The organism is Arthrobacter sp. Sr24 (assembly GCF_054511175.1).
Window position 1 is genome coordinate 57,329 of record NZ_JBTNDB010000011.1, and the last position, 43,072, is coordinate 100,400.

The 43,072-nt window shown below is 58.7% G+C and carries 43 protein-coding genes and 1 pseudogene (1 of these 44 only partly in view); 16 read left to right on the forward strand and 28 right to left on the reverse strand.

Translation table 11 applies throughout. The features are described 5' to 3' along the window. From ACX80D_RS09390 to ACX80D_RS09410, 5 genes are all read right to left on the reverse strand, one after another. Positions 1 to 523: the 5' portion of a peptide ABC transporter substrate-binding protein gene (locus ACX80D_RS09390; protein WP_459322391.1), read on the reverse strand. The gene continues 1,112 nt to the left of window position 1, outside the view; only the first 523 of its 1,635 coding nucleotides appear in the window; it begins with the start codon at positions 521 to 523; its stop codon lies beyond the left edge, outside the window. A 245-nt stretch (positions 524 to 768) separates the two neighbouring features. Then, positions 769 to 2,685, reverse strand: coding sequence for a translational GTPase TypA (gene typA / locus ACX80D_RS09395; protein WP_459322392.1), 1,917 nt, complete (start codon positions 2,683 to 2,685; stop codon positions 769 to 771). A 179-nt stretch (positions 2,686 to 2,864) separates the two neighbouring features. Then, entirely contained in the window at positions 2,865 to 3,209 is a 345-nt protein-coding gene (locus ACX80D_RS09400) for a hypothetical protein (RefSeq protein WP_459322393.1), read from the reverse strand. Between the two features lie 25 nt (positions 3,210 to 3,234). Then, the gene (locus ACX80D_RS09405) at positions 3,235 to 5,067 is read right to left on the reverse strand and encodes an ABC transporter family substrate-binding protein (RefSeq protein WP_459322394.1); all 1,833 of its coding nucleotides are present in this window, start codon (positions 5,065 to 5,067) and stop codon (positions 3,235 to 3,237) included. Between the two features lie 229 nt (positions 5,068 to 5,296). Next, positions 5,297 to 5,842 (reverse strand): DinB family protein, encoded by a 546-nt coding sequence (locus ACX80D_RS09410; RefSeq protein WP_459322395.1) that lies wholly within the window; start codon positions 5,840 to 5,842, stop codon positions 5,297 to 5,299. Between the two features lie 119 nt (positions 5,843 to 5,961). Here ACX80D_RS09410 and ACX80D_RS09415 point away from each other — a divergent pair, with 119 nt between their 5' ends. From ACX80D_RS09415 to ACX80D_RS09430, 4 genes are all read left to right on the forward strand, one after another. Further along, entirely contained in the window at positions 5,962 to 6,360 is a 399-nt protein-coding gene (locus tag ACX80D_RS09415) for a VOC family protein (protein WP_459322396.1), read from the forward strand. 49 nt (positions 6,361 to 6,409) lie between these two features. Then, positions 6,410 to 7,021, forward strand: coding sequence for an NAD(P)-dependent oxidoreductase (locus ACX80D_RS09420; RefSeq protein WP_459322397.1), 612 nt, complete (start codon positions 6,410 to 6,412; stop codon positions 7,019 to 7,021). Positions 7,022 to 7,157: 136 nt separating this feature from the next. Beyond that, positions 7,158 to 9,218, forward strand: coding sequence for an FAD-dependent oxidoreductase (locus ACX80D_RS09425; RefSeq protein ID WP_459322398.1), 2,061 nt, complete (start codon positions 7,158 to 7,160; stop codon positions 9,216 to 9,218). 141 nt (positions 9,219 to 9,359) lie between these two features. Further along, a complete protein-coding gene (locus ACX80D_RS09430) occupies positions 9,360 to 9,944 on the forward strand; it encodes a DapH/DapD/GlmU-related protein (RefSeq protein ID WP_459322399.1) in 585 nt (194 codons plus the stop codon). 18 nt (positions 9,945 to 9,962) lie between these two features. Here ACX80D_RS09430 and ACX80D_RS09435 read toward each other — a convergent pair whose 3' ends face one another. From ACX80D_RS09435 to ACX80D_RS09445, 3 genes are read right to left on the reverse strand one after another with little or no spacing between them, the layout of a single operon-like run. Next, the gene (locus ACX80D_RS09435) at positions 9,963 to 10,544 is read right to left on the reverse strand and encodes a hypothetical protein (protein ID WP_459322400.1); all 582 of its coding nucleotides are present in this window, start codon (positions 10,542 to 10,544) and stop codon (positions 9,963 to 9,965) included. Continuing rightward, positions 10,541 to 11,443, reverse strand: coding sequence for an endonuclease/exonuclease/phosphatase family protein (locus tag ACX80D_RS09440; RefSeq protein ID WP_459322401.1), 903 nt, complete (start codon positions 11,441 to 11,443; stop codon positions 10,541 to 10,543). The genes ACX80D_RS09435 and ACX80D_RS09440 overlap by 4 nt, the downstream gene beginning before the upstream one ends. Next, positions 11,440 to 12,303: a glycosyltransferase family 2 protein gene (locus ACX80D_RS09445; RefSeq protein WP_459322402.1), complete on the reverse strand. Its 864-nt coding sequence runs from the start codon at positions 12,301 to 12,303 to the stop codon at positions 11,440 to 11,442. Before ACX80D_RS09445 ends, ACX80D_RS09440 begins: the two co-directional genes overlap by 4 nt. A 280-nt stretch (positions 12,304 to 12,583) precedes the next feature. On the opposite strand from ACX80D_RS09445, the gene ACX80D_RS09450 reads away from it, so the two are divergent. Genes ACX80D_RS09450 through ACX80D_RS09460 form a run of 3 tightly spaced genes read left to right on the forward strand, consistent with a single transcriptional unit; the run spans position 12,584 to position 14,625 of the window. Further along, positions 12,584 to 13,276 carry a histidine phosphatase family protein gene (locus ACX80D_RS09450; RefSeq protein WP_459322403.1) on the forward strand — a complete coding sequence of 231 codons (693 nt, stop codon included), beginning with the start codon at positions 12,584 to 12,586 and terminating at the stop codon, positions 13,274 to 13,276. A 24-nt stretch (positions 13,277 to 13,300) separates the two neighbouring features. Further along, positions 13,301 to 13,858 carry a DUF3090 domain-containing protein gene (locus ACX80D_RS09455; protein WP_459322404.1) on the forward strand — a complete coding sequence of 186 codons (558 nt, stop codon included), beginning with the start codon at positions 13,301 to 13,303 and terminating at the stop codon, positions 13,856 to 13,858. Beyond that, positions 13,858 to 14,625, forward strand: a complete 768-nt coding sequence (locus tag ACX80D_RS09460) for an SCO1664 family protein (RefSeq protein WP_459322405.1) — start codon at positions 13,858 to 13,860, stop codon at positions 14,623 to 14,625. Before ACX80D_RS09455 ends, ACX80D_RS09460 begins: the two co-directional genes overlap by 1 nt. A gap of 67 nt (positions 14,626 to 14,692) precedes the next feature. Here ACX80D_RS09460 and ACX80D_RS09465 read toward each other — a convergent pair whose 3' ends face one another. The 6 genes and pseudogenes from ACX80D_RS09465 to ychF all read right to left on the reverse strand — a co-directional run bounded on the left by ACX80D_RS09465 (position 14,693) and on the right by ychF (position 18,282). Continuing rightward, a complete protein-coding gene (locus ACX80D_RS09465) occupies positions 14,693 to 15,181 on the reverse strand; it encodes a peptide-methionine (S)-S-oxide reductase (protein WP_459322406.1) in 489 nt (162 codons plus the stop codon). A gap of 403 nt (positions 15,182 to 15,584) precedes the next feature. Then, positions 15,585 to 15,785 (reverse strand): GNAT family N-acetyltransferase, encoded by a 201-nt coding sequence (locus tag ACX80D_RS09470; protein WP_459322407.1) that lies wholly within the window; start codon positions 15,783 to 15,785, stop codon positions 15,585 to 15,587. Between the two features lie 179 nt (positions 15,786 to 15,964). Then, positions 15,965 to 16,264, reverse strand: a pseudogene (locus tag ACX80D_RS09475) (HigA family addiction module antitoxin). 9 nt (positions 16,265 to 16,273) lie between these two features. Continuing rightward, positions 16,274 to 16,555, reverse strand: a complete 282-nt coding sequence (locus tag ACX80D_RS09480; protein WP_459322408.1) for a type II toxin-antitoxin system RelE/ParE family toxin — start codon at positions 16,553 to 16,555, stop codon at positions 16,274 to 16,276. 85 nt (positions 16,556 to 16,640) lie between these two features. Then, on the reverse strand, positions 16,641 to 17,069 hold the full coding sequence (locus ACX80D_RS09485; protein WP_459322409.1) for a hypothetical protein: 429 nt from the start codon (positions 17,067 to 17,069) through the stop codon (positions 16,641 to 16,643). Between the two features lie 127 nt (positions 17,070 to 17,196). Beyond that, a complete protein-coding gene (ychF, locus tag ACX80D_RS09490; protein WP_218712432.1) occupies positions 17,197 to 18,282 on the reverse strand; it encodes a redox-regulated ATPase YchF in 1,086 nt (361 codons plus the stop codon). Between the two features lie 93 nt (positions 18,283 to 18,375). On the opposite strand from ychF, the gene ACX80D_RS09495 reads away from it, so the two are divergent. Continuing rightward, positions 18,376 to 19,596, forward strand: a complete 1,221-nt coding sequence (locus tag ACX80D_RS09495; RefSeq protein WP_459322410.1) for a DNA recombination protein RmuC — start codon at positions 18,376 to 18,378, stop codon at positions 19,594 to 19,596. A 137-nt stretch (positions 19,597 to 19,733) separates the two neighbouring features. On the opposite strand, the gene ACX80D_RS09500 is transcribed toward ACX80D_RS09495, so the two are convergent. Then, positions 19,734 to 20,813 carry a 4-hydroxy-3-methylbut-2-enyl diphosphate reductase gene (locus ACX80D_RS09500; RefSeq protein WP_459322411.1) on the reverse strand — a complete coding sequence of 360 codons (1,080 nt, stop codon included), beginning with the start codon at positions 20,811 to 20,813 and terminating at the stop codon, positions 19,734 to 19,736. Between the two features lie 10 nt (positions 20,814 to 20,823). Beyond that, positions 20,824 to 21,657 (reverse strand): hypothetical protein, encoded by an 834-nt coding sequence (locus tag ACX80D_RS09505; RefSeq protein ID WP_459322412.1) that lies wholly within the window; start codon positions 21,655 to 21,657, stop codon positions 20,824 to 20,826. 177 nt (positions 21,658 to 21,834) lie between these two features. Here ACX80D_RS09505 and xseA point away from each other — a divergent pair, with 177 nt between their 5' ends. Both xseA and ACX80D_RS09515 read left to right on the forward strand, forming a co-directional pair. Continuing rightward, a complete protein-coding gene (gene xseA, locus ACX80D_RS09510) occupies positions 21,835 to 23,124 on the forward strand; it encodes an exodeoxyribonuclease VII large subunit (RefSeq protein ID WP_459322413.1) in 1,290 nt (429 codons plus the stop codon). Further along, the gene (locus tag ACX80D_RS09515; protein ID WP_459322414.1) at positions 23,121 to 23,348 is read left to right on the forward strand and encodes an exodeoxyribonuclease VII small subunit; all 228 of its coding nucleotides are present in this window, start codon (positions 23,121 to 23,123) and stop codon (positions 23,346 to 23,348) included. Before xseA ends, ACX80D_RS09515 begins: the two co-directional genes overlap by 4 nt. Before the next feature lie 27 nt (positions 23,349 to 23,375). On the opposite strand, the gene ACX80D_RS09520 is transcribed toward ACX80D_RS09515, so the two are convergent. From ACX80D_RS09520 to ACX80D_RS09535, 4 genes are all read right to left on the reverse strand, one after another. Next, positions 23,376 to 24,230, reverse strand: coding sequence for a polyphosphate kinase 2 family protein (locus ACX80D_RS09520; RefSeq protein WP_459322415.1), 855 nt, complete (start codon positions 24,228 to 24,230; stop codon positions 23,376 to 23,378). A gap of 12 nt (positions 24,231 to 24,242) precedes the next feature. Then, positions 24,243 to 25,460 carry a pyridoxal phosphate-dependent aminotransferase gene (locus tag ACX80D_RS09525; protein ID WP_459322416.1) on the reverse strand — a complete coding sequence of 406 codons (1,218 nt, stop codon included), beginning with the start codon at positions 25,458 to 25,460 and terminating at the stop codon, positions 24,243 to 24,245. Positions 25,461 to 25,550: 90 nt separating this feature from the next. Next, on the reverse strand, positions 25,551 to 26,510 hold the full coding sequence (locus tag ACX80D_RS09530; RefSeq protein ID WP_459322417.1) for a glycine betaine ABC transporter substrate-binding protein: 960 nt from the start codon (positions 26,508 to 26,510) through the stop codon (positions 25,551 to 25,553). A gap of 60 nt (positions 26,511 to 26,570) precedes the next feature. Further along, positions 26,571 to 28,532 carry a glycoside hydrolase family 35 protein gene (locus tag ACX80D_RS09535; protein WP_459322418.1) on the reverse strand — a complete coding sequence of 654 codons (1,962 nt, stop codon included), beginning with the start codon at positions 28,530 to 28,532 and terminating at the stop codon, positions 26,571 to 26,573. Positions 28,533 to 28,736: 204 nt separating this feature from the next. Between ACX80D_RS09535 and ACX80D_RS09540 the strand changes: the two genes are divergently transcribed. Further along, positions 28,737 to 29,756, forward strand: a complete 1,020-nt coding sequence (locus ACX80D_RS09540) for a LacI family DNA-binding transcriptional regulator (protein WP_459322419.1) — start codon at positions 28,737 to 28,739, stop codon at positions 29,754 to 29,756. A gap of 24 nt (positions 29,757 to 29,780) precedes the next feature. Here the strand turns inward: ACX80D_RS09540 and ACX80D_RS09545 are convergent, their stop codons facing one another. Continuing rightward, the gene (locus tag ACX80D_RS09545) at positions 29,781 to 30,695 is read right to left on the reverse strand and encodes an N-acetylglucosamine kinase (RefSeq protein ID WP_459322420.1); all 915 of its coding nucleotides are present in this window, start codon (positions 30,693 to 30,695) and stop codon (positions 29,781 to 29,783) included. Positions 30,696 to 30,712: 17 nt separating this feature from the next. On the opposite strand from ACX80D_RS09545, the gene ACX80D_RS09550 reads away from it, so the two are divergent. The 3 genes from ACX80D_RS09550 to corA all read left to right on the forward strand — a co-directional run bounded on the left by ACX80D_RS09550 (position 30,713) and on the right by corA (position 33,475). Next, positions 30,713 to 31,780, forward strand: coding sequence for an NAD(P)H-dependent flavin oxidoreductase (locus ACX80D_RS09550; protein WP_459322421.1), 1,068 nt, complete (start codon positions 30,713 to 30,715; stop codon positions 31,778 to 31,780). Positions 31,781 to 31,921: 141 nt separating this feature from the next. Beyond that, positions 31,922 to 32,437, forward strand: a complete 516-nt coding sequence (locus ACX80D_RS09555; protein ID WP_459322422.1) for an Lrp/AsnC family transcriptional regulator — start codon at positions 31,922 to 31,924, stop codon at positions 32,435 to 32,437. Positions 32,438 to 32,479: 42 nt separating this feature from the next. Then, positions 32,480 to 33,475: a magnesium/cobalt transporter CorA gene (gene corA, locus ACX80D_RS09560; RefSeq protein ID WP_459322423.1), complete on the forward strand. Its 996-nt coding sequence runs from the start codon at positions 32,480 to 32,482 to the stop codon at positions 33,473 to 33,475. 83 nt (positions 33,476 to 33,558) lie between these two features. Here the strand turns inward: corA and ACX80D_RS09565 are convergent, their stop codons facing one another. Then, positions 33,559 to 34,914, reverse strand: a complete 1,356-nt coding sequence (locus ACX80D_RS09565; protein WP_459322424.1) for an ATP-binding protein — start codon at positions 34,912 to 34,914, stop codon at positions 33,559 to 33,561. 140 nt (positions 34,915 to 35,054) lie between these two features. On the opposite strand from ACX80D_RS09565, the gene ACX80D_RS09570 reads away from it, so the two are divergent. Then, on the forward strand, positions 35,055 to 35,684 hold the full coding sequence (locus ACX80D_RS09570) for a malonic semialdehyde reductase (protein ID WP_459322425.1): 630 nt from the start codon (positions 35,055 to 35,057) through the stop codon (positions 35,682 to 35,684). Between the two features lie 447 nt (positions 35,685 to 36,131). On the opposite strand, the gene ACX80D_RS09575 is transcribed toward ACX80D_RS09570, so the two are convergent. Further along, entirely contained in the window at positions 36,132 to 36,353 is a 222-nt protein-coding gene (locus ACX80D_RS09575; RefSeq protein ID WP_459322426.1) for a hypothetical protein, read from the reverse strand. 190 nt (positions 36,354 to 36,543) lie between these two features. Here ACX80D_RS09575 and ACX80D_RS09580 point away from each other — a divergent pair, with 190 nt between their 5' ends. Further along, positions 36,544 to 37,539 carry a malate dehydrogenase gene (locus ACX80D_RS09580; RefSeq protein WP_459322427.1) on the forward strand — a complete coding sequence of 332 codons (996 nt, stop codon included), beginning with the start codon at positions 36,544 to 36,546 and terminating at the stop codon, positions 37,537 to 37,539. Positions 37,540 to 37,558: 19 nt separating this feature from the next. Here the strand turns inward: ACX80D_RS09580 and ACX80D_RS09585 are convergent, their stop codons facing one another. The 5 genes from ACX80D_RS09585 to ACX80D_RS09605 all read right to left on the reverse strand — a co-directional run. After that, the gene (locus tag ACX80D_RS09585; protein WP_459322428.1) at positions 37,559 to 37,768 is read right to left on the reverse strand and encodes a PLDc N-terminal domain-containing protein; all 210 of its coding nucleotides are present in this window, start codon (positions 37,766 to 37,768) and stop codon (positions 37,559 to 37,561) included. Positions 37,769 to 37,821: 53 nt separating this feature from the next. Beyond that, positions 37,822 to 38,532: an NUDIX hydrolase gene (locus ACX80D_RS09590; protein WP_459322429.1), complete on the reverse strand. Its 711-nt coding sequence runs from the start codon at positions 38,530 to 38,532 to the stop codon at positions 37,822 to 37,824. A 146-nt stretch (positions 38,533 to 38,678) separates the two neighbouring features. Then, complete coding sequence (locus ACX80D_RS09595) at positions 38,679 to 38,960, reverse strand: DivIVA domain-containing protein (RefSeq protein WP_459322430.1); 282 nt, start codon at positions 38,958 to 38,960, stop codon at positions 38,679 to 38,681. Between the two features lie 60 nt (positions 38,961 to 39,020). Further along, complete coding sequence (locus tag ACX80D_RS09600; protein ID WP_459322431.1) at positions 39,021 to 40,958, reverse strand: penicillin-binding transpeptidase domain-containing protein; 1,938 nt, start codon at positions 40,956 to 40,958, stop codon at positions 39,021 to 39,023. A 181-nt stretch (positions 40,959 to 41,139) separates the two neighbouring features. Beyond that, on the reverse strand, positions 41,140 to 43,072 hold a 1,933-nt coding region (locus tag ACX80D_RS09605), incomplete at its 5' end, for an HNH endonuclease signature motif containing protein (RefSeq protein WP_459322432.1).

Consider the following 43,072-nt stretch of genomic DNA (forward strand, 5'->3'; position numbering starts at 1 on the left):
GAGCGAGCTCAACGGTGAAGGTGCTGTCATCAACAACCTTCAGGCCTTCCATGGTCTCTTCGGTAGCACCTTCAGCTGAAACCTTGTCGTAGCCCTTGATGGATTCGAAGAAGTAGCTGTTCAGCTGTGCGTTCTTAGCAGCTGCACCAAAGTTCCATGCATCAACGAAGGACTGTGCGGTGACGGCCGTGCCGTCGCTGAACACATGGCCGCTCTTGATCTTGATGGTGTACGTCTGAGAATCTGTGGTCTCAATGGAATCTGCGATCTCGTTAACCGTGGCACCCTTGGCGTCATAGCTCACCAGACCGGTGAACAGCAGGTCCATGACCTTACCGCCACCAACTTCATTGGTGTTTGCGGGCAGCAAGCCGTTCTGCGGCTCGGTGTTATTGGCTGTGATGACCTTAGTGGTATCGCCGGCTGCGTTGGTTTCGTCACCAGCGCCACCGCCACATGCGGCCAGGGACATGGCAACAACTACTGCCAGGCCAAGTGCTTGGGAAGTACGCGACAAACGCATTTCCGCCTCCTATTGTGTGTTTTGGATTCGAGCAACGAGCCCCACAGACCCGGATCCTTGTTTGGCCGGGGGCAGTGGCTCAACTCATACTCATTGAGCCTAGCCGCAATATATTACCGGCAAGTAAACAAGCCCACATTTTGGAAGCATCTTAATAAAACTGAGACCTAGAACACAACACTGGTCCATTTTGGGCACAAAAAACCCGCCCCAGCAGAGCTGAGACGGGTTTTTTGTAGGAACTACTAGTTCTTGGCGCGTGAGCGGTACTGCTTGGCGCGGTCTCCGGCGTTGAGGATCAACTTACGGATACGAACTGCCTCAGGGGTAACCTCAACACACTCGTCTTCGCGAGCGAATTCGAGGGACTCTTCCAAGGTGAGGTTGCGCGGCGGCGTCATGTTCTCGAAGGTGTCCGAGGAAGCTGCACGCATGTTGGTGAGCTGCTTTTCCTTCGTGATGTTCACGTCCATGTCATCGGAGCGTGAGTTCTCGCCGACGATCATGCCCTCGTAGACCTCTGAGGTGGGCTGCACGAAGAAGTTCATGCGCTCCTGGAGCTTGATCATCGCAAACGGAGTAACCACGCCGGAACGGTCAGCCACGATGGAACCGTTGGTGCGGTATTCGATCGGGCCGGCCCACGGCTCGTAGCCTTCGGAGATGGAAGCTGCGATACCGGCACCGCGGGTGTCAGTCATGAAGCGCGTACGGAAACCGATCAGACCACGGGCGGGAACGACGAATTCCATGCGGCACCAGCCGGTACCGTGGTTGGCCATGTTGGTCATACGGCCCTTGCGAGCTGCCAAGAGCTGAGTTACGCCACCCAAGTATTCTTCGGGTACGTCGATGGTCATGTGTTCCATCGGCTCGTGAACCTTGCCGTCAATCATCTTGGTAACAACCTGCGGCTTACCAACGGTCAGCTCGAAGCCTTCGCGACGCATCTGCTCAACGAGGATGGACAGTGCCAATTCGCCACGGCCCTGTACTTCCCAGGCGTCGGGACGCTCGGTGGGAAGAACGTTCAGGGAAACGTTACCAACGAGTTCCTTGTCGAGGCGATCCTTGACCTGGCGTGCGGTGACCTTGTGGCCCTTGACGCGGCCGGCGATCGGGGAGGTGTTGATACCGATGGTCATGGAGATGGCCGGCGGGTCAACCGTGATCAGCGGCAACGGCTGCGGGTTGTCAATGTCGGTCAGGGTTTCACCAATGGTGATGTCTTCGATACCGGCAACAGCAACGATTTCACCCGGGCCAGCAGACTCAGCCGGAACACGGGTCAGTGCCTTGGTGGCGAGCAGTTCGGTGATCTTGACAGACTTAACCGTGCCATCCTGGCGGCACCAAGCAACGGTCTGACCCTTGTGCAGGGTGCCGTTGAAGATACGCAGCAGAGCCAAACGGCCCAGGAACGGGGAAGCGTCCAGGTTAGTGACGTGCGCCTGCAGGACACCTTCCGGGTTGTAGGTGGGGGCCGGAATGTGGTCCATGATGACCTTGAACAACGGCTCAAGGTCTTCGCTGTCCGGGGCGGCACCGTTCTCAGGCTGCACGGTGGAGGCGCGTCCCAGCCTGCCGGATGCGTAAACAACCGGAACGTTCAAAACGGCGTCGAGGTCCAGGTCAGGAACTTCGTCAGCCATGTCAGAGGCCAAGCCCAAGAGCAGGTCCATGGACTCGGCAACAACTTCATCGATGCGAGCATCGGGGCGGTCGGTCTTGTTGACCAACAGGATAACGGGGAGCTTTGCAGCCAGTGCCTTACGCAGCACAAAGCGGGTCTGAGGCAGCGGGCCTTCAGAAGCGTCAACAAGCAGAACAACGCCGTCAACCATGGACAGGCCGCGCTCAACCTCGCCACCGAAGTCAGCGTGGCCGGGGGTGTCAATGACGTTGATGGTCATGGCCAGGCCGTTAGCCGAAGGTCCGCTGTAAGCAACGGTGGTGTTCTTGGCCAAAATGGTAATGCCCTTTTCGCGCTCCAGGTCACCGGAGTCCATGACGCGCTCAGCAACGTCACCGTGAGAGGCAAAGGCGTGGGTTTGCTGCAACATGGCATCGACCAGAGTGGTCTTTCCATGGTCAACGTGCGCCACAATGGCGACGTTGCGCAGGTCATTGCGCGAGGCAGTATTGAGGGAAAGATCGCTCATGCGTGAAGACTCGTTTCAGTTGGGCCCGGCTGCAGGCCCGGAAGGGCTAAAGCAGAAAGTCACATTGATGGTTGGCCGCGATTATCGGCAGATAACACCATTCTAGACGAAGTGCCAAATGCGGCCTACCCACTTTATCCCATTGTGGGCATGTTTTCTAACACGCCAAACTGGCCTCCCTAGGCAATCCCGCCCGTTTTCCCGGATAAAGTACGACGGCGGCAGGCACCTCCCGTGACTAAGGTCACCTTTCGCCGTCGTGCTTTGTTCGGGACCGCCACAATCATGGGGAGGATGGCGATCACATCGAATTCCCGGCCTCGGGGAGCAAAGAGCAGGATCGCAAGGGCACCGACCAGCACCAGGCCCAAGCCGACCCAGCCGCCAAGGACACTGTTGCGCGTACGGGAGAGGTTCTTGTCGCCGTTGGCCGGTGGTGGAGGCAGTCTACGGGTGAAGCTCCCACCGATGATCGCCAACAGGAGTACCCTTGCGTTGCCCAAAGCCGAGAGCGAGCTGTTCAAAGGAGGCCGATAATTAGCGATTAAACTATTTGACGTAGGCCCATGCGGCGAGGCTGTGCCACGGCCCACTTGCCAGCGGTGAATGTGCCACCCCTGTGACGTGCTTTCCGGACGCGCTCAAGGTGGTGCGCTGGAACAACGGCAACCCGTAACCGGCTTCAACGACGAGCTTGTCAATCTGCATCTTCAGGGCATTCTGCTTGGCATCGTCGGGATTCAGCGCCAGTTGTTCGGTGAGCTGATCCACCACCGTGTTGGAGAAATTGTTGAAGTTGGAGGCAGCCGCCGTCCTGAAAATCTGTGGCACCTGAACCGAGCCAGTGGGGTTGCTGGTCCAGCCGTAGAGTGCCACGTCAAAGGCGCCTGACTTCAAGGCCGCAACCCAGTCTTTGGCATTTTTTCCAGCATCCGTCACAGTAAAACCAGCAGTGGCCGCAGAATAGGCGATCAATTGGTACTGGGCTACTCGTTCGGGATCGTCTTGGTTATAGAGGATGCGAACAGTGGGCTTGGCGCCGTCGAGCAATTCCTTCGCTTGCTCAATCCCTTCCGTTCGCACCAGGTTCGGATCAAATTCCTTGGTGCCGTTGCTGCCCGCAGACTCCCCATAGGGCGCCTGCTCAGGCCGAAAGACAAATGAATTGAGCACTTCAGCCTTGGTTTCGGCATCAGCTACAGCTACCAATGGTTGGGCTACCTGATCGATGATTTCTTGGCGGGGCACCGTGTGCAGGAATGCTTGGCGCAGTTCCTGCGAGGCTAGGACACCCTTGAAGTTCAGCACCACTTGGTCGAAACCCAGGCCCAGACCTTGCTGAGTCTGCGTACCGTCTTTCTCCAGTGCTTTCAGGGCGCTAACCCGTGCTTCTGAAACCTGTGTAGCGCCCAACGAGATGACATCGGCAGTGCCAGCTTGGAGGGCCGCAATCTGCTTGTCCGGATCGGACTGGTACTTGACGGTGAGGGTATCGAGCTTAGGTATCTCTCCCCAGGCATAGTCGGCATTGCGGGTCAGCACCAGTTCCTGATCTGCTGTGATGCCCTTGACAAGGTAGGGACCGTTAGAGAGGGCCAGTGACGGGTTGGGCATGCTGCGGCTGTCAAAGCCCGTGTTCCAAAAATCAGCCACTTTCCGCAGGGTCGGATCCGGCGGCACCTGCTTGGACGGGTCCCCCTGTTGCACGCTCTGCAGAACACTGGACAGGGCCGGCGCGTCGGCCAAGCCTGCCCGAACGGCCACAATATGTGCCGGAATGGACACCGTAGAGCCCAACGCGGTCTCCCAATCGGAGAAGGGTGTGGTGTACGTCAGGGTGAGCGACTTTCCATCGTCACTGATGACGGGCCGTTGCGTTTTTGCCAGTCCGGAGTGGTCACCAGCCGAAGAAAAATAGGCCGTGCCAGAGATGATGGAAAAGCTCTCATCCAAGATGGCATCGTTATACCAGCCAGATAAAGCAGCCCACTGGAGCATCAGGTCATCGGCGGTGACCGGTGCGCCGTCGGACCATTGCACACCGTCATTGATGGTGTATTTGACGGTCAAAGGGTTGTCCTTGACCTTTTCATAGCTGCCGAACTGCTCATTCGGCACGATCTTCAGATCGCTGCCCACGGTGTTGAACCCGGAGTGGGTGGCCACATCAATCCGGGTGTTGGTAGCAGTTTGTCCGGTGACGCTGGCGGCGTTGAAAGAGGTGAACGGCGCTGCTTCGAGCACCGTGACATTGCCACCCTCAGTTGCCGTGGGAGGGGCGCTAGATTCCTCGGGTGCAGGGGGTGTTCCGGTACAAGCACTTAGTGCAATGGCCAAGGCTGCAGCGGCAGCCAATACTTTGGAAATGCGTCCGGGCCGCATTCCACCTCCAGGTTCTTCGCTTCAACATGACCTCCGGGACGCCAAGGCTTTGAGCAAGGCGTTGAGCAAGGCTTGGAGCCGGTCCCGGGAATAATTCTGTTTGCTAGGGTACCGCAGCGGTCTGGACGGGAGCCGAACCACAGCAGTATCTCAGCGCGGGGTATCTCAGCGCTGACCGCGGCTGAATCACCCAAGGTGATCTCCGGCGTCGACCATTAATAGGGAGAAGCTAGTATCCGGTGACCCCGTCAACGCACTCGCGCAGCAGATCCACATGGCCCAAGTGGCGGGCATATTCCTCAATCATGTGCGTGTACACCCAGCGCAAATTCAGTTGCTGACCGTGCCGGATCCCCGGCAGCGCGGCATCGAGATCGGTAACACTCGCCGCAGCTTCACGTGAGTGATCCAGCTCCTGGCTGTAGGCAGCAACGTCGGCTAGGGCCGTGGCTTCAGTGGCACCGCTGAAGTCCGCATCGGGATCCTCCGCCTTGTAACGAGCGGGCTGATCGGTCCCGGCCACCGTGTTTGAGAACCAGTAGCGCTCCACATCGCTCAGGTGACGAACCACCCCCGCGATGCTCATGTTCGACGGCGGAACGGCGGCCTGGCACAGTTGCTCGGCAGTGAGCCCGCCAATCTTGATCGGCAAAGTGATGCGGTAGAACTCCAGCCAGGCCTCCAGCGATTCCCGCTCCCCCGCCATGAACGGCGGGCCAGTCCGGACATCCGGCATGACAGGGGTGCGCGGGTTCATCTCGTGTATGTGGTTCATGTGATTACTGTTGCACACCACTCAGCCCGCCACGCGTCAACCCTTGGGCCCGGTCAGCGCTCGGGGCTGGTCAGCGCCCGGGGCTGGTCAACGCCCACGCCGGAGGGCAGAATGGCGCCATGGCCTCACGCATAGAAAACTTTTCCATTGATTCCGATTCACCGTCCGCAATAGCCCACTTCTGGGCCGCGGCGCTGGGCTGGAGCATTACCTTCGACGACGGCGTGGAAGTGGCGCTGCAACCTCCCGCCGGCAGCCCGGAAGCTGGAATCCTGCCGGATCTTCTGTTCTTGAAAGTTCCCGAAGGAAAGTCGGTCAAGAACAGGTTGCACCTTGATTTGCGCCCCGATGATCAGCTCGCCGAGGTCGCCCGGCTGGAAGCGCTGGGCGCTACCCGAGTGGATATCGGTCAGGGAAGCTCGCACACGTGGGTGGTCATGGGCGATCCTGAGGGGAACGAGTTTTGTGTGTTGCGCACTTTGAGCGCAGCAGAAGGTTCGGCACAGGAGCCCGGGTAAACTTCACCCAGTGCCAAGTGGCACGTGTGAATTCCAAAGAAGGATATCCGTGAAGATCACGATCATAGGCGGCTCGCAAGGCACCGGAGCTCAACTGGCAACGCTGGCGCATCGAGCAGGCCACGAGGTGACCACGGTTTCACGCAGTGGCCTCACGCCACCCGGCACCCGTGCGGTGGCGGGTAACGCGAACGATCCTTCCGTGGTTGCAGAGGCTATCGCCGGAGCCGACGCCGTGGTGATCACCGTTGGCGCAGCTAAAGGCGTCCGCAATCATCGCGCTGCGGTCACCCAGACAATAGTTACTGCCATGCAGAAAACCGGATCCCGGCGAATCGTGGTGCAATCCTCGCTGGGTGCCGGAGATTCAGCTAAGCAATTGCCCGTTCTACTCCGCCCGATCATGACTGTTTTACTCGCGAAACCTTTGGCGGACCACAATGCGCAGGAATCGGCAGTCACCAGTGCGGGGCTGGACTGGACACTGGTTCGCCCCACCGGTTTGACCAATAAGCCGGCGGCCGGAACGTGGAAAGCCTTCGAGGTGACGAACCCGGCGCGTCTAGGCGGATCAATTCCGCGCGCTGACCTCGCCGCCTGTCTATTAGAAATCCTCGAGGACGACTCCACTATTGGCCAGGCTCTTGGCGTCAGCGCTTGAGTGGGGCTGATTCCCGGACACGCACGCAGGATCAGCACATCGTCGCCGTCAAATTTTAATGTCCACAGGACACTATGATGATTTTATGAACACCAAGACTTTTCCTCACCTAATGGCCTCCGGGCACATTGGCCCCATGAGTACAGCGAACCGCATTGTTCTGCCTGCAATGGACATGAATGTGTCCGAACATGGCGAAATCGAGCAGAGCGAGATCGATCATTACGTGGCGCGGGCTGCGGGCGGCGCGGGCCTCATCATCACCGGAGCCTGTGCCATCGCTTTCCCTTTCGGTGCAGCGTCAATGAAAGAGCCGGGACTCTCCGATGACAAATTCATCCCCGGGTTGAAGGCGCTGGCTGACGCCGTCCATAAGACAGGCAGCAAACTGTGTGTGCAGTCCACTCACCACGGCAAGGTGGCCCGCGTTGACACAGCAAATGGCCGTGCTCTGCTGGCACCTAGCAAACCGGACTACAGCTACAACATGTCAGCGTTGGCCGACAGCACCCCCACCGAACTTGGCAAGATGGGTGCGGCAACCGGCGGGAAGCAGGCCACATACCAAGAGATGAGCGCCGAAGACATATCTTGGCTCGTCACCACGTGGGCCGATGCTGCTGAACGCATTGCTAAGGCGGGCGCCGATGCCATTGAAATCCATGCGGCACACGGCTATATCCTGGGTGTTTTCCTCAACGAACGTGACAACAAGCGCACCGATGCATACGGTGGATCGTTGACCAACCGGGCCCGGTTAGCCTGCGATGTCATTAAGGCTGTGAAGGCTCGAGTTGGCGATAGCCTCGCTATTTTAGTCCGTGTTGCGGGCGAAGAATACGGACAAGTTGGTGGCCTGACCCTGGCTGAAGCCATCGAAGCTTCCGCATTGTTCGAGCAGGCCGGCGCCGATGCAATACATGTCACCGGCTGGGGCCGGAACCCCTTCGATAACTTCACCGACGGTCCGCTACCAAGCAAGGTTGGCGCCTACCTCGAGAATGCAGCCGAAATCAAGAAGCATGTTTCTGTTCCAGTGATCGCTGTTGGGCGCATGCTCCAGGACATCTCGGAGAAGGCAATTGCCGAGGGCAGGATTGATTTTGCTGCGATGGGCCGGCAGCTGCTCGCGGATCCAGAGTTGCCGAATAAGCTCCGCGCGGGCAAGCCGGAGCAAGTGCGCCCGTGCATCAACTGCTACTTGTGCGTTGCCGAGAACTTCTTCGATGACACACCGTTCTGTGCGGTGAACCCTGCCCTCGGCAATGAAACGCTGCTGCCGCTGAAGCCTGCCTCCGCCTCGAAACACGTTGTTGTTGTGGGCGCCGGACCTGCTGGCTTGGAAAGTGCGCGAGTGCTCACCGAACGTGGGCACCGGGTCACAGTGGTGGACAAGTCCGACCGGCTAGGTGGCACCATGTGGTTCTCCACCATGACCACCCCGGACAACGAACGGCTCTTGCGCTGGTTCAAGTCCGAGGTCAAGCGCCTGCGCATTGCGGTCAAGCTCAATACCTTGGCCACGGTTGAATCCATCCGCGCACTGAATCCAGACCACGTCATCGTGGCTACCGGCGCCGTGCGTCCTAAGCCTGATTTCCCAGGTGGAGACCCGCCCAACGTGCAAACCGGTGACACCTTGCGAGCCATGATGCTCGGCACCGCGACAGCGCAGGAAGCTGGCGCGGTATTGAGCACACTCGGCAAGCTGGGCCGGCTGTCCGGGGTAACCAAGAGCCCCGAGTTCGTCCGTCAGTTCACCAAATACTGGTTGCCTATGGGCAAGGACGTTGTGGTCATTGGTGGCTCCTTGGTGGGTCTGGAGCTTGCCGAATTCTTGGCCGAACGTGGGCGGAGTGTCACCCTGTTGCACGAAAGTCAGCAGCTGGGGTTGCCGTTGGCCATGCCGCGGCGTTGGAGCGCAGTGAAGGATGCCCAATCGCACGGCGTGAAGATTCACCGTAATGTCTCAATCGATCGCATCACGCCCAAGAGCGTCGAGTGGACCGAAGGAGACGCTACCTTCTCTGCCCCGGCCGACATGGTGGTCTACGCAGACGGAACCACAGCTGCGGCACCTCTGGCCAGTGAATTGCGAGCGGCTGGTTTCACCGCGGACGTCATCGGAGACGCAGGAGAAGTCAACTACATCCACGGCGCTATTCACTCCTCGTGGAACGTCACCACCGAGCTCTAACGCTTTTCCACGCTGAACCAACCACGCCGCCCGTTTCGATAAACGACACGGGCGGCGTTGTTGTCACTCTTCGCCCGCAAACGGGGTTTCTTGCCTAGCGTTTCTTTCCTAGCGCAGAGCTGTCCACGCTATCGTGAGCATATGGCCAAAATTCAGGGACTTGAAGAACTGCTGACCGCACTCAACGCCGGGGAAAGCATTCCCGGCGGCTCGCCGCATCACGCGGCGATGCATGCAGCGAGCCAAGAGTCGCTGCGCATCACTGCCGAGCTCAACGGCAATTACCACTCCCCCGAAGAAGTCCGCTCCCTGATGAGTGAACTGACCGGGAGCAAAATTCCCGAGTCCTTCATGCTCTTCCCACCGTTCTCCGCTGACTTCGGCAAGAACATTCGCTTCGGCGAAAACGTGTTCGTCAATAGCGGCTGCCGATTCCAGGATCAGGGCGGAATCGACATTGGTGAAGGTTCACTGATCGGCCACAACGCCGTCATCACCACGCTGAACCATGACATGCTCCCGAGCCGCCGGGCCGATATGCATCCGGCCCGCGTGGTGATCGGCAAAGGCGTATGGTTCGGGGCCAACGTCACGGTATTGCCGGGAGTGAGCATCGGCGATGGGGCTGTGGTTGGAGCAGGCGCAGTGGTGACCAAGGACGTGCCTGCAGGAGTCGTCGTCGTCGGTGTCCCGGCAAAACAAGTCGGCACGGTGCCCCAAGGCTAACAAGCTCTGCTAGCTCTGCTAGCTTGCTTGTTTTCTGAGCAGCGAAACATAAGCCACCACAAATCCTGCGGCAAGCGACCCCAGTCCCCCCATGGCCATATCAGCAATGGTGTCGTCGTAGGCGGTGAAAATTTGATCGCTAACCGCTGCCTTGCCAAGCCACTCCACCATTTCCCAGAGGGCACCGAGGGCCAACCCAATCATGGCTGTCAGCACAATCCCGGCGGGCTTGGTAAAAGTGGTGGATCGCGGATCCGGAACAATATTCCCCCGAGCCAGCAACAAGAACAAAGCAACAGCGATCACCCCATTGCCCACTAAGTGAACAACCAGATCCCACCAGCCAATACTGGTGTACAGATCAAAAATGTTGCTCCATGCCGCAATCAACAGCGAGCCAACAAAAAACATGTCCATCCCGGCGCGCATTCCCAAAAAACGCGGGGCCACAAACCCGGGTAAGGCAAAGGCAATAATCCCGGCGTCGCTCGGCTCCAGAAATACCGCGGCGAGCACCGCACTCAGCACAGCAAAGCACCGAAGAACCTCTGCAGCTAAATCCATTGCTCCCTGCGGACGGCGCAGAAAATTCTCAATCACTGCCCGCCTCCGCCCTGTTCAAAATGGACCACGGCGTGAACGGGAAGGTGGTCTGATCCCCATCCGCCGAGGTGGCGGTTGGCATTAATACCAGCCTGTGACACTCGGGTATCGGCGGAAAGCAGAATCGAATCAATACGCGGCCTGTTCAGACGCGGTTCACGGTACGAATTTAGAGTGCCCCACTTTTCGCTGACCCTGTTCTGCGCGGCGTCCCAAGCATCAACCAATCCGCCGCCAGAGAGCAGTTCGAGCAGCGGCGGAGAGCCCGCATCGGCATTGAAATCACCGGTGACTACCGTGGGTAATTCCCTGACTGCGGCCAGGTGAGCAATGGCCCGGGCAGAAGTCAGGCGTGAGCGTCCGGAGAGATGGTCGAGGTGGGTGTTGATGGCCTGAAATTGAGCCCCCGTTGCGCGGTCTAGGAAGATCCCGGACACGACAATGCGGGGAATGATGTTTCCCCACGATCGCGAACCCGCTTGAGTGGGCTGATCAGAGAGTGCGTTTTGTTCCCAGTCCAAGAGCTTGAGCCTGCCGGAGTCAAAAATCAGCGGGCAGCTTTCCCCTTCACCGTGAGGTCCACGGCCATGGCCCACAGCTCGATACATGGGGCCGAGAGATCTTTGGACAAACTCAGATTGGGCAGGCAATGTTTCTTGTATACCGATGAGGCTTGGCTGCTCTCCGTGAAGAAGTGAACGGAGTCGCGGTGCTCGCTGCTGCCAGCGGTCGGCGAGCCGTGTGAGGATTTCAGGGACTTCACGTCGAATATTCCAGCTCATGACGTGCAGGGCTGGCGCGGGCACTTTGCCAATCAGGATTTTAGGTGGCGGAGAATCCTCGGCACCGTGTTTACTTTCGACTCCGTGACGGTCTCCACCGCTGCCTTGGCTCATAGGCGCGCCTCACCATTGTGTCCAGAACCGTTGTGTCCAGAACCATTGTGTCCAGAACTGAGACTTCTACCTGCAGCCAGCCTGCGCCACCTCCGTGGAGGAAAATCATCCGGCCAGTGAATCATGACCGTGCGGAACCCTCGGTATGTCCGGCGCAAGAAAGCGCGCGCGCTATAAAAGGGACGCATCGACATGCCCATGGCAGCGGACCGCAAGTAGACCAAACGATGGCGCTCCCCTAGGTGAAAGGAAAGATCCAAGTCATCATGGATCTCGCAATCGTCCCGATGCGCCGAGCCACTCACCGATTCCCACGCCTCGCGGCGCATGGCTAGATTGGAGCCGAAAAGCGGCCGGTGTCCCAAAGCTGGAATCGCTGCAAGCGAATAGGCCGTGAGATACATGAAGGCCAACGGTCTACGTAGAAACGCCGGTCCGTCAATGAACCGTGCCGGGCCTGTCAGCACGGAGGTCTCTGGGTTGTCCTGAAAAGCTGTCACTATATCTTCGATCCAAGACGATGATGGCAAACAATCGGCATCTAAACGAAGAATAAGATCTCCGCTCGCATGATCGTAACCGCGGGAGCTTGCTGCCGGAATACCCGGCTCGGAGCAGCCGATGACCGTTGCTCCAGCGAGAGTTGCGGTGAGTGCCGAGTCATCGGTTGAACCGTTGTCCACCACAATAATCTCGTCGGCTCTCATGGACTGTGCATGCAGCGCTTCCAGGCACCGGGCCAAGAGCAGGCTGTCGTTCTTGACCGGTATAACTACAGAAATGCCGAACCGGGAGACCTGATGCGGCTGGTCAGCGAGCACTTCTTGCACCTCAGCTTCGGGCTGCGATTCGATATTCATCGACTCTAGGTTATCGTCTCTGGGGCAGAGGCGGCTGCATTGTCAGCCGCGGGTGTCCTATTGCAGCACGGGATTGTCAGCCGCGGGCCGTACTGCTGGAACCAACGGAAAATCTACCGTCCAGCCCGATCAGGTGATCTCCGATCCGCGACCCGCAAGAATGTGTCCTCGCTGTCAGGACGGTTCAGGATCATTGAGGGGCCACTGTCCTTGGCAATGACGTTGTTGATAATCGGGTGTTGGGCTGGGATGCTCGACGGCGGATGGTTAGGCTGGGCGAATGGCAACAGTAATTCTTGTGCGGCACGGCCGCACCACAGCGAATGCAACTGGGCTCCTGGCTGGCCGTGCTGCCGGCGTCAGTCTGGATGCATTGGGGCAGGATCAGGCGACTCGAACCGGCGAAAGGCTCGCGCCGGTGCCTCTGGCCGGGGTGGTGTCGAGCCCGCTTGAACGTTGTCAGCAGACCGCCCAGTTCATTCGAGACCGCCAATCCGGATCGCCCTACGCGCCGCTTGAGCCCGATCTCATCGAGTGTGATTACGGTCAATGGCAGGGCCGACTGCTGAGTGAACTCGCAAATGAGGATTTGTGGCCAGTGGTCCAGTCCCAACCATCCGCCGTCGTATTTCCTGGCGGTGAATCCATGGCTGCCATGCAGGCTCGAAGCGTGTCCGCCATCCGACGTCTCGATGCTGCCTTCGAAGCCGAGCACGGTCCAGGAGCTGTGTGGGCGGCGGTAAGTCACGGTGACATTATCAAGTCAATCCTGGCTGACGCCCTCGGCATGCACCTTGACCTTTTTCAGCGCATCAACGTGGGACCGGCCTCCATTTCGATCGTGCGCTACGGAGCTGGCCGGCCCAGCGTGCATGCGATGAACACAGATGCGGGTGATCTTTCGTGGCTCTCAAAGGGCGTTCATGCAGGAGACGCGCCAGTGGGCGGCGGCGCTGGGCAACAGGCGCCATGAACCTCTTGGGCCTAGAATACTGACATGCCTACACGTGTTCACGATTTTTCCTGGCCTGATCGGGTCGTCATTGGCACCATTGGCCTTCCGGGTGCGCGTACGTTCTATTTGCAGGTGCGCTCCGGGAAGCAAATAGTGAGTATTGCCCTGGAGAAGCAGCAATCAGCTCTGCTCGCGGAGAAGATCGAGGAAGCACTCGATCAGCTCATCACCGTGGAGGGCAACCCCTTCAGCGTCCCAACGGGCACTCCCATTGAGCTGGTGGACAATGACCCGCTCGAGGACGTTGCGGAGCAATTCCGCGCGGGAGTCATGAGCTTAGGGTGGGACCCAGCCACGGCCCAGATTGTCATTGAGGCCAGCCCGCTCACCGAAGATGCCTTCGATGATGACAACGACGAAGAGCTCCACGAGATCGGGGCCGAACAGACCGAAATGCTACGCGTGCGCATGCCAGTGGGCACCGCCCGCGCATTCGCCAAGCGCACACGCGAGATTGTAGGTGCTGGGCGCCCGGCTTGCCCGCTTTGCGGTTTCCCCGTGGACCCTGACGGACACATCTGCACACTGCCTGAGGTCTGATGCCAATGCCGCAGCTTGTGACCGCTGAGCTGACACTCAACGGCCGTATTACGACAGCATCAAACGCGACATTTCTTGGCAGTATCGGCGACGTAGAAGTGGTCTATAAGCCGATAGCAGGGGAAAGCCCACTGTGGGACTTTCCGCATGGAACACTGGCCCATCGGGAGGTGGCCGCTTATCGTATCTCGCAGGCTATGGGCTGGGACGTGGTGCCCCAGACTTGGCTGCGAGATGGTCCGGTGGGCGAAGGAATGGTGCAGCTCTGGCAAGAGCAAGATCCCGCCCAGAACGCTGTGGATTTAATCGCTGCAGACCGCGTGCCTGGAACCAGCTGGAAGCAGGTTCTCACGGGAGAAGGTGAGAACGGGGAGATCGTTGCCCTGGTTCACGAGGATTCGCCGGCGCTGCGGCACATGGCGGTGTTCGACGTCGTGGTTAACAACGCCGACCGCAAAGGCGACCATGTTCTTTCCATGGCTGACGGCCACCGGTATGGAGTTGACCACGGGCTCACCTTTCACCACGACAACAAGTTGCGCACGGTGCTGTGGGGATGGCTGGGAGACGCGCTTACAGCGGAGGAACTCTCAGGTATTGATCGTGTCAGTGCGGGGCTCGACGGCGCGCTGGGCCAAAGTTTGGCGGAGCTGATCAGTGCTAAAGAGATTACAGCGCTCGCCGATCGCTGCGAAAGCTTGCGTTTGGCGGGGCGATTTCCAGCTCCCAGTGGTGAGATGCCGGCCGTGCCCTGGCCGCTTTTCTAACACCACGCAGAAGGTTCCCAGTAGGTCAGGAGCTACAGGCTGACTCGCGAATCCATTTGGTCTTTAGTCAGCAGTACTTAGTTAGCAGTTCCGCGGGAAGATGACAGGAATCCGCGGGGAAACGCGCGAGCCGATTCTGATGCTCTTGGGCGCTTCGCACATAGTTGGACAGCGGCAGAACTTCTACGGCGATTCGGTCGGCGTCGTCCCTCGCCTCGATGAAGGCCCGAGCCTCTTCGAGGTGACGCAAATTGTTGGAGTACACGCCTGTGCGATATTTCTGACCAAGGTCCGGCCCCTGTTTGTTAACACTGTAGGGATCGGTGATCTCAAAGAGGTACGCCATCAGCTGCTCGACACTAACAAGCGTCGGATCAAATCGCGTCAATACGCATTCCGCATATCCACAGTAGTCACCGTCGAGGCGTTGGCTGTCGCCGTTGGCCCTTCCAGCCTCGGTGAACGTCACCCCGGGCAGGGTCGCGATGAAGGCCTGCACTCCCCAGAGGCAGCCGCCCGCGAGGTATAGCTCCTCAACCTCGCGCTCTGCATTCATGTACCGATCCTACTGGTGCCTGCGCGACGTTTGTGCATGTAGCAGATCAGATGGCTACCGATGCCGTAGCGGCGATATCCCTCACGAATCGCTTCGCAGGGCCATCCCGGTCAGCTTCAGCAGCGATGCGCTCGATCGCCGAGCTCAGCTCGGATAGGTCGATCTCAGCCGGCTTCCCATCTCTCCCAAGTGATATCCCAGATCCTTGCCACATCTCAATCCTCATCGCTGCTTGAACATTCGTTAAGGACGTTTTAGCGCCGCGTACAGAAATGCCCGGAATGTAAAAGCAGTCCGGGCATTTCTTGCGGTCAAGATCGAAACGGTTCTAAAGGTTTAACCGGAACTCGACCGAGTTCCGGTACTCGCCAACCTTTGCACAGCCAAGCCTTCTGAGCATTCTTCAGAGCATCGCCCGCATGGCAAGCGAGTTGTTGATCTCGAAGCCAGCTTTCTCGTAGATTCCTCTGCCGCTTTCCGCGGCCATGAGTTCCGCACGCTCCACGCCAGTTCCCCTGGCCCACGCCAAAACAGCTTCGAACGCCGCTGAGCCGAAGCCTCGCCCACGGTGTGTAGGAAGTGTGCAAACGTTATTTATCAGCACGTCGCCACTCGAAGCATGCGTGAGCAGCGGCACGCCATGCGGCGCCGGATGCATCAATGTCCATTGCGTCGAACATTTCTGTTCGCAATGCCATCAATGCAGCAATATCCGGAGCCGCTGCTCGTCACACAGATAAGTCCTGCTCTGAAGTCAATCGACGCGCCATATCTGCTAAACGTTCAAGCGATCTTGAGCGGCGTGATCGCTGCGACCTGATCGAGCATGCGATCTTGGGCGATTTCCAGTTCGTAGCGACTTTGCAGGTTGAGTCAGAACTGCGGGTCTATGCCAAAGTACCGTCCAAGTCGCAACGCGGTGTCAGCGGTGATGGCCCGCTTGCCGTGCACGATCTCATTGATCCGCCGCGGCGGCACGCCAATCGATACGGCAAGCTTGTTCTGTGTAATACCAAACCCCTCGAGGAAATCCTCCATCAAGACTTCTCCCGGATGGATAGGCGGGCCAAGCTTCTCTGACATCATTCCTCCTCAGTGGTAGTCGACTATAGCAACGTCTTCGGGTCCAGCATCGGTCCACCGGAAACAGATCCGCCATTGGCCGTCGGCCCGGATACTGTACTGACCCGCTCGATCGCCTTTGAGTGCTTCCAACCGGTTACCGGGAGTAACGCGCAGGGCGTCGAGCGATAGCGCAGCATCCAGAGGATGCAACTTCCGATTCTCTGTCTTGTGTCTTCGCGGATCAAGTTTCTTCGCCGGCTCGCGACGCCAAACACGTTCAGTAGCGCGGTCTGCGAAGGATCTGATCACACGATTAGCGCATAACGCAGCGCGTCAATAACGCTAGACGTTAGACCTGAACTCCACGACGTCGCCGCTCGTGCCAACCTCGCAATCAGAGCGGCAGACCGGCCTCGTCCTCGTCGTCCGGTGTAATGATCATGCCTTCGTGCGATACCGTCGCGCCAATCATCTTGCCCCTTCTATCAAGGAACACCACATCAACATCACCCAGCCCAGTCCATTGAGCTGAGCTCGTGGCTTCAGGAAAGAAACAACCAAGACTGTCAATGGCTCGGATAATGGCACGATCGTAGACATACCTCCGCTTAATCACTGTAGGACGTGGCCGAAAATAATAACCATTCCCAGGCTCGACACCGACTGTTCGGATAGATTCCAGGTGCCCTAACTGCTCCAGCAGTGGGTGGTTGCCGTCGCCATTATTAAAGACAAAATCTACGTAAGCGGTAATCGGACGAAGTGAGTGCATCCACGCGGACTGCTCAGCGCGTGATACGAACTTCCCATACCCAGAAGACACGGTCACCTCTTTGACGTTTTATGAGTCGATGAGCTTTCAGACTAATGAAAGAAAGCTGGATCCGCACCAAAGTGCGAATCCAGCCCTCTCACCGCGAAACCAAACTAGAGGTTGAAGCGGAACGCGACTAGACGTTAAACCTAAATTCGACCACGTCGCCGTCGTGCATGACGTATTCCTTGCCTTCAATGCGAACCTTGCCCTTGGCCTTAGCCTCGTGCATGGAACCGGCCTCGATCAGGTCATCGAAGTGAACGACTTCAGCCTTGATGAAGCCGCGCTGGAAATCGGTGTGAATGACACCAGCAGCCATGGGAGCGGTATCGCCCTGGTGGATGGTCCAGGCGCGTGTTTCCTTGGGGCCAGCGGTGAGGTAGGTCTGCAGGCCCAGAGTGTGGAACCCAACGCGAGCCAACTGGTCCAGACCGGACTCTTCCTGACCACTCATCTCCAGCATTTCGCGGGCTTCTTCTTCGTCGAGCTCGACGAGGTCCGATTCCAGCTTGGCGTCCAAGAAGATCGCGTCGGCAGGAGCTACGAGTGCACGAAGTTCTGCCTGACGCTCCGGGTTGCCCAGAACGGCATCATCGACGTTGAACACGTAGATGAACGGCTTGGCAGTCAGGAGCGAGAGTTCCTTCAGATGTTCCATCTCGAGCTTGTCGCTCTTGATGGAGGAGAAAATAGTGTCGCCGCGTTCAAGGACAACCTGAGCAGCCTTAATGGCGTTCAGCTCAGCGGCCGCGCGCTGCTTGAGCTTAACAGCCTTCTCAATGCGCGGGATTGCCTTCTCGACCGTCTGCATGTCGGCCAGAATCAGCTCGGTGTTAATGGTCTCCATATCCGAGCTCGGATCAACTTTGCCGTCAACATGGATTACATCGGGGTCATCGAAGACCCGGATAACCTGGGCGATGGCCTCGGCTTCACGGATGGTGGCCAGGAACTTATTGCCTAGGCCTTCCCCTTCCGAGGCGCCCTTGACGATGCCGGCAATGTCCACGAAGGTCACTACTGCCGGGAGCAAACGGGCGGATCCGAAGACCTCGGCCAGCTTTGCCAAGCGGGGATCGGGCAGGCTAACAATGCCAACATTGGGCTCGATCGTGGCGAACGGGTAGTTCGCTGCGAGCACGTTGTTGCGTGTCAGTGCGTTGAAAAGGGTTGATTTGCCGACGTTGGGCAGTCCGACGATGCCAATAGTAAGAGCCACGGTAAGTGATTCTACCGGTTGCCAGAGGTTTAAGCTTCTTTGCCCACCAGCGGCGAATCCTAGAATGTCAGTGCTGCGTGCGAAGCTGGTTTCATGAATGGAATCGGCTGGCTAGTAGCAGTTTTAATGTTGGTTATTGGAGCCGTAGTGGGCGCCGCGGCAGTTGCGTGGGTGCTGCTGGCGAGGCTGCGCGCGGCTAATGAGGAAGCCGACGCCGCCCATGACCGCGCCTCGTCGTTGAGCGTAAATTTTGCGGCAGCTGATGCTGAGCGCAGGTTGCTCGCCTCGCAGAACCATGCCCTGTCCGCGCAGCAGAGTTCAGACTCTCATGTGCTGCAGGCTTTGGGTCCGGTGTCCGAGAAGCTCAATGCCGTCCAACGACAGGTGTCTTTGCTGGAGCGCGACCGCGTTGAACAGTACGGCCAGCTCGCGGAGCAACTTCGCGATGCCCGGGATGCGGACGCCAAGTTGCTGGCCACCACGTCTTCATTGGAGGCTGCGCTGCGCTCCAACAGTGCCCGAGGCAAGTGGGGCGAGGTTCAGCTGCGCCGCGTAGTGGAGTCCGCCGGCATGCTGGCCCATGTCGATTTCTCGGAGCAGGTCCACACCTCCACGGACGACGGAGTACACCGCCCTGACATGGTGGTGCGTCTGCCCGGAGGTAAGGAGTTGGTGCTCGATGCCAAGGTTCCGCTGACTGCATTCCTCAATGCGCACGACGCCGGCGCAACAGATAGCGCCGCGTCTGCCCAACACTTGACTCGCCATGCGAAAGCCGTGAAGGCTCATATTGATGCGCTGGCGAACAAGCAGTACTGGACTTCTGCGTTGAACTCCCCCGAGCTGGTCATTTGTTTTGTCCCCGTGGAGTCCATTCTCTCTGCAGCTCTGAACGCGGATCCGGAGCTCCTTGACTACGCCATGAGCAAGAACGTTGTCTTGGCTTCTCCCATCTCCCTCATGGCCATTTTGAAGGCTGTGGCCTTCAGTTGGCGTCAAGACGTACTCACGGAGAGCGCCAAAGAGCTCTTTGAGCTTTCAGCCCAGCTCTACACGCGTCTGGGCACTATGGGTGAGGCCGTTTCTGCGGTGGGTGTCTCCCTGAAAACCAGCGTTGACCGGTACAACAAGCTGGTGGGCACCCTAGAAGCCCGAGTGCTACCCACAGCTCGAAAGCTCAATGCGCTGGACCCCAAAACCCTAGAATCCCCAGCTCAGGTGGAGAGTACTCCCCGCATGCTCACGGCGCCGGAGTTCCACACCACAGACAGCCACGCCGAACTTCACGCCGCTGATATCGGGAGAGCCAGCTGAGTTCATTAGCTACAGTTCCCGGATCTGAATCGGTGAGGCCAAGTTCGCCAATCTGAATCCCCGAACCAAAACGGAGTGGCTCGAACCACCTGGTTCGGGCCACTCCGTTTTGACTTACTGGGAATCTCAGCGAAGGATTAGAGCAGGTTGGAGCTCCGCACACCCTTGTAGTCGGGATCTCCCGCTGCCTTCATAGTGGCGCGCAGTTCCTTGGGCAAGGAGAAGAGGATGTCTTCCTTGGCCGTGACCACTTCTTCTACGGATCCATAGCCGTACTCCGCCAGCAGTCTCAGGACATCCTGGACGAGAATTTCCGGCACTGATGCGCCACTGGTGACACCGACTGTGGCCGCACCAACGAACCAGGCCTCATCAATTTCATTGGCAAAGTCAACGCGGTGTGAAGCTTTGGCGCCATACTCGAGCGCAACCTCCATGAGACGAACGGAGTTCGATGAGTTGGCTGAACCGACCACAATCACCAAGTCTGCCTGCGGCGCTATCTCCTTGATGGCCCCTTGACGGTTGGTGGTGGCATAGCAAATATCATCACTGGGCGGATCCTGCAGTTTGGGGAACCGTTCGCGCAAAATATCCACAATCTCCATAGCCTCATCGACCGAGAGAGTGGTTTGAGAAAGCCAGATCAGGTTGTCCGGGTCTGCAACTTCGAGTGTGCGCGCCTCTTCTGGGTTGTTCACAATGGTGGTGCTTTCGGGCGCCTCGCCGTACGTGCCTTCCACTTCCTCATGACCCTCGTGGCCGATCAGCAGGATGTGCTTGTCTTCCCCAGAAAAGCGCACGGCTTCCTTGTGAACTTTTGTCACCAACGGGCAGGTAGCGTCAATGGTCCGCAGACCCCTATCTGCTGCCGATTGAACCACGGCCGGTGAGACGCCATGGGCAGAAAAGACCACTAGTTCACCCTCTGGAACCTCCTCATTTTCCTCGACGAAGATGACGCCCTTGGCTTCTAACGAGGTGACAACGTGGACGTTGTGCACAATTTGTTTGCGCACGTAGACCGGAGCGCCGTGGTGTTCGAGTGCTTTTTCGACAGCGATCACAGCGCGGTCAACGCCAGCGCAGTAACCTCGCGGGGCTGCCAGCAGGACGCGCTTTTCTCCGGTGACCGGGGCGGCTGCAGCCACCTCTTCGGGCGACCTGCGACGACGCGGAACGACGGGCATGGATAAGGAAACGGCAGTGGTGCTCATAGCCACCATCCTACGTGGTACGCCGCCGCTTAACCATGAGAGCTACACCACCGACGGCCGCCATTACCCCAGCGATGACGAACGTACCGGTGATTCCGCCTTGCCAGCTGGCCCGGGCCAGCGCCCCTAACTGGATCCCGAATTGTTGCGCAATCTCCGGTCCCACAGTCATCCCAGCCAAAGCGCTCTCCACGAATCCCGAGCCGAACAGCCACAACAGTGCTACGGCGGCAAGACCGGCACCACCGAGGATGAGCGTTAGTGCCCGGCGGCGGGCCACAATCACTCCCAGCGCTAGAAGGTCGACGGCGATGAACACCATCCAGCCTGACCAGCCTCCCAGCTTGGTCCCCAAGGGCAGCGCTTGAGCGACCTTGGGCTGGTCCACACTGATGACCACGTCTTCGGGCGTCGACAGCGGCACACCCAAGTTGGCAGATACATTGGCCGCCACCAGTTCCACCAGTGGCGCAATGTCCAGTTTCAGATCGCCCTGAACGTCTTGATTCCCGGCGGCATTAAAGGTCAGCGCGTGACTTCTTTGCAGTGTCTGAGTCCATGCAGCCTCATAGCCAGGATCGGTGTGCAGAGACCGGGCTGCCGATGTGATGAGGGCACCTGCAAGTTCATTGAGCTGAGTGGGCAGGTTCAAGGACCCGGTGACCTGATCAGCAACCAGTGCGGACAGACCCTCTTGGAACTCACTATTGCTACCTAGCGGTCCTGCGAGCTTAGTAAATCCGGGGCCGTCAATAACATTGCGTTGCAGCCAGAGCGACGGCCCGGCAATTGCAGCGAGCAGCAGGGCCGCAATAACGAGAAGTGCCGAAAGTGCAGTACGCATGAAATATCCCTCAACCACAAAAGTGCTGCCAATAATCCCCCATGGTAGTTCATGCCTGTGGATAGCCGCGCTCGCGTGTCAGTGCCTAAAGATAGAGTTGCTATCAAGTAACAAAACCCAAAGAACAAAAGCACCAGACCAGGCTGGCATCCAGGAGCAAAGGACGGCGAAACTTTCATGACGGAACCACCGGTGAGGAAGGTCCTAGCATCCACGGCTGCGGACACAACTCCAGATAACCCGTGGCCTTTGCAGTTGTTGAGTCAGAAACTCAAGACCCACATTGAAAAAGCTCCCCCGGCTTGGGTTGAGGCTCAGGTGATCGAGCTGAACAAGCGCGCCAATGTCAGCTACCTGACCCTGCGCGACATTGATGCGGAAGTGTCCCTGAGCGTTACAGTGTGGGGGTCTGTTTTGAGCCGGCTGGAGGCCCCGCTTGAACGTGGGTCCCGTGTGGTGGCCCAACTCAAGCCTGATTTTTGGCTTAAGACAGGCCGGCTCTCCATGCAGGGTCAGGATATTCGTCCTGTTGGTCTGGGAGACCTGCTCGCCCGAATCGAAAAGCTGCGCCAGGCCTTGGCTGCCGAAGGCCTCTTCGACCCACGGCGCAAGAAAGCTCTGCCCCTACTCCCGCACCGAATCGGCCTCATCACCGGGCGTAATTCTGACGCCATGAAAGATGTTCTGCGTAATGCCGCGTTGCGCTGGCCCGCCGTGGAGTTTGAGGTTCGCGAGGTCGCGGTTCAGGGTGTCAACGCTGTCACCGGTGTCATCGGGGCTTTGGAAGAACTTGATGCTGACCCCCGCGTAGATGTCATTGTCATCGCCCGAGGCGGTGGATCATTAGAGGATCTGCTGCCTTTTAGTCATGAGTCGCTGGTACGCGCAGTAGCTGCGGCAATGACTCCTGTGGTCAGCGCCATTGGTCACGAGGCCGACCGTCCCCTTCTGGACGAAGTTGCCGATCTCCGCGCTTCAACCCCCACCGATGCTGCCAAGCGGATTGTTCCCGACGTTGGTGAGGAACTGCGCCGTGTGGACCAAGCCCGCACGCAGCTCAATCGCCGCATCAGGGAGATGTTGGACCGTGAAGGCGAACGGCTGGCCTATCTGCGCACCCGCCCAGTTTTGGCCAACCCACAATCCATGCTCACAATCAGGCACGACGACGTCGCCGCCTTGAGCAGTCGTGCTCTGACCGCGGTACGCACCCAGGTGGGGCGACACTCGGATCAGCTAATGCATCTGCGTGCTCAAGTACGCGCCCTGTCACCGCAAAAAACGTTGGACCGCGGCTACGCAGTGGTCCAACTGGAGGACCGTAGCATTGTCCGGTCCCCCGAGCAGATCACCGCTGGCGCAGCATTGAAAATTCGTGTCGCCGGCGGAGATTTCACGGCCACCAGCACCGCCGCAAGCTCTGCCGCAGCCACAAAAACAGAAACAGCCACAAAGGAATCCGTATGAGCCCCGCAGCAGCCACCGTCCCCAATTCAGACATCACTGCCCTTAGCTACGAGCAGGCCCGCGAACAGCTCATGGGTGTCGTCAACCAGCTCGAAGCTGGCAGTTCCAGCCTGGAAGATTCCTTGGCCTTGTGGGAGCGCGGTGAAGCTCTGGCCAAGCGCTGTGAAGAATGGCTCGAAGGCGCCAAAGCCCGGCTGGACGCGGCCCGTACCGAGGCCGAATAAGACACTTTTCAGGTGCTGCGCCGCGCTTTAGCCCTTTTCTAACCTGGCGCGTTCTTTAGCCAGATCGAAATCTCCGGCTGGCCACTGCAAATCCAGTCCGCCCAATGCTTTGATGAGGATCTCTTGGACGGCCATGCGGGCATACCATTTCTTGTCGGCCGGGACCACGTACCAGGGCGCTGTTTCAGTGCTCGTCTTCTCGAACATCTTTTGGTAGGCATCCATATAAGACTTCCAATGGGCACGCTCATCAAGATCTGTGGGGCTGTACTTCCAATACTTCGTGGGATCGTGCAGCCTCGCGGTGAGCCGCTCCAGCTGTTCCTCGGGGCTCAGATTCAGCATGATCTTCACGATCGTGGTCCCTGACGCCGCCATCTCTGCTTCAAAATTGTTGATGGCCTGGTAGCGCCGCTCCAGTTCGGTCTCATCAGCCCACCCGTGGACCCGGTGAATTAGCACGTCTTCATAGTGCGACCGATCAAAGACCCCCAGCATGCCCGGACCAGGAACAGCGGGCCGCACGCGCCACAGGAAATCGTGGGCTTTTTCATCATCCGTGGGCGCTTTGAATGTGGTGAGTTTTACACCTTGCGGATCCACGGCACCCACTACCCGGCCCACAATGCCGCCCTTACCTGCTGTGTCCATGGCTTGCAGAATCAGCAGCGCCGATTTTTTTCCACCAAAACGGCTTTCAGCAAATAGCTGTTCTTGCAGTTGGGCCAAAACTTCCGCGCGTTCTGCCAAGGTGGCGACGCCGTCGGCCTTGTCCCCGACAAACCCGGGTGCGACATTGGTGGGCTGTTCCCCCAAGGAAAAACCCTGCCCTACGCGCAGAATCTTGGAAGGGTGATCGGTAAAACCAAGCGGCAGGGACACAATAGGCCTTTCCTAGGGTTTGTACGTGCTGAGGAACTCGGCAATTCGTCCAATGGCTTCTTCAAGATCCACAACATTGGGCAAAGTGACAAGACGGAAATGGTCAGGTTGGAGCCAGTTGAACGCCCGGCCGTGGGAGACCAAGATCTTTTGTGACTCCAGCAGCCCCAGGGCGAACTTCTCATCATTCTTGATGGGGTACATCTCTGCGTCAAGCTTCGGGAACAGATACAAGGCGCCCTTGGCCTGATTGACAGAGACACCGGGGATCTCGTTGAGCATGCGGTAGGCCAGGTCTCGCTGCTCCAGCAGCCGCCCGCCGGGCAGGATCAAATCATTGATGCTCTGATGCCCACCTAAGGCTGTTTGGATGGCATGCTGTCCCGGAACATTGGCGCATAACCGCATATTGGCCAACAAGTTAATGCCTTCGAGGTAGTCCGCGGCAGCAGCCTTAGGGCCCGAAATGGCCAGCCAGCCGGACCGGAATCCACAAATCCGGTAAGCCTTGGACAATCCGCTAAAGGTCATGCACAACACGTCATCGCCAGTAAGGCTGGCCGTGTTGATGTGCACGGCGTCTTCATAGAGGATCTTCTCGTAAATCTCGTCCGAGAAAACCACTAAATTGTGCTTGCGTGCCAGATCGATCATGCCGGTCAGGATGTGATCCGGATACACAGCCCCCGTGGGGTTGTTGGGGTTGATGATGACAAGGCCCTTAGTCTTGGGCGTAATCTTTGCCTCTAGGTCATCCAGATCCGGCCACCACTCGTTGTCCTCATCGCACAGATAGTGGATGGGCCTGCCGCCGGCAAGGCTCACCGAGGCCGTCCACAGCGGGTAATCCGGTGCCGGGATCAGCACTTCGTCGCCGTTATTCAGCAGTGCCATCAAAGACAAGGTGATGAGTTCACTGACGCCATTGCCCAAGTACACATCATCGACATGAATGTTGTGGATCCCGCGCGTTTGGTAATACTGCACCACTGCTGTGCGGGCAGAGAAAATTCCACGGGAGTCAGAGTAGCCCTGGGCGTGTGGGAGATGGCGGATCATGTCCACCAAAATCGCGTCGGGCGCTTCGAAGCCAAACGGTGCTGGATTGCCAATGTTCAACTTCAGGATCCGGTGACCTTCAGATTCCATCTGCTGCGCTTTCTGCAGCAAAGGTCCCCGAATGTCATAGAGAACGTTATGAAGCTTGGTGGACTGGGTGAATTCTGCCATTTATCAAATATGGCACACCCCGCCCCTGAATTTGAGCTGGAACCGGCGCAGTGTCCGGGCCAATGCCAATCAAGTGGCTTGCTGGCCGCTTCAGGAGCTGGCTTTGACTAATCCGACCTGGATCAACCATGCCGTGGCCACTTCAGAGAAGTCGCCGAAATACCGGTCTTGGGCCAGCCGGTTCAGGTTAGCCAGTTCCTCGGTGGAGAGAGCACCGCTAACCTTATTGAGGATGTCCTGGACCTCCGCCGGGACGGTTTTCTTATCGACCAACGGAACCACATTTTGTTCTAGGAAGAGGCCCTTGGTATCTGCCAATGACACGAGCGCGTTGTCTGCTATGGCTGGCGCAGAGCTGTGGATGTCGGCGACCTGAATGTCATCGCGCAGTAGAGCCCACAACAGATCATCACTGCTGCCATCGAACAGCGGTTCCAAAGTCACATACTTCTTAGGTACGCAGTTGTAGTCGCTGCCCAATCCGGCCAGTCCTCTGCCCTTTTCGTTGAACCCAGCAGGTCCTCCCAGCAGCAGCTTGTCGCAGATTTTTGCCAGATCCTCGATGGACTTGAGCTGGTATTTTTCAGCTGTGGCTGCCGTTACCACCAAGTTATCCACATCGAGGGCCTTGGCAGCATCCAGCACACTGACGTCATCGGGAACGGCGTCTTTCAGCGCACTAATGACCTCGGCTGGCGCCTCAGCGGTACTACTTGGGGTTAAGGCAGTCAGCAGTTCACGGGAATAGCCAGGTGCAATATCGCCGCTTCCGGCCGCTAATCCTGACAATTGGTCCTGAGCTGTTACCGGGGTTGCTTCCACCACGGTCTTGATCCCGGCCGCTTTGAGCGCCGCCGCATATGCGTGGGCCACCAGGATACCTTCGGCAGGGCTCACGCCAGAGGGAGACAGCGGAGCGGAAATAGTCAGCGCCGGAACCTCCACAGTCAGAGAACTGCTGGGGATCGTCACGATAGGTTCGGGAGTGCAGGCAACAAGGGTGCCTAAAACGACGCATGCGCTGAGTGCAGCGGCCAACCTCTTGCGCACTTGAAACTCCCTGATTCCCTGATTCTGACTGCCGCGATGACAGCTTCTGTTGAGTACGGGTTACCCCAAATCCTCAACATACGTTACCTCGACACCACCTAAATTCGGCTGCTCGTGAAGTACTCCGTAGCTTCCGCCGTGTTCCAACTCAAGCACCGTGATCTTGTTTACGCCAGCTTTGAACAGCGGGGCAGGAATGTAGAGCGTCAGTTGCGGCCCCACCTCCCAGAAACGGCCCAACAAAAAGCCATTGACCCACACCACACCCTTGCCGAAACCGGGCAGGGCAAGGTAACTATCTGCCGGTTCGTCAACGTGCAGTTCGCCATGGAAATAACCGGGGCCCGCGTGACCAGTCTCCGTCTCCGTCTCCGTCTCCGATGCCATCACACCACCTGAAATAGCGGAGCTTTCTGGATTTTCGGCACGGTCCGGTGCCACACCAAGCACAAGCAGTTCCGATAGTGGGTTATCCACATTGACTGCTCGCTGCTCCCAGTGGAAGACGTAGCGCTGGTTGATCAGGACGCCGTCGAGGATTCCCTTACCTTGACCAAAGAGCGGCCCGTAATTGATCCGTCCCTGATTTTCTACCAAGATTTCCAGCGTGACCAGGCCACCAGCTGTGGTGATCTTCAACCCATCAGCACCAGTGGCGTCCGTCAGCACCCCGGCGTACCGCCCGTCTACCCATAGGTAGGCCCGGTCGTGCAGCGCACGGACTCTAATGGTGGCTTCGCCTACGGGCAGTACGGCATGGGCGCTGTAGTGGACCAATCCGCGGTCGAGTCCTAGTTGTTCAAAGGACAGCGGCTTAACACTGCGCACAGGCTCGACGGCGCGAACAAAATCTAGCAGTTCCGTCCCCCGGAAGAGGTCAAACGCGGCTGCTGTAAGCACCGGAGCGGGACGCTCCAAATGAGCTGGAACAGGTGTCAATTCACGTCCAGATGCTCTGAAGAATTCTTCACGCATGGCATGATATTTTTCCGTCAAGCGACCGTCTTCGGCGATGGGGGCATCCGAGTCATAGCTAGTGACTGTGGGCTGGATGGCTCCGTCGTGATTAGCGCCGGAACCCAGTCCAAAGTTGGTTCCGCCGTGAGCCATATACAGGCAGATTGAGCCGCCAGTATCAAGGACCTTCTTGGCTTCTGCGGCGGCATCCTTGCCGGGGCGAGTGTGGTGGTCTTCTCCCCAATGATCAAACCAGCCGTTCCAGAATTCGACGGTAAAGAAGGGTTCGCCGGGGCGCCGACGCTCCCAGACAGCATCGGCTTCGTCGCCGCGCGAGCCCAGCGTTGCCGTTGCCCAAGTATCCGGCAGGGAGCCGCCGTCAAGGAAGTAGTCGGTGCCGCCGTCGGCCGTGAAAAGGATCTCGGTAATGCCACGGTCAATAAGAGCCTGCCGGTTCCAGCGCAGATATTTCTGGTCATCGCCGTAGCTGCCGTATTCATTTTCAATCTGGACGGCCACTACGGGTCCGCCGTTGCATGCCTGCAGAGGCGCAATGACGGGCAGCAAACGATCAAACCAACGTCCCACCACGTCGGTGAACAACGGGTCAGAGGATCGCAGCACCATCTCAGGATCGGAAATGGCCCAGGCGGGGAAGCCTCCGTTGTCCCATTCGGCGCAAATGTAGGGCCCCGGACGCACAATGACATCCAGTCCCGCATCGCCGGCCAGAGTGATGAACTGGGCCAGGTCCTTCCAGCCGGTGAAATCAGGCGCCACATCCGCCGAAGGCTGGTGGAAGTTCCAAGCCACGTAGGTATCCAGAGTGTTAACGCCCAAGGCTACTAGACGCTCGATTCGGTCCTGCCACTGTTCAGGGTGGATCCGAAAATAGTGCATGGCACCGGCAATGATGCGATGCGGCGATCCGTTCCTGAAAAGCTGACGATCCGCGTAGCTAAGCGTTGACGTTGGCGTTGGCGTTGGCGTCAGCACAGCCGACCCCTCCGGCGGGGGTAGGGCACGGTCATCGGCGGTGCCTGAAGAGGTCACAAACGTAGACAACTCAACTCCTGGAATTAGGGCCAACGCGGAAACAGTGCCTTGTTATGGATAACAACCTCGCCTGCGTATTCTTCGCAACCGTAACATGAACCGCCAATTTCAAGCCAATTCGAGGTATGTTACAAGCTAACAACTAGAATTGTCTCCAAAATCATTCCGCACGCTTCGCGCAGGCTGCAAGAACCCTCCACCTCAAGGAACACCATGAGCACGCAGCAATATGAACGTGGCCCGGCGATGCGGGACGTCGCAGCTGCAGCAGGAGTGTCTGCACAGACGGTATCCCGTGTTCTCAACGAACATCCCAACGTTCAGGACAGCACCCGACGGCGAGTGTTGGCGGTCATTGACGAGCTCGGTTACCGCCGGAATAACACGGCCCGGGCACTGGTAACTGGCCGATCTAAGACCATCGGCGTGTTGACTCTGTCCACCAACAACTACTCACGCTCATCCTTGGCGCTGGGTATTGAACTGGGCGCCCGCGAGGCTGGCTACACCGTGAATTCGGTGACCTCCAGCCTCAGCCCTCAGAGCGTCATCGACGCCGTCAGCCGGTTGGTCTACCAAGGCGTAGATGGCATCATCATCGCCGCACCACTGCAAGAAGCTGTTGGTCAGGTAGAAAAAATCACGGCCCGCATCCCCACCGTCAACACCGACGGCTCATCCGGTATGGGCGATCGCATGGTGGGCGTGGACCAGGACGTTGCAGCTGTGGTGGCCACCAAACACCTCTTGGATCTGGGGCACAAGACCGTTTGGCATCTCTCCGGCCCTGTTGATTGGTCTGATGCTTCCAGCCGACTGAACAGCTGGCGGCGCACCCTGCAGGAGGCCGGCCGCGAGGTTCCTCCGGAACTGCACGGTGACTGGAGCCCGGAATCTGGTTACCGCAACGGGCTTATCTTAGGGCGGATGCCCGAGGTCACAGCCATCTTCGTGGCCAGCGATGAAATGGCTTTTGGCGTAATTCGGGCCCTCACGGAACTGGGCCGACGTATTCCTGAAGACGTTTCCGTGGTCGGCATCGATGACATCGATTTGGCAGCTTATTCCACGCCACCGTTGACGACTGTGCGGCAGTCATTCGAAGATACCGGACGCCGTGCGGTGCACCGCCTCGTCGCCCAAATCACCGATCCTAGGGCAGCAAATACTCCGGACATCGTGGAGCCTGCGCTGATTGTGCGCGCAAGCACCGCTCCTCCGCCGGCGGAATAGTTTCTCTAGCTTGGCCGCCGTCTGCTAAACAAGCGCCTGCGCTACCAGAAGTGGGATGCCAAAAATGGGGTCCTGGCGCAGAATGAGTACCTCATCCAATCCGTGCTGGGCAAGATGCGCGCGGAAGGCCTCCTGCAGCGCCGGAACGTTGCTGCCCAGGCCGCTGCCCAGCACCACCGGACCGGTAATCTTCAACTGGTTGGCAACCTTTGCGGCCATCTGGGCCAAATCTGCACCCGCCTTGTCCACGAGCAGCAACGCATGCTCATGGCCTCTGGCGGCGGCCGCGAAGATGATCGGCGAAGCTGCAGCCCAGTAGCGCCGGGATGTGCCCTGGTGGAAATGCGCAATCAGGGACTGTGGTTCGGCCAGTCCGCAGTAGTCAAGAAGGGCAGCTGTGAGGTCATCGACAGGTTTCCCGGCATCCATCCGCCGCAGGCTGTACCGCACGGTTTCGCGTGCCAGCCAGTAACCGCTGCCCTCATCGCCCAACAAATAGCCCCAACCCCCGGCGCGGGCGTTTTTACCCGAATCGTTGATGCCCCAAGCCGCTGACCCCGTTCCGGCAATGACGGCCACCCCTGATGTCGCCCCGGCAGCAGCCAGCAGCAAGCGGGTGTCATGGACCACCTCAACCTGAGCGCCCGGGACAAAAGGCGCGATGAGGCTCCGCAGTGCGGAGGCGTCGTCGTCCGTGTCGACGCCTCCCGCCCCGACCAAAACATGTGTTGCCCCGTCCACCTCCAGCTGCGCGAACAGCGCGGCCATATTTTCCCGGGCCATTTCGGGGCTGACGTTTTGGACATTGGTGCTGCCAACGCTGGAATCGCTGGTCACCGCACCGTCACTCCAAACGATTCCGCGCGTCTTCGAACCGCCAATGTCAAGGCCCACCAAGCGCGAGGCAGCCGGGCGAGAAGTCAAGGTGTTTTTGTTCACACCCCTAGACTAATGCCATGTTCAACACACCCTTAATTGCCGCACCAATGGCTGGCGGAACCACGACGGCGGCCCTCGCGTTGGCAGCCCAGGGCGCCGGCGCCTTTGCGTTCGCAGCCGGCGGCTATAAGACTGCGGAGCAGCTCGCCGCACACATTGCACCCTTGCGTGCAACGGGCGTCGACTTTGGCGTTAACTTGTTTGTACCGCGGACAGCACCGCTGGGAGCTGCCGATGCGGCTAGCTTGGCCGCATACCGGACAGAACTGCTGACTACGGCTGCCCGCTACGGCGCCGAGGTGCCACTCGCCGCGCCGGAGCCCAATGATCCACGGGTGCAAGATTACTGGGACGAAAAAATTGCTCTGCTGCTGGCGTATCCGGTCCCAGTCATCAGCTTTACCTTCGGACTGGCGCCGGCCGAGGTTGTGTCCCGGTTGCATGAAGTGGGGACGCGGGTAGTCGCCTCCGTGACCTCGGTTGCTGAAGCAGTGGCAGCTGTATCCACCGGAGTCGACGCATTGATGGTTCAGCATGCCAACGCCGGAGGCCACACGGCAGCATTTTTAGCTGTGGGCAGCCGGGCGGCGGGGGGCTCGCCGGCGGTGGCGCCCCCGTCCGAAGCTCACGTCACACTGCCACAATTGTTGACCGAGGTGCGCTCTGCCGTGTCCTTGCCGTTGGTCGGTGCTGGCGGCGTGAGTGGGCCCTCCGAAGCTAAAGCTGCCCTGGCCGCTGGAGCCACGGCAGTAGCTATCGGAACCGCACTGATCCGCACCGAAGAGAGCGGAGCCCGCCCCCTGCATAAGGACGCCTTGGCCGACCCCAGCTACACCCGCACGGCCATGACCCGAGCCTTCACCGGCAAACCGGCTCGGGCCTTGGTTAACGATTTTGTCAGGGACCACACGGACACGGCCCCGGACGCCTATCCCGAGGTGCATTTCCTAACCGTGCCGCTACGGGCAGCCGCGGCTGCAGCACAGGATCCGGGCGCCGTGAATCTTTGGGCGGGAACCGGTTGGAAGACAGCTCAGGCTGCACCGGCGGCCACCGTGGTTCGAGAAATCCTGCGAGAGCTCTAGCCGACGCAATCCGACGCGCTCCAACACGCTCCAACACGGTCCAACGACGACGCAATTGTTCGGGAATTTGCTAGTATGGCGAACTAACGGACGTTTCAAACAAAAATATCCCCGCAAAGCACGCATACCTTGGAGGATCCCATGGCATCACCAGTGAAGAACGCTCGGCGCGAACAGACTCAGGCCGGCCAGCACGCCGAGCCGCTGGACGCCGTCGACCGTCAGATCATCGACACACTGGTGGCTGATGCGCGAATCACCAACCGCGACCTTGCCGACGCCGTGGGGATCGCCCCTTCCACCGCCCTGATGCGCACCCGGGCTCTCATGGAACGTGGCGCCATCGAGGGTTTCGAAGCCAAACTGAACCTGGCCTCGATTGGCCGCGCCGTCCAAGCCCTGATTGCCGTGCGGTTGCGCGCTCACGACCGGGAAGAAATTGACACGTTCACAGCCCGTGTTCCACTGCTGCCTGAGGTCCTTTCTACCTTCCACACCTCCGGATCCGTGGACTACCTGCTGCACATTGCCGTCCGCGACACTGATGCCCTGCGGGACTGGGTGCTGGACAACTTGACCACCGATCCTGTGGTTGGGCATACCGAAACCACCCTGGTCTTCCAACACATTCCGGGGCATACTGGCCCGCTGGACTAGCCGCGTCACGCAAATGCCACGCACCTGACCCATAATGGGCAGGTGACCATCATTGACAACGCCGTGTACGTCAACGGTAAGCGCTTCGCCGATCCCATTAGCCTCGAGCAGACCTACGAGGTCATGGATGCCTGTGACGGCATGGCCTGGATTGGCATGTTCCGTCCCGATCTAGCCGAGATGGAATCTCTGGCCGCCGAGTTCTCACTCCATGAGCTGGCTGTAGAAGACACGGTTAAGGCCCACCAGCGCCCCAAACTGGAGAGGTACGACGACGTTCTCTTCACCGTGCTCCGGCCCGCCAGATACATTGATGCCACGGAGTCGGTGGAGTTCGGGGAGTTGCACATTTTCACTGGCAAGGACTTTGTGGTCACCATCCGCCACGCGGAATCCCCAGGGCTAGCTTCCACGCGTACCCGGCTCGAGGCCGATCCCGAACTCTTGGCCATGGGCCCGGAGGCTGTGCTGTACGCGATCCTGGACCAGGTGGTTGACGACTACAAGCCCGTGGTCAACGGACTAGAAAATGACATCGACGAGATTGAGGACCAGCTCTTTTCCGGCGACCCTCATGTCTCCCGCCGTATTTACCAACTCTCCCGTGAGGTCATCCAGTTCCAGCGGGCCATCCACCCGTTACAGGGCATGCTGGAAAAGCTCAAGGCCGGCTTCGATAAGTACCACGTCAATGTTGAGCTGCAACACTACCTGCGCGATGTTGAGGACCACATTGACATTGTCACGGCGCGGGCCGACTCCTTCCGCCAACTGCTGCAAAACGCACTAACGGTTGACGGGACCTTGACCACCACCCGGCAAAATGAGGCCACCGCCGCCGAGAATGAGCAGATGAAGAAGATCTCATCCTGGGCCGCCATCTTGTTCGCACCCTCATTTGTGGGTTCAATCTACGGCATGAACTTTGACAACATGCCCGAACTGCACTGGGCGTTTGGCTACCCTTTTGCCCTGATTCTGATGTTCCTAGTGGGCTTCGTCATGTACCTGATCTTCAAAAAGAAGACTTGGCTGTAAGCAGGCTACTCAGGAATGAACCCCAAGCAGCCTGCCGGCAGTTCAGGGGAAGTTCAGGGGAGGTTCAGCGGCTGCCCTACCACTTACGTCCTGGCCAGTGCCGCAATGTCCTCCAGGAAATCGGCAGCGACAGCATCGCTGACGGTGGCCTTCGTCTCGGCAATAGTGTCCAGGTAGTCGGCCGTCACAGGGCCCCGAACCTGGGCGTTCCTCTCGGACGGCCCTTCAGCCGTGGCCGAAGCTGCCCCGGCGGAGGAGCCAACCAACCCACCGAGGGAGGCACCGCCGTCAAACATGGCTTTCTCCAGAGCACGCTGGGAGGCACTGCGAGCGGCAAACTCAATGTCGGCCGGAGAGAAGCCGCTGCTGGCCGCTACGAGCGCCGCAACGTCAATGGTGTCCACAACGTGGGCCGGGATAAAACGGTTCCACATGGCGGCGCGGGCCTGCTCATCCGGCAGCCCGATCGGAATCACGTAATCGAAACGCCCGTGGCGCAAAAACGCCGAATCGAGCGACCGGATGAAGTTCGTGGCACACACCAGCAGGCGGCCCGGCTGGTCGCGGAAGGCCGGAATAATCTTCAGAAGCTCGTTTGTGACACCCTGCATGGGCGACGGCGGCTCCCCCGAACGCTGCGAGGCAATCTCCTCAACCTCGTCAATAAATACCACTACGTGTTCCAACTCGGCGATGTCCAAGAAGGTCTGGCGCAGGGCCCCAGCCAAACCGCCCGGCTCGCCTGCCAATCGCGATGGGAAGACCTCCACAAAGGGCCACTCCAGCCGGGACGCAATCGCCTTAGCAAAAGTAGTTTTCCCTGTCCCTGGAGGACCAAAAAGCACCACCGCACGGGGCGGCACCACCCCGAACTCCTCCGCCAATTCGGACTCCGCTAGAGGTAGCACGAGTCGCCGCTCCAGCAGTTCCTTTTCGCCCGTCATACCTGCCACACGATCCCAGAGATCCCTCGGCAAGACCCGCCCGCCGAGCTCCTCCAAGACGCCGAGTTCGGCGCGTTGGACGGGGATGTGGCGTTCAAAGTAGCGCAAGTTCTTTTTAACCACAAAGCCCCGGTTGGTGAACGCCTCTACCCGCGTTTCCGTCTCCGGCATCAGGGCGGAGAGCTTGTTCAAACCGTGCGCGGCCATACGGTTTTCGACGGCGGCCAACAGTAGCGTGCCGATGCCCCGGCCCCTGAAGGGCGGCAGTGTGGCCAAGAAAACTATCCAGCCTTGGTCGTGAGCGGCACGGCCCACAGCGGCACCCACAATGCTCTCGCCCTGAACAGCAACCACCGCATGGTCCTTTTCGCAGGACGCCAGCACTTCGGACAGATCGTAAACAGGCTGCACACCGTTGTCGCGCAACGCCTGCCACAGCTGAAGGATGCCCTCAACATCTTGTGGGTGGAAATCCCGAATGGTCCATGGGCTCATAAATCTGCCGCTCCTTTGCGTTGATCAGTCCCGCCATCTTGACACTGTGAGCCATGTCATAGCAAAACGAGAAACAAATCCCTCCACTGTGCGCGCTGTACAAAGCGAACACCTTCTCTGACATATAGAAAGCTGGGCTCATGAGCATTGATGTTGCTACCGAGAACGACCTCCATAAGGAACTTATTCTGGACGGCGAAACCGCCGCGGCACTGTTCTTAGAAGCACGCACAGCCAACAGCTGGTCAGATGAAGAAATCAGCGATGAAACGCTGCAGGCAATTTACGCTCTGACCAAAATGGGTCCGACCGCCATGAACATCCAACCGCTGCGCATCACCTGGGTTCGCTCGGAAGAAGCTCGCTCTCGCTTAGTGGAGCACATGGGCGATGGCAACAAGGCCAAGACACTCACCGCACCCATGGTGGCCGTGCTGAGCTACACCAATGATTGGCACGATCTGCTGCCCACCACCGCTCCGCACATGGCCAAGATGATCCCCATGTTTGAAGGCAACGCTGACATGCGTAAAACCATGGCCGTCAATAATGCCCACCTCCAGGCTGGCTACTTTATCCTCGCCGCCCGCTCAGCGGGACTGGCGGCTGGCCCCATGACAGGCTTCGACGCAGCAGGTCTGGATGCCGAGTTCAATGCAGACACTGTCTACAACTCCTTCATGGTGGTCAACCTGGGCAAGCCCAACGGTGTAATTGATCGGGAACGCCTACAGCGCCTCGAATTCGAGCTGGCTACCGTGACGTTGTAAGAATATATTCCAGCCGTAGCCGGCTGCTGTGGGACTAAGTCTCATCCAGCGCGTCGTCCTTGGTTTTTCACCAAGGCCGACGCGCTTTTTGCTGCCCGGAACTGCCTGGAGCCACGGAGGGGTGACCCTAAGATGTTTTCGAGACTGATTTTCACCCACGCCTCGTCCAATGGCATCCAATCGCTAAGCCTTCACCGCGAAAAGATTTGAAACTGCCGAAGGAATCAAACTCTGTTCACGTCTATAACTCTTCTCTTCTATGGTGACGCCACCGGCCAAGCTCCCGACCAATGTCTCTGCAGAAATAAACAGTGCGAACGTCACCGGTGAAGATTCCCACTGAGATGCAACTGAATCCAATTAAAGAACTGACCATGACAGGTGCATGCAGCGCTCAGTTCCTGTTGGGCGGATTGCTATTGCTGCTGGCCGGAGCATTCACAGTGTTCAACCACTGCAATAAAGTAGTGCCCTCGGCAGCGCGCTGCCGTTAGTTTCGGCTGAGTCGCCGGCAATGCGGGCCTTGGTCCACTCGATCAAATCCTCGAGCAGCGCTGAACCATCGGTAACGACACCAGAGGGGCCCTGGCCCGCATATTTCTTGTACGCGAGCTCCTGCCCGGAGGCGCAGAGAGCGGCAATATAGGCATCTTTGACCTCTGGAACCACTAAAGTGTCGAACTCGACCGGGGCTACGAATAGTCAGAACGGTTCTGGCAGAACCGGCGTGTCAGCCGGTACCTGGCCCATCCAGCAGTGTCTGCTCGTTCCGGACCGTTGTCCAACTCTACGGATGAGGCTCACTGTTTATGGTTAGACAACGCTGCTCAAGCGGAGCAGCCGGGGCTAGACTGACGCCATGAATGCACATGCTCCTGCCCCTGTTACTGTCACCGTCACCGGCGCCGCTGGCCAGATCGGTTATGCGTTGCTTTTCCGGATTGCATCGGGGGCCATGTTGGGCCCGGATGTGCCGGTCAAGCTCAATCTGCTAGAAATCCCGCAGGCCGCAAAAGCCGCTGAAGGAACAGTCTTAGAACTGATGGACTGCGCATTCCCACTGGTGGCGGGTTTGGAGGTTTTCGACGATCCGATCAAGGCGTTTGAGGGCGCCAACATCGCCATGCTGGTGGGTTCACGTCCGCGCGGGCCAGGTATGGAGCGCGCCGATCTCCTCAACGCCAATGGCAGTATCTTCTCGGTTCAAGGCCAGGCACTGAATGCCGGCGCTGCGCCCAACATCAAGACCCTGGTGGTGGGCAACCCCGCCAACACCAACGCCCTCATTGCGGCGTCCCACGCACCCGACATCCCGGCGTCGCGCTTCACGGCACTGACCCGACTGGATCACGACAGGGCTGTAGCGCAGTTGGCCGCCAAGACCGGATTCGCTGTTTCGAACATCAAGAACGTGGCCATCTGGGGTAACCATTCGGCCACCCAGTACCCAGACATAAGCCATGCCACGGCAGGCGGAGCGCCCGCGACCTCATTGGTGGAGGAGTCCTGGATTGCCGAGGAGTTCATCCCCCGAGTGGCCAAACGCGGGGCCGAGATCATCTCCGTGCGCGGCGGATCATCGGCAGCATCGGCCGCCAATGCGGCCATCGAACACATGCGTTTGTGGATCCACGGCACCCCCGCAGACGATTGGACCAGCATGGCGGTCCCCTCCGACGGTTCCTACGGCGTGCCCGAGGACCTGGTCAGCTCATTCCCTGTCACCACAGCAAACGGCAACTACAGCATTGTGCAGGGCTTGGAGATCAGCTCATTCTCGCGCGCCCGCATTGACGCCTCCGTGGCGGAGCTCCAATCAGAAAGGGACGCCGTAGCCGCACTGGGTTTGCTCTGAGCAACTATTTTGGCACTTACTACTTCCGGCCTTTGGCAAAGTAGGCAAGCGGCCCGAAGAAGTTAATGAACGACGCCGCCACCCACCCCGCTTTTGATCCATTGACCTGCGCCGGGCTTCTCGTGGCGATGTCCCGCAGTGCGGCTGCCTGAAGCGTCAGCTGGAGAATTCCGGCGGCAACCATCATGCCACGCTTTCCTTTGCTCAAGTCTTTCCATTGCTTCTTCATGACCCGTCCCTTGATCTTTTGTAGTTTTCTATAGCCTCGCGCACGTGCCGTGCTCAAAGAATCGCATGTTCAAAAACCCAAGGCAATGCGGTGGTGATAAGTCTGTGCCTCGCCCCGGGAACTGCGTCCATACCGTCCGCGGCTGGGTAGGCTTCGTCACCGGCCCAGAGCACTCCGTCTGCACGGTTTCCCGTTTCGGATACCAGAAGGTGACTGTTGTATTTTGTGGCGGCGCCAGCTCTCGCGTCCGCCAGCACATCAGCCACGGATGCGACGCCGTCGAGGTTGTGCAAAGTGACCCAAGTGGGAGCAACGAGCGTCATCTCTCCCCGGGCATGCCGTTCAAGTGCTTGGGCGGGGGTGAGCCAGGCGTAACGGTCGTGTTCATCCGGGTTGAGCACAATTTGACCAGGCGCTGCCGGCGCCACCATGAACCAGGTACGGAACCGGCGCGGGATGGCCTGCATGGGGATCCACTGCGAGACCCAGATCAGCTCCTCTGGATCAAGTTGCTGCCCGGTCTCTTCTGCTAATTCACGCAGCCCGGCAGCGCGGGCCGCAGCAAGCTCATCCACTACGCTTCCGAAACCGTCAACGCGGTCTTCGGGATCGACCTTCCCACCAGGGAAAACCCACGCACCACCAAAGGTGCGGCTACTAGCGGGTCGCTCCAGCAACAGCGTCTCCAACCCTGAAGCACCGTCACGCAAAAGGACCACGGTGCAAGCATCTTCCAACGGTGCAAGCTGTGCAACTGTCTCCATTCAGACAGCCTATCCATTGCCGTGGTCAATGCATGCGCGTGGCCTGCAAATCATTGGTGCAGTTCATCATGACTTGCCTGGACAGCCACGGTCGCAGGGGGCCGACTATCTGGCTCATCTGCCGATTGGGGCTCCCTCCGATCCGGTCAGTAGCCCGGGTTGCTGCCCTTTTCATGTGCCTGCAAGGTAGCGGTGGCCTGATCAAGGAAGTCATCGACTTGGTCTTGGTCATAGCCGTTGCGAAACTTAGTGACGGAGAATCGTTGGTGCACCACCTCTCCCGCGAGGATCGTGCCAGCGCGGCCGGCTTCCCACTGAAGAAGGGATTTCTGCAAGCTATCCAGAAAAGCGTCTACTTCTGACATCTCGTAGCCGGCACGGAACTTGGTCATCGAAAACTTGACCTTATTTATGTCCGAACTATGCATGATCCTCCTCTGCAATTCCTCTTAGTAATTCTTCTCAGCGAATATGAGTCTATTCGTCCGTCATTGTGCCGCCAACAAGGCTGCCTTGGCCAGCGGCCCTCCCGTGATGGCCCCCAAATCCCCGTCTTCGACAAAGACGGCCACGGCAATATCGCCCTGAGCGGCAATGACCCATGAATGGGTGCGTGGCGGGGTTTCTGAGCCAAATTCGGCCGTTCCCGTCTTTCCAATCGCTTCGGCACCGGGCAGATCAGCCAGGGTAGACAAATAGCCATCAGTCACTACAGCCCGCATCATGGTGCGCAGGTCACCGGCTTCTTTGACCGTCAGGGCAGCACCGTCGGCAGCTTTGGCTTTGCCGTCATGGCCATCCACGAGAACGGGCACCACCATGGAACCCTTAACCATGGAGGACATCATGGTGGCCATGGCCAGCGGCGAGGTCAGCACTTTGCCTTGTCCGATCAACGACGCTGCATGCTCGGTTCCCTTGGAATCACGCGGCACAGCGCCCATGTAGGCATCCAAGCCCAGGTCATTGACCATGCCGATCCCCAAAGCTCCAGCGGCGTCAGCCAACTGCTCCTGCGAGAGTTTTTCAAACTGGGAGACAAAAGCGGTATTGCAGGAATGTGCGACGGCGGTGGTCAAGGACACCTCACCCGTCACCTCGGGCGCATAGCCGGGTGCGTTGAGGAACTTCTTGCCGTCAGCAGTGAACTCAGGCGTACAGCTCACTGTTGATTCCGGTCCCATCCCCATACGCAGCAATCCCAGCGAGGTAGCCATCTTGAAGGTGGAACCCGGGGCGTACTGTCCCAGGAACGCTGTGTTGTAGCCGTTGCTGTCAGGACCATTGGCCGAGGCCAGAATTGCGCCGGTGGAAGGGCGCATAATCACAATTGAACTGGGTGTTTTTACACTCTCAAGTGCCGCTTCTGCCGCACTTTGAATGCTAGGAACCAACGTGGTTTTCACGTCCTTGCCCTTGATGGGGTCAACGATCAAGAGGGGGCGCGGTGGTGAGGCGGGGGCGGCCGGTGTGGCCCCGGCGTCGTCCGTAGCAGTTGCAGTGGGAGCCGGATCAACCGCAGCCGGTACTGCGCTGATGGTTACCCCGGGGGTACCGGATAGTTGGGCATCAAAAGCATCTTGCAGGCCGCCGGTTCCAACCATCTGACCGGAGACAATCTTGCCCTCCGACTTTTCGATGTCCTCCGCTGTGGCTTCATGCACCGTGCCGAGAATCGCTGAAGCAAAGGTACGAGATGGCGCCAACGGCATGGTGTCCGGCACAACGAGAATTCCGGCGATTGTTTTGAGTTTGTCCTGGTTCAACGCCTTGAAGGCATCCTCGCGCAGAGTGATGGCGTCGACGAAAGCCACGGGCCCGTAAGCCTTGACCTTTGCGGCGTAGGCCTCGGCGTCAATGTCCAGAGCTGCCGCCAACGCCTTAGCGGATGCATCGGCTTCCGGCTCACTCAAACCGTCCTTGTTGATACCGACAATGTGAACAGGCCTTTCCTTCATGATGGCCTCACCATCGGCGGAAAGAATTCCTGCCCGTTCACTCTCCGTGGTGCTGATCTGGAATCGCTCCCCCGCTTGGAGATCCGGTTGAACCATTTCCGGAGACCAGGTGATATCCCAGCCACGTCCGTCGCGCTTCATATCGGCACCGGTTGAGTACGTCCAGGTTTTTTCAACCTTCGGCAGTTTCCATGTGTATTTCAGCGACACGCGAGCAGTGTCTTCATTGATCTCAACACCGCTGACAGCCACTGTTGGCCACACCGGATCAATGTCCTTGGCAAGATCTGTGAGTTCTTTTTGTACGTCGGTGGAGGGCTTATCGAAACTCAAATCGCCCACAGTGTGGGAGGTCAGCGCCGTGGCCAAAGCATCTGCCGTGGACGTGCCGTCATCGGGTGGAGAACAGGCACTTCCTCCAACAGCAAGCCCAAGGACTAGCAAGATACCGGTGATGTGACGAAACATGGGCTCCCTGACGTAGTTTGAGATTTAGCCTACCGCTCTGACACGGTGGGGTTGGCGGCGACTGACCCGGATTTGAATGAATACTGAGGATCTGACTTGCTCCCGGCGTAGACGTTGATCTCTCTGGACAAACAGGGCTTGTCCAGCCGGATAGTCTTTTGCCGATCGACTAGCTGGATGGCTAGTCGCTTGGTTTTTTGGTGGTTTTGCTGATGAGTTTCTTGAGCCATTTCGGGTATTCGGGCCGGTCTGGTTCGGTATTTAGCGGTGGCCGGTATTTACCACTGGGCGTGATCCAGCCGATCCGCCCATCCTTGGTGAGCTTCGGCGTCCAGCCCCGCAACCGGATCCCGGCCCGTTCTGGTTCATCAATACTCCGCCGACGACCACGACGATTCTTATCATCCTTGAAGTGCTTCATTAAATGATGACGTTTACACGCTGGACGTAAATTAGCCATTACCGAAGGCCCACCAAATTCAAAAGCCCGTAAATGATCTAATTCCGTATCCATTACTGGATTAGGACAATTCGGTACATAACAACACCCAGCCAAAGCCTGCAACACCGCCCGTTCCGCAGCCCGCAACGTGTACCGTTGCGGCTCCAACGGCAACGCCTCCCCCGTGATCGGATCAGTCAACACCCGCAAGAACGAAGAACCATTACTCAACAACTTCCGCGCTATCTCCTCCGGCACCGGACCACCCTGAGGACCCACCAATTCCGCCGGCTCATCCGTAATCCCCAACAACCCCAAGAACGGGACCTTCACCAACACCAACGCCTCCGGCATCGGCGGATCCACCAACACACCATTACCCGCCAACTCAGCAAGCTGCTGCAAATACTCAGCATTCGGATCCTCCACAATCCCATCCACCACACCATCAACCAACCCAGAACCATCCCCCACCACACCAAGCACATCAGCAGCATCAGGCGGGGCAAGCGGTACTGCAGGATCGGGCGGATCGCTATGGTCAGGAGGATCAGCTTGGTCAGGAAGGTCAGGAAGGTCTGTCAGGTCGGCGCCCTCAGAAGGATCATCCAGATCGCTATGATCCCCCGGATCGGGAGGGTCTGCAGGGTCACTAGCGAAATAGAGCTCCGCAGCCGAAAGACCTGAATCAACACCAGAATCAGCACTAGCAGTAGAGCTAGAACCAGCACCCGAGCTAGAGCCGGCGTTAGAACCAGCACCCGAGCTAGAGCCGGCGTTAGAGCCGGCGTTAGAGCTAGAGCTAGAGCTATCGGGTCTGGTTGGGTTACCGAGTCCTCCAGAACCGCCACAATCAACGCTAGAACGAGAACCAGCACCGGAATCAGCACCAGAACGAGACCCGGAACCATTGCTAAAGCCAGTTTCAGGGCTGGTGCCAGTGCCGGTTGTGGGTTCTGTTGACGTGGTGGCTGGTTCTGTTCCTGGGGCGGGAGTGCCGGTGGCGGTGGCGGTGTTGAGGGTGGCTTCGGCGTCGTCGAGTAATCCGGTGGCCGTGGCCGGGAGTTTCTGCCCTAGAAGCAGAATCGCAGCAATATCAACCCGTAACTGCGCCAGAGTCCTACGCTCACGCACATCTTGGCCCGTACCAGCAGCATCCGCCTCACGCTGCGCCCGCACACCATCAGCCTTGATCGCCCGCGCCAACCTAGTACATCGGGTATAAATCCCTGAAGCACTCACCGCCGGCATATGTAACCCCAACCACGCCATCCCGTCAGCACCCACATCACAACTGAGCTTCCGCTTCGCGAAAGCCTCCTTGACCCGCACCGGAATACTCTCCGGAAACATCTTCTCCCTGGCCCGACGAGCCTTCCCCACAAACGAACACGCCGTAGTCCCCGGAGCCAGAAACAACAACCGCTCCTCTAACACCGATTCATCCACCACCGACGAACTACCCATAGACCCCAACGTCGCGATCTCCTCATTGATCGCCACCGCATGACGCCACGACAACTCCCCCGCCGCCAACCCCTCTAATACTGCCGGACGCTCGCGCACCAACACCACACTGTGCTCCATCAACGACGCCGCAGTAGGCTCCGGAATCCCTAACGCGAACGACACCTCAGTAGCCAACCCAGCCTCAGAAACCTGACTCTGAAAA

Excerpts from the sequence above, each read along its gene's own strand:
- typA (WP_459322392.1), bottom strand. The coding sequence starts at position 2,685 with ATGAGCGATCTTTCCCTCAATACTGCCTCGCGCAATGACCTGCGCAAC.
- ACX80D_RS09405 (WP_459322394.1), bottom strand. The coding sequence starts at position 5,067 with ATGCGGCCCGGACGCATTTCCAAAGTATTGGCTGCCGCTGCAGCCTTG.
- ACX80D_RS09410 (WP_459322395.1), bottom strand. The coding sequence starts at position 5,842 with ATGAACCACATACACGAGATGAACCCGCGCACCCCTGTCATGCCGGAT.
- ACX80D_RS09415 (WP_459322396.1), top strand. The coding sequence starts at position 5,962 with ATGGCCTCACGCATAGAAAACTTTTCCATTGATTCCGATTCACCGTCC.
- ACX80D_RS09425 (WP_459322398.1), top strand. The coding sequence starts at position 7,158 with ATGAGTACAGCGAACCGCATTGTTCTGCCTGCAATGGACATGAATGTG.
- ACX80D_RS09430 (WP_459322399.1), top strand. The coding sequence starts at position 9,360 with ATGGCCAAAATTCAGGGACTTGAAGAACTGCTGACCGCACTCAACGCC.
- ACX80D_RS09440 (WP_459322401.1), bottom strand. The coding sequence starts at position 11,443 with ATGAGCCAAGGCAGCGGTGGAGACCGTCACGGAGTCGAAAGTAAACAC.
- ACX80D_RS09445 (WP_459322402.1), bottom strand. The coding sequence starts at position 12,303 with ATGAATATCGAATCGCAGCCCGAAGCTGAGGTGCAAGAAGTGCTCGCT.
- ACX80D_RS09450 (WP_459322403.1), top strand. The coding sequence starts at position 12,584 with ATGGCAACAGTAATTCTTGTGCGGCACGGCCGCACCACAGCGAATGCA.
- ACX80D_RS09455 (WP_459322404.1), top strand. The coding sequence starts at position 13,301 with ATGCCTACACGTGTTCACGATTTTTCCTGGCCTGATCGGGTCGTCATT.
- ACX80D_RS09460 (WP_459322405.1), top strand. The coding sequence starts at position 13,858 with ATGCCAATGCCGCAGCTTGTGACCGCTGAGCTGACACTCAACGGCCGT.
- ACX80D_RS09465 (WP_459322406.1), bottom strand. The coding sequence starts at position 15,181 with ATGAATGCAGAGCGCGAGGTTGAGGAGCTATACCTCGCGGGCGGCTGC.
- ACX80D_RS09495 (WP_459322410.1), top strand. The coding sequence starts at position 18,376 with ATGAATGGAATCGGCTGGCTAGTAGCAGTTTTAATGTTGGTTATTGGA.
- ACX80D_RS09500 (WP_459322411.1), bottom strand. The coding sequence starts at position 20,813 with ATGAGCACCACTGCCGTTTCCTTATCCATGCCCGTCGTTCCGCGTCGT.
- ACX80D_RS09505 (WP_459322412.1), bottom strand. The coding sequence starts at position 21,657 with ATGCGTACTGCACTTTCGGCACTTCTCGTTATTGCGGCCCTGCTGCTC.
- xseA (WP_459322413.1), top strand. The coding sequence starts at position 21,835 with ATGACGGAACCACCGGTGAGGAAGGTCCTAGCATCCACGGCTGCGGAC.
- ACX80D_RS09515 (WP_459322414.1), top strand. The coding sequence starts at position 23,121 with ATGAGCCCCGCAGCAGCCACCGTCCCCAATTCAGACATCACTGCCCTT.
- ACX80D_RS09525 (WP_459322416.1), bottom strand. The coding sequence starts at position 25,460 with ATGGCAGAATTCACCCAGTCCACCAAGCTTCATAACGTTCTCTATGAC.
- ACX80D_RS09540 (WP_459322419.1), top strand. The coding sequence starts at position 28,737 with ATGAGCACGCAGCAATATGAACGTGGCCCGGCGATGCGGGACGTCGCA.
- ACX80D_RS09550 (WP_459322421.1), top strand. The coding sequence starts at position 30,713 with ATGTTCAACACACCCTTAATTGCCGCACCAATGGCTGGCGGAACCACG.
- ACX80D_RS09555 (WP_459322422.1), top strand. The coding sequence starts at position 31,922 with ATGGCATCACCAGTGAAGAACGCTCGGCGCGAACAGACTCAGGCCGGC.
- ACX80D_RS09565 (WP_459322424.1), bottom strand. The coding sequence starts at position 34,914 with ATGAGCCCATGGACCATTCGGGATTTCCACCCACAAGATGTTGAGGGC.
- ACX80D_RS09570 (WP_459322425.1), top strand. The coding sequence starts at position 35,055 with ATGAGCATTGATGTTGCTACCGAGAACGACCTCCATAAGGAACTTATT.
- ACX80D_RS09580 (WP_459322427.1), top strand. The coding sequence starts at position 36,544 with ATGAATGCACATGCTCCTGCCCCTGTTACTGTCACCGTCACCGGCGCC.
- ACX80D_RS09585 (WP_459322428.1), bottom strand. The coding sequence starts at position 37,768 with ATGAAGAAGCAATGGAAAGACTTGAGCAAAGGAAAGCGTGGCATGATG.
- ACX80D_RS09590 (WP_459322429.1), bottom strand. The coding sequence starts at position 38,532 with ATGGAGACAGTTGCACAGCTTGCACCGTTGGAAGATGCTTGCACCGTG.
- ACX80D_RS09595 (WP_459322430.1), bottom strand. The coding sequence starts at position 38,960 with ATGCATAGTTCGGACATAAATAAGGTCAAGTTTTCGATGACCAAGTTC.
- ACX80D_RS09600 (WP_459322431.1), bottom strand. The coding sequence starts at position 40,958 with ATGTTTCGTCACATCACCGGTATCTTGCTAGTCCTTGGGCTTGCTGTT.